The following is a 56,284-nucleotide window of genomic DNA, read 5'->3' as shown; positions in this document are numbered from 1 at the left end:
CGATCTGGACGACACGCCCGCCGAGCGCGCCGCGGCGATTCTCGGCATTCCCGAGGATGAGGTGACACGCACTGTCGCGGCGGCGCATAGCTACCTGCGCGAAAAGCTGGGCGACGCCGGTCATTCCTCCGACCGCGCGGGGGCGACGCTCGCCGCCGTGCGGAAGATGACCGCACGCCTGCCCTTGCCGATCGAAGACCGCAGTCGGATCGAGACCGCGCTGTCCGTCGAGAGAGAGGGAGAAACGTCATGATGCACGGCCACAACCGCCCGCCCTTCGCGCCGAAGATTCCCGGCACCGATCAGCGCTCGTGGGACGTGCCGACGGCGATCATCTATCGCCCGGCGCGCTCCGCGATGACATCGGCGCCCCGGCCGAATTACTGGGTCCTTGAGTTCGAGCCATCGCGGCGGCCCGAGATCGACCCGCTGATGGGCTACACCTCCAGCGACGACGCCTATCGCCCGATCCGACTGAAATTCCCCGACCGCGATAGCGCCGTGGACTTCGCCGAGCGGCAGGACTGGGCTTATGTCGTGCGTGCGGACGCCCCGCGCCGCGCCGCGCCCAACCCCTGGCGGGGGCAGGAACGGCACCGGCTCTACAAGGGGGCCGATGCGCCGGGGGCCTTTCGGATTCCCTCCGGCACGGGTCAGGGGCATTCGGACCACCGCCTGCGCAAGGCGGCCGATCAGGATGGCGCGCGCGATCTGTCCGGGACCGATGATCGCCCGCTCGATCCGGTCCTTGAGGCCGATCTCGAATCCTTCCCCGCCTCCGATCCCCCGGCATGGACGGGGGTGACCGTCGCGGCGGGGCGGCACAAGACGTGACGCCCCGCCTGCGGAGCTGAGACTTTACCATAACCCAACCGAGGAGAGACGGAATGTCCAACGCCAAGACAATCGAGAACCTGAACAAGGCGCTCAAGATGGAGATCAGCGCCACACACCAGTATCAGCTTCATGCCCATGTCCTCGAGGACTGGGGCCTTGTCGGTCTCGCCGCGCAGATGCGTGAGGAACAGACCGAGGAAACCGGCCATTCCGACCGTTTTCTGGAGCGGATCCTGTTTCTCAAGGGTGAGCCCGACGTGGCTTTCGACAAACCTCCGGTTCGGGCAAAGACCCTGCGCGAGATGTTCGAAGCCGACCTCAAGGACGAGGAAGAGGCGATTGCCTTCTACAGCCAGGCGGCACGCGCCGCGGCAGAGGAAAACGACATCGGATCGCGAATGCTGTTCGAGGAAATCGTGCTCGACGAGGAAGGGCACAAGGCCTGGCTGGAGTTGCAGCTCGACCTCATCGACAGGCTTGGCGAGGCCAGTTACAGCCTGCGGTTTCTGGAAGAGGCAGATGCGCAATGACACATGACGGATCGGAGGCCAGCGACGGCCCTGGGGACATCCTCTACCGCGTCTCGCCCTCGCGCGGGGCTGGAAGCCCCGAAGTGGTGGGGTTCTATGAGCCCGATACGGGCAGCTGCCAATACATCTGCATAGACACGCCGACAAGAAAATGCGTCCTCATCGACGTCGTTCAGCAATTTGACCCACGGTCGTTCTCGACCCGGTTCGATCATGCCGGATGGGCGCTGAAATATGTGCGCGAACGGGGGCTGGAGATCGAATGGATTCTCGATACCCATCCCCATGCCGACCACCTCATGGCCGCGGCATGGCTTAAGCAGCAGACTGGCGCCCCCACGGCGATCGGCGAAAAGGTGCGCGACATAGCCGTTCTGTGGCGTGATATCTACAACCTGCCCGACGCCTTCCCGGTGGAACCGGATTTCGACCGGCTCCTGACGGACGGGGACAATTTCAGGATCGGCGATGTCAGCGTAGCGGTGATGCTCTCGCCCGGTCACACTCTGGGCTCTATTACCTATGTCGCAGGCGATGCCATCTTCGCGCATGACACGCTGATGCAGCCCGATGCCGGCACGTCGCGGGCAGACTTCCCCGGCGGTTCGGCCGCTCAGCTCTACGACAGCATCGCGGCGATACTCGATCATCCCGACGATCACCGGGTCTTCATTGGCCACGATTATGGCACCGCGGACCGGCACGCGCCGGAATGGAAAAGCACGGTGGGGGAGCAGAAGGCGCGGAATATCCATGTGGGCGGGAACGTCTCGAAGGCCGCGTATATCGCCAAGCGTGAGGCGCGCGACCGAACGCTGCCCCTGCCCGACCGGATGCTCGCCGCGCTTCAGGTTAACCTCCGGGGCGGGCAACTGCCCGAACCGGAGGCGGATGGCCACAGCTACTTCAAGATTCCGGCGAACAGGTTCTGACAGAAGTGCGGTGGCATGATCCCCAATCTCGACGGCGGTGCATGACGATTTCCGCCCATCATCGTCTTGACGGTCATAGCCGTGAGCGTGGTTGCCTTTCTCTATTTGACCAGCTTGCCGACGCGTGTGCTGGACCCGCTCCTGTTCGAATTCCCGCTGGTGCCATTGCGCGGATTGAAAGGAGTGACGTTGTCGTCCCCTATCCTTGATATTGCTATTCTTGTCAGCTGCTTGGTAGTGGCTGCAACCTTATTTCACCCCAAGGTTCGAACGCTACGTGGTTGGCGAGCAACGGTAACCCCGCTCGCGTCTATCATCGGCAGCGGGTTCCTGGTTGTGGGGCCGATCCTGGACGCTTCCTTTGGTTATGCGGCCCCGGTTGCGATGATGGCACTGTGCGGATTAGCTTTTCTGTTTGGTGGTGCCATCCGCGCGAATATTGCGCGAATTGCATTGACCGCCGATAATCGCAGTCGACCGGAACTTTTCATTGAAAGAGTATCAAGTTGGATCTTGATATTCGCCTACGTGATTTCCGTGGCGTATTATCTGAATCTCTTTGGCGCCTTTGCCGTAAGCCTGACCGATGACGGCGGAAGCAGATTCGAGGCGCGGCTCGTTACGACCGCAGTTTTCTTCTTTATTGCAGTCACAGGGCTTATACGCGGCTTTGATGCACTGGAAGGTCTTGAAAAAACATCAGTCTCTCTGAAACTTGCCATCATAGCCGGGATGATGGTCGGTCTTGTTCATTTTCTTGCTGATAAGGTGATCGCGGACGAGGTTGTAATTAATCCTCCCCAGGCTGGCGGGTGGACTGCTGTCGCTCTAGTCTTTGGCCTTCTTGTCACGGTGCAAGGTTTTGAAACGTCAAGATATCTTGGCCTTGAATATACGGCTGAAACGCGAATAAAGAGCATGAAATATGCCCAATTTATCGCCTCTATAATTTACGTCGCGTATATTGGTTTTCTGGCATTCTCGTTTCCGGCGAATACAATCCCCCTTTCAGAAACTGCAATAATTTACATCTTTCGGGTCATTGCTCCGATATTACCCGCACTGTTGATTGGCGCTGCGCTACTGTCGCAATTCAGCGCTGCCGTCGCCGATGTCGTCGGGGCCGGCGGGTTGCTTGTCGAAGTGACCGATGGGCGAGTGCGGCCTCAGATCGGTTACTTTCTATTGGGGATCGTCGGGCTGGCATTGACGTGGAGTTCGAGCGTTTTCGAGATTATCGGCATCGCATCGCGCGCATTTGCTCTCTACTATGCTACTCAATCAGCCATTGCCGCTATCGGAGACCTGCAGGCCGGCCACCGCCTTCAAGCTGGAGGTTTTACCTTGCTCGCAGGATTGGGGCTACTGATTGCCGCAACTGGAACCGCTGTGGAGACGTGAATGCCCGAAAGCAGATCCAACGAACACGCACCTCTCATAAGCTCATCAGCAAGTAGGAGCTGAATTGTTTCCCTATCTTGACAGCGTCGCACGCCGTTACCCGCCCGTCATCGTATGGGCGGTCATCGGCATGAGCGTCCTCGCGTTCCTCTATCAGACCAGCCTGCCGCCGCGCGTGCTGGACCGGTTCCTGTTCGAGTTCGCGCTGGTGCCCTCGCGCTTCTTCGGACAGCTAAGCCTCGTCGCCCCGTCCGACTGGACCCCATTCCTGACCAATATCTTCCTGCACGGGGGCTGGCTGCACCTCATCCTGAACATGTGGACGCTCTGGATCTTCGGCCCCGCGGTCGAGGACCGGCTTGGGCCGGGCCGGTTCACGCTGTTCTATCTGTTCTGCGGTATCGCGGCCAGCCTGGCGCATGCCTTGGCCAACCCCGATTCCGTCATTCCCGCGCTCGGCGCATCCGGCGCGATCGCGGGCGTGATCGGCGCTTATGCGCGCATGTTTCCGTCGGCGAAGCTGGTGGTGATGGTGCCGGTTCTCTTCCTGCCGCTGTTCTTCGAGGTCCCGGCCTTTGGCTTCGCGATGATCTGGCTCGGCCTGCAGGTGATCCCCGGCATCCTGTCGCTGGGCGATCAGGCCACGGGCGGCATCGCCTGGTGGGCGCATATCGGCGGGTTCGTCGCCGGCTGGCTCGTCACGCCATTCCTGCGGAGGCGCGCGGACGTCTATCGCAATTACTACCGCGACGAAGGCATCTACGGCTTTTTGCCCGACGGCCGACGGCAAGGAGGACAAGGTCCATGGACATAACGCAGCTTTTCTGGCTCTTCTTCATCTTCTCTGCGCTGCAACCGGTGCTTCAGCGCAGATATCTGGAGGCGATGCGCACCCGCAAGATCGCCCAGATCGAGAAGAAACGCGCCAGCCGCGTCATCTCGCTGATCCACCGGCAGGAGACGATGAACCTGCTGGGCTTCCCCGTGATGCGCTACATCGACGTCAACGATTCCGAGGAAGTCCTGCGCGCGATCCAGATGACCGACGACGAGGTGCCGCTCGATATCGTGCTGCACACGCCGGGTGGGCTGGTGCTGGCAGCGACCCAGATCGCGCGGGCCATTCAGGGCCATAAGGGAAAGGTCACCGTGTTCGTGCCGCATTACGCGATGTCGGGCGGCACCTTGATCGCGCTTGCCGCCGACGAGATCGTGATGTGCGAGCATTCCGTGCTGGGCCCCGTCGATCCGCAGCTCGGCCAGATGCCCGCCGCCTCGCTGATCAAGGTCGTCGAGGAAAAACCCATCGCCGAGATCGACGACCAGACGCTGATCATGGCGGATGTCGGTCGCAAGGCCATCGCGCAGATCGAGGCCTTCGCGAAGCGGCTTCTCTCGGACAAAATGGATGAGGCCCGGGCGGCGGATGTGGCGGCGAAACTGGCGACCGGCACCTGGACCCATGATTATCCGATCTCCGCCGATGAGGCACGCGAGCTGGGCCTGCCCGTCGGAACGGACATGCCCAAGGAAGTCCTGGAACTGATGACGCTTTACCCGCAGCCTGTGCGGCGGCAGGGCGGCGGCGTCGAATATCTGCCCGTGCCGCGAGAACGCGAGGCGCGCCGCGGCCTGTCTGGCCACTGACGTCGAGAGAACCATCCACCGCCCGGAAGATCGGGCCTGCTCAGCAAAGGAAATCAAATGACGACCGTTATCTGCCCGAACTGCAATTCCACCAACCGGGTGCCGCAAGAGCGCCTGGGCGACAATCCCAATTGCGGACGCTGCGGCGGCGCCCTCTTTCAGGGCCATCCGGTTACGCTCACGGCGGCGAATTTCGACCGCCACGCGAATGCCGACCTGCCCTTGCTGGTCGATTTCTGGGCCGAGTGGTGCGGGCCATGCAAGATGATGGCGCCCCAATTCGAAGCGGCGGCGCGCTCGCTCGAACCTCGTGTCCGCCTGGGCAAGCTCGATACGGAAGCCGAACAGCAGATCGCCGGCCGCTACGGGATCCGCGGCATTCCCACCATGATCCTATTCAAAGGCGGCAAGGAAATCGCGCGCCAGAGCGGCGCGATGTCTGCCGCCCAGATCGCGCAATGGGCGCAATCGCGGCTCTGATGATTTTGGCTCCTGGCCTTCCCTGCGCCATTCGATTTGGATAAGTCAAATGCACGGCGTGACCGGATTTCTCGAAAGTGCGGCCCTGCTGGTCGGTGTGGCATTCGTGTTCGTCACGACGTGCTCACGGATCGGCGTGCCCAGCATCGTGGGATACATCCTGACCGGTCTGTTGATTGGGCCGGCCGGTTTCGGCCTGCTTGCTCAGAGCACCGCCCTCACCAACATCGGCGAGATTGGCGTGATACTCTTGCTGTTCGCGCTCGGCCTCGAATTCTCGTTCGAGAAGCTTGTGACGCTCAGGCATCACGTTTTCGGTGTCGGCGGCGCGCAGGTCGCGATCACGACAATACTCGCTGCGGTCGTGGGAAGTCTGGCATTCGGCCTCGCGCCCGTCGCCGCGATCCTTGTCGGCGGCGCCGTTGCCATGTCGTCCACGGCCATGTGCCTCAAGGTGCTCGCAAGCGTGAACGCTCTAGGATCGGCCCAAGGGCGCCTCGCCATTGCAGTGCTTCTGTTTCAGGATTTGGCAGCCGTCGCATTTCTGCTTCTTCACGATGCAATGAGCGGGGCCGCCGAAGGGTATGCCGTGATAACGGTCGTCGCCGGTGCAACGGCATTGGTTGCAGCTCTGTTCATTGCCCGTGGCCCGGTGCAGATACTTGCCCGTTGGGTAGCGTCGCGTGGCGATCCGGAACTTGCCCAACTCCTCGCGCTCACCATTGCACTAGGCTCTGCGATTGTCGCGGCCACCGCCGGCCTTTCTCCGGCACTCGCCGCATTTGCGGCCGGCATGATTATCGGCGAGGGCGACGCGCGCCATGCGGTCGAGAACGAGATTAGGCCCTTCCGCGATTTGTTTGTCGGAATTTTCTTTATCGGCATCGGAACGCAATTGCCACTTTGGATCATTCCTTCTGCATGGCCTGTCGTGCTGATCTGGCTTGTCATTCTTCTCGTGGGCAAGACGCTGATTGTTATGGTCGTCGCCCGACTATTCGGCGAGTCGTTTCAGACCTCATTGCGCACCGGGATCATCCTGGCCCACGGAGGAGAATTCAGTCTGATGCTGCTATCGGTTTCCTCGGCGTCGGGCATTGTTGCGGAGAAATTCGCCGGCCCTATCCTACTCGCGGTTGGTGCGAGCATTGTGGTCGGAAGTCTCATGATCAGGCGGTCGGGACTGAACGCCTGAGTTTTTCGTCCACAGATGATCTCGGCAGCTGGAGCGGTTACAGTCGGGCGGCACGGCCAGGACCTTCTGCGGCGACCGATACCTTTTCGACCCTCGACCTTTTCGGGCGCCCGTATTCCAGAACCGATCGGCGCACCGATCCCGAAAGGATAGACGTGCGCGCCCGGATCAGACCCGCGGATGCCGCGCCGCGGTCTGGCCCTGGACCACGGCGATCACTTCGCCCTCGTCCAACGGCTGCCAGGGCGCGTCGCTCAGCGGCACGCTGGCGAGCAGGCAGACCTCCTGTGCCGCGCCGGTGAGCGTCATGCCGGCTCCGTCCAGCGCGGGTTCCTCGCTCTCACATCGCCGTTCCAGCACATGCAGTCCAGGCGGCCGAATCGCGCCATCGGCCTGCCGGCGCCGGTGGGCATGGGCGAACAGGGTCTCGCCATCGGCATAGAGGAAGTTGACCGGCCCGAGGCGGCGCAGCTCGGCCGCGAAACCCGCCACGAGACCGAGCCTCTCGGCCAACGGCGGCGTGGCCCCTTCGGCGGCGCGCCAGGGGGCCTCGAGCTGGTCCAGAAGGAGGCAGAACGCGCGTTCGGAATCGGACTCGCCCACGGGCAGGAACCGACCGGGCGGAACGTCGCCCCCGACTACGATCCCCGGCATATCGCCGTTATGGGCAAAGACATGCACTCGCCCGCCCAGTTCGCGGATGAAGGGCTGGGTGTTGTGCAGCGCCGGCGCGCCCCGCGTGGCCAACCGAATATGCGAGATGACAAGCGTGCTGGGCGGGGTCTGCCGCTCGATGAAGCGCACCAGTTCGCTTTCGGCCGCGGCGCGCGGCTCGCGCAGAAGGGCCACGTCGCGATCCTGATAGAGCGCCACGCCCCAGCCGTCGCGGAGCGGCCCCTCGCCACCACCACGCCGGGCCAGACGTTCGAGGCTGAAGCCTACATTGGTGGGCAGCCGGCTGGAGATGGCGAGTAGTTCAGACATGCGTCTTGCCTCTCCCGGCTTCCGGCCGCGCGGCAGGCGCGGACGGGCCAAGTCCGTCATGGCGCAGATCCGGCGCCAAGGTCAAGCGACGGCCTTTCCCCGCGGCCCGCATCACCTATCTAACGGGTAAGCAGCCTGAAGGGGCGGGGCGGAGGGCATCGGCGTGGCGGAACGGATCTCCGTGTTTCTGAGACATTTCGCGGGCGAGACGGGCACGGGCACCGTGACCATCGGCGCGCTGATCGACCGGCTTGGCGACCGCGCCCACGGGCTTGCGATCCTTCTCCTTGCGCTGCCCTGCACCCTGCCCATGCCCTATGGCATCCCCACTGCCTTCGGCGCCGCGATCCTTCTGGTCTCGGCGCAGCTTCTGCTCTGCCCGCGCGCCGGGCTGTGGCTGCCGCGCGCGCTGCGCCACCACCCCATGGGCGCGGCGCAGTTGGGCCGAGTGATGGACCGCGCGCTGCCACTGGTCGAGCGGCTCGAACATCTGAGCCACCCGCGCCAGCAATGGGCTGCCGGCGCGGCGGGCCGGACGATCACGGCCATCCTCTGCGCGATCTGTGGACTGACCATGCTACTACCCATTCCCCTCATCGGCAATATCCCGCCGGCCATCGCGGCGACCGCCCTCGCCGTGGGACTCTTGCAGCGCGACGGGCTGGTCCTGATTGCGGGCCTCATCCTCTTTGTCCTCGCGATGGCGCTGATCGCCCTCGCGTGGTGGGGCATAGTCAACCATTTGACCTGAGGCCCGACGCCACTATCCTGCCGCCGCATCTTCACCGAAGTCGCCATGACCCCTCCCGCTCGCGAAGGCCTCCCCGCCGATTCCCCCCGCCCTGCCCGAACGCGGCACCGCCTGGCAGGCCATTGACAGCCCGGCGGTATTGGCCCAGCCCGGCACGGGCCGAAGCCCTGCCGCAGGCGCGCCGGGCGGGCCCGCTGCGACGATTCCTGCACCAGTTCAACAACCTGCTAATCCACGTCCTGTTGGCCGCAGCCGCAATCACCGCGGGGCTCGGTCACTGGATCGACACCGGCGTGATCTTTGTGGTGGTCCTTGCCAATGCGGTGACCGGATTCTTGCAGGAGGGCCGCGCCGAGGCCGCCATCGCCGCGCTGGACCGGACGCTCGCGCCGCAGGCCAGCGTGCTGCGCGACTGCTAGAGGCTGCGCATCGCGGCCAAGGATCTGATGCCTGGCGACGTGATCCTTGCCGAGGCTGGCGACCGGGTGCCCGCCGATGCACGGCTGATCGAGGCGATCCGGTGAATCCCGCCCGGTGCAGAAATCCACCGCCGCAGTGGCCGCCGATGCTCGGCCCGGTGAACGGCAGGGGATGCGGCTCTCGGGCACGCTGGTCGTGGCCCACCACATCACCGTCACAGGGACGGCGACACGATTAATCGCCACCTTCCGCCCTTCGCTCAAGGCACAGATCTCGCGCATCTCGCGTTCATCCAAATTGGCCGAGGACATTCGTTACAGTCTGGCGCGCTGGCCCAGCCTAACTCGTTTCCTTGAAGACGACCGTTTGGGGTTGGATACCAACTTGGTCGAGAACCAGATCAAGCAAATCGCTCTGACGCGGAAAACGCGTTCGCCGCGGGGCACGAGGTTGGGGCAGAAGACTGGTGTCGCGTTGGCGTTAAACATGAGACGCGGCGCGTTGGGCGACATCTCTTGCCCTTAATTATGAGATACTGCTGCCAGTGGGGAGGTCCGTTGTCGGGTGCGTTCCACGGTCCGATCAACGGCGGCTAGCAGGCGCGGTTCCTTTTCGAATGCCGCCAGCAACGCAACCCTTGCAAAGCCGTCGATGCCGGTGCTGAACATCGCCGCCTTAACCAGCGGACGCTTCCGGGCCATTGCGATCGCAGCGAGGCAGAACAGTCTCACGTCCGGTCTGGGGCGCTGAAGTGCGAAGGCCGGGTCCCCGCGGACCTTCTTGATCCCCATTGCAAAACGGGCGGCCCGCATCGCGCGACGGAGATCGACGCTGCCGATGGACGTGGCGGCTTGCTCGAACAGCCCTGCCCTGCCGCGGGCACGACGCAACAACTTTTCTGACTGGACCTCGACTTCGGACCTACCAAGGATCGGAGGGAGCCTCTCTCCGCACTGCTAGCAGTCGAATGACCCAGAAGCAGACCAGAGACGCCTCGAGTTCGTTGCTGAGATAGCGCAGGACATTGAGGAAGCGGCGCTGCTCGCGGTGGGTTCCGGCCAACAGGTTGTGGACCTCGTCGATCATGATCATGCGAAGCCCGAGATCGCGGAGCAGGGCACTCACTCGGACTTCGAGGGGGCAACGCTCTGTGCGCGGACGCCCAGCGTCGTTGCCGGCGCGCCGACCGCCGCGAGGATATGCAGATAGAACCTCCGTTCGTCAGGAGCGGGCGGCGCCTGCAACAAGAGCACTGGGGTGTGGGGTATGCCCGGGGCCAGGTCATATTCCGGCGCGTATCTGCGCGAGAGGTTCCGGGCGATCATCGTCTTGCCGATGCCCGAAGCACCGTGGACGAGAAGGCCTGGCATCCGGGTTTGCCGCGGCGCGTCGATCAGGCTTTGCAACCTTTCCAGCACCCGCTCCGCGCGGGGAAAGTCGATCCAGATGTCCGATTGAATGAAGGCGATACGACCGTCTTCCCCAGTTTCCCCCGCCCTCACCTTACCATCGCTCCACCTTGAACAACGGGCGGGACGTATCACCGGTGTCGACCAGTCGCAGCCCCTCGAACGAGGATCTTCTGGGGCTGGCCCTTTCGACGCACTGCGTCTTTCGCGGGATCGGCGTTCGGCCTTGGTCAGGACCCGGCTTTCCCCCTCGATCTGCCGTTGCTGCCGGATCAACTCAGCCAGGACCAGCTCATTAGACCCGGTCTTTCCCAAGGTCCGCGCCATCTTCATGGCCTCGCGATACTCCCTCAACGACACCGGCGGGATTTCCAGGTTGCGGTAGCGTGGTTCCACGCACCGTCCGCCGTCAAGCTCGACCCAGATCGTGGAGATGTCACGCGGATCGTAGCGCACGACCACCTTCCCGTCCTTTCGGGCAACCCGCCCCGCCAAGGCATCCGACCAGTAGCGGATATCGAACAGATGAATGCCATCCCGCCGAACCTGGCGCTTCTCGCTTGGCAGTAAGCTCTCTCGGAACGCCTCCATCTCGAAGGGAATGTCGCTCGACATTTCCGCGGCCAGCGCCTCCCAATTGGCGACGGGCGTGCAGCCAAGGCTCGAGTGAACGCCGTTGTTGTAGCGACAGATTTCCAGAACGAACCAGCCGTCAAACTCGCTCAGACTCATCGCGGGCTTGGCTTCGGCATCATAGCTGCCCTTGGCGACGATGGAGAACTCCGTTGTTCCAGGCAGCAGGTGCATAGCCCCCCATCATTGTGCCGATCATCCGCTCAATGTGACCGCCGAAATGCGGGCGCGCGAGGGGTCGGTACCTGCGATCGATCTCCAGCTGTACAGGCCCGTTGGAAGGCCCGCGACAGGAAATCGCTGCCGTTGTCGACGTGGATGCTGCGCGGCCGGCCCGGTGCGGGCCAGGGTGCACTACTGGCCAGATCGGTCAGGAGCGCCGCCTTCGGCGCGACGGTCCGGGTCAGACAAAGCGCCACCGAGAGGCTACACGGCGCCTCAAGGCTAACGTGGTATCCGGTCACCATCCGCGTGGCGATGTCGATGGAGAGGCTCACCCAAGGTCGTCCGATGGGTTTGCGCTCGAAACTGTCGAAAAGGATGATGTCCGCAGGTGTGTGGTCGATCTGCACGACATCGAGCGGAAAGTCAGCCACGTTCTTGCCCGGCACGGGTGCGAACCTTTCGCGCGCCGCTCGTGCGCCCTCTCGCGCCTTCATGACTTTGCGTTCATCCAACTCATCGAGCCGGCGTTGGATGGTCCGCCGCGCCGGCGCCCGCCATCCGCGCTCCCCACAGGCAATGCGGATCTCCGTCACCACCCGCGACAGGCTGGCGCGCTCGCGGCGCAGGTGGTAGCGGCGAAGGTGCTCCTTGATGAGCGCCTCGACCTCACCGGAAATTGCCGCCGTGCCCGGCTGCCGTCCGCGCTTCCGCGGTACCAGCGCACTGGTTCGCCCGCCGTCCGCGGCAAGGCGCCGTATCCAACGCCAGACCGTCGCCCTGCTGACGCCAAGCTCCCAGACCACGTCGCGAACCCCATGTTCCAAACTCCCTGAATCAGCGAGATACGCTTGCACAAGTGGTCGCAAGATCGCAGCTCTGCGCATGACCTCTGCGCCGAGCGCCCCGCCCTCGTCCCCTACCCTCTCCATCGCTGCCCGTCGCGCCTCTGCTGCGAAGCCTGTCTCGGATTTCGGGTCAAAAACATCAAGTTTAAAGTCAAAATCTCAGATTTAACGTCAAAGCAAGGCCATTGATTTCATTGAGTTTGTAATCTCACCTTAAGGTCAACGTAACACTGATGCAGATAAGGTGTTGTCAATCGGCCACGTCAAGACGCGCCTGCGAATTTTTTCGCCATGAGATCGCGGCAGACAGCGGCGCATCGCGGCTCGGCTCCGATGCTTTTGGTCTGCCGTTTCCCGTTGAAAGACCCATGCGTCATTCTTAGATCGGCGCCGCGTGTGCAACTGGAGGTTCAGACATGACCGACGTACTCGAGAAAGAGACATTTTCTTTCCAGACCGAAGTGGGCCAGCTTCTGGAGATTGTCGCTGGGTCCCTCTATTCCAACCGCGAGGTGTTCCTGCGAGAGCTTGTCTCCAACGCATCCGATGCCTGCGACAAGCTCCGCTACGCGGCTTTGACCGATGCAAGCCTTGCCCCGTCCGAGGGGTTTGCGATCACACTTGCCACCGACAAGAAAACCCTGTCGATCTCAGACAACGGCATCGGGATGAACCACGCTGACCTGCTGGAAACGCTCGGCACGATCGCCAAATCCGGCACCGGCGCCTTCATCCAGGCGCTGAAGGCCGAAAAGAAGGATGCTCCGGGCCTCATCGGACAGTTTGGTGTGGGCTTCTATTCGGCCTTCATGGTGGCCGACCGCGTGGACGTGCTGACCCGTAAGGCTGGTGAGGATGCTGCCTGGCTATGGTCCTCCGACGGCAAGGGCTCCTTTACCATCGAACCCGCGACCCGCGAGGCCGCCGGCACCACGGTGACGCTGCACCTCAAGAAAGATGCGAAAGAATTCGCCGAAGAGGCCCGCATCCGCCACATCATCAAGACCTACTCCGAACACATCAACTTTCCGGTGAAGCTGGGGGACGAGACCCTCAACGCGGCGGAGGCGCTCTGGACGAAAGCGCCGAGTGAGATCAGCGAGGACCAGTATACAGAGTTCTACCGACATGCGTCGCATGCCTTCGATATCCCCTGGCTGACCATCCACAACAAGATCGAAGGCTCGCTCAACCACACCAGCCTGCTGTTCGTGCCCTCGATGCAGCCGTTCGACCTGTTCGACCCGGAACGCAAGAGCCACGTCAAGCTCTATGTGAACCGGGTCTTCATCTCGGAGACGACCAAAGACCTGGTCCCGGCCTATCTGCGCTTTTTGCGCGGCGTGGTGGACAGCCAGGACCTGACGCTGAACGTCTCACGCGAGATGCTGCAACATGACCCGAAACTGGCCAAGATCCGGGGGCAAGTCACCAAGAAGGTTCTGAGCGAATTCAAGAAGAAGGCAACTAAGGAACCGGAGGCCTATGCCGCCTTCTGGGGCAACTTCGGCGCCGTCCTGAAAGAGGGCCTTGTCGAGGACCCGTCCCTGCGCGACCGGATCCTGGAGGTCTGCCGTTTTGCCACCACCGGCTCCGAGGCGCTGACCAGCCTGACCGGCTACGTCGAGCGGATGAAGGAGGGGCAGGATGCGATTTTCTACATCGCGGGCGAAGACGCGGGCAAACTGGCGCAGTCCCCACATCTGGAGGGCTTCAAGGCCAAGGGGGTCGAGGTCCTGCTGCTCTCGGACCCGGTGGACGAGTTCTGGCTCCAGCACATCCATGAGTTCGAGGGCAAACCGTTCAAGTCCATCACCCGGGGCGCGGCGGATCTGGATACGATCAAGGGCGACGCCGACAAGGCCGACACGGAAAAGGAAGGCGCAGCGGACCTCTCGAAACTGATCACCGCGATAAAGGCCGAGCTGGGCGAAACCGTCAAGGACGTGCGCCCGTCCAAACGCCTGACCGACAGCCCGGTTTGTCTGATCGCGGATGAGGGCGACATCGACGTGAACCTCGAACGCCTTCTGAAACGCCACGGGCAATTGAAAGAGGGAATGCCGAAGGTTCTCGAACTGAACCCGGATCACGCGCTCATCACGAAGCTGGCCGAACGTGCCGAGAGCGGTCCCGATGACCTGCTGAAGGACGCGGCCCATCTTCTGCTCGATCAGGCCCGCATCGTGGAGGGGGAAGGTCCGGCCGATCCGGCCGGCTTCGCACGCCGTCTGGGCGCCGTCATGTCCCGCGCCTTCGGCGCCTGACCCGCGGGCCACGCCAAGTCCGAAGCTGTCCGGCACCGAGGCCATCGCGCTGGCGCCGGCAGTATCGTGCCGGGTGAAGTCATCCGACGGGCGGGTGGCGACAAGCCTAGACTGACCGTCTGAAGAAACGGAGAAGCCCGTGAGAAATCCGTGCGCAAGGTCGGATGACAGACGGCCGCCCAAGCCGGAAGTTCCGGTTCAGGTTCCCCGTTTCCATGGCTGAACGGATGTTGGCGACCGCTGTGCCTTTCGGCGCAGTATCGGCGCGCCAAAAACCTGATTTTCTGATGAAGTGTGGCAAAGCTTTGATTTATAATCATAAAAAAATTCATCGGCGGTCTTGAAGTCGACGGACCATTTGCCGAAATACGCGTCGTTGGCGCTCGGTCGATGTGAGTGCCAAAAGCAAGGACACTCTAACGGAGGAGCTGTGTGCATGACATTTAAGCCTCTGCATGACCGCGTTCTGGTGCGCCGCGTTGACAGCGACGAGAAGACCAAGGGCGGTCTGATCATCCCCGACACTGCCAAGGAAAAACCGAGCCGCGGTGAGGTCATCGCCGTTGGCCCCGGTGCGCGTGACGAAAACGGCAAGCACATCGAACTGGCGGTGAAAGCAGGCGACCACATCCTGTTCGGCAAGTGGTCGGGGACCGAGATCACCCTCGATGGCGAGGAGCTGCTCATCATGAAGGAGAGCGACATCCTCGGGATCATCGAAGACAAAGAAATCGCCAAAGCTGCATAAGCCCACAGAAGACACAGGAGTCATACAAAGATGTCTGCAAAGGACGTCAAATTCGATACCGCTGCACGCTCCCGGATGCTGCGCGGCGTGAACATTCTGGCCGACGCGGTCAAGGTCACTCTTGGCCCCAAGGGCCGCAACGTCGTGATCGACAAGAGCTTCGGCGCGCCCCGCATCACCAAGGACGGCGTTTCGGTCGCCAAGGAAATCGAACTGGAAGACAAGTTCGAGAACATGGGTGCGCAGATGGTCAAGGAAGTAGCCAGCCGCACCAACGATCAGGCTGGTGACGGTACCACAACTTCGACCGTTCTGACCCAGGCCATCGTGAACGAGGGCATGAAAGCCGTCGCCGCCGGCATGAACCCGATGGACATCAAGCGCGGTATCGATCTGGCAACATCGAAGGTGGTCGAGGCCATCAAGGCTGCGGCCCGCGACGTCAAGGACAGCGACGAGGTTGCGCAGGTCGGCACCATCTCGGCCAACGGCGAAGCAGAGATCGGCCGTCAGATCGCCGACGCGATGCAGAAGGTCGGCAATGACGGTGTCATCACCGTCGAGGAGAACAAGGGCCTCGAGACCGACACCGAAGTCGTCGAAGGCATGCAGTTCGACCGCGGTTACCTGTCGCCCTACTTCGTCACCAACCCGGAGAAGATGGCCGCTGAACTCGAAAATCCGTTCATCCTTCTCCATGAAAAGAAGCTGTCGTCGCTCCAGCCGCTCGTCCCGCTGCTTGAACAGGTCATCCAGTCCGGCAAGCCGCTTCTGGTCATTGCCGAGGATGTGGAAGGCGAAGCGCTCGCGACCCTCGTCGTGAACAAGCTGCGTGGCGGCCTGAAGATCGCGGCCGTGAAGGCTCCGGGCTTCGGCGATCGCCGCAAGGCCATGTTGCAGGACATCGCGATCCTGACCGGCGGCCAGGTGATTTCGGACGATCTGGGCATGAAACTCGAGAATGTCACCATCGACATGCTCGGGACCGCCAAGAAAGTCACCATCACGAAGGACGCAACCACGATCATCGACGGTGCGGGCGACAAGGCCGAGATCGAGGCCCGCGTCAAGCAGATCCGCACGCAGATCGAGGAAACCACCAGCGACTACGATCGCGAGAAGCTGCAAGAGCGCGTTGCCAAGCTTGCCGGTGGTGTGGCCGTCATCCGTGTCGGCGGCATGACCGAGGTCGAGGTGAAGGAGCGCAAGGACCGCGTCGAAGACGCGCTCAACGCAACCCGCGCGGCCGTTCAGGAAGGCATCGTCGTGGGTGGCGGCGTGGCCCTTGTGCAGGCTGCCAATGCTCTTGACGACCTGCAGGGCGCGAACTCCGACCAGAACGCCGGTATCGCCATCGTGCGCAAGGCTCTGGAAGCGCCGCTGCGCCAGATCGCCGAAAACGCCGGGGTCGACGGATCGGTGGTGGCCGGCAAGGTGCGCGAGTCGACCGACACCTCCTTCGGCTTCAACGCGCAAACCGAAGAATATGGCGACATGTTCAAGTTCGGTGTGATCGACCCGGCCAAGGTGGTGCGTACCGCTCTGGAGGATGCAGCCTCCGTTGCCGGCCTTCTGATCACCACCGAAGCCATGGTGGCGGACAAACCGGCCAAGAATGAGGCCGCATCGCCTGCCATGTCCGGCATGGACGACTTCATGTAAGACCGTCCGGCTTTCATCCGGGCGCCCACCAAAACAGAGTGCCGCGGGCCTGTGCCCGCGGCACATCAGGCGAGCGTCCGGCAGAGGCGGCCCAGACACCACAGGAACACCTCCAAGGTTCGGTCTGATCTCAACCGCTGGCGCGGCCTTTCGTCGGGCGCGCCAGCCCGAACTGGAGGCAATCTCAATGACGACGCTTGTCGACGCCCGCGGGCTGAAAAAGCGCTTCGGGGACATGACTGCAGTTGACGATGTATCCCTGTCGGTCTCTCGGGGATAGCTTGTCGGGTTTCTCGGTTCGAACGGTGCGGGCAAATCCACCACGATGAAGATGATCACCGGGTTTCTTGAACCCGACGCTGGGACCGGTCGGATCGGCGGTCATGATGTCTGGCGCGACCCTGCGGCAGCAAAGGCGCGGCTTAACACCTCCGGCGTGGCGATGAAGACGCGACGTGGCTTGGCCCGCCAAGCTCGCGCGCCGGATGGTTCGACACGCGCCTGATGGAGGTGGAGGCCGTCGAACGCACTTGCGTGACGCTCACCACGGAAGATGGCAGCGTGATCGGCATGTCCGGCGCAGACGGCACCCTGAGCATCGATCCGCTGCTGATGAGCGGCCGTGCTCCCGCAGAGAACAAGTTGAATCGGGTCGTCCGGCTCTTTGAGACGCTTTATTTTGCCGATGTCCGCGCGGGCACGGCGGACAGCAATTCTGCTGTCTCCGAGGAACTCGCCCCGACAACAGCCGGGTTTGAGTTTTCTATGCCGTCATCCGATGCCGAAGTGTTCGGCTGGACGTTGGATGACCTGACGGAGGAAACCGCCAGCTGACCGGAAAGCCGCAGCCAAAGGATCCGGCTGCGGCTGTTTCGTGCTCACACGGCGCCTAGCCACGTAGTCAATCGCCTTCGGTCATCACTGGACACCCCGTCAGACGGCCGTCTTCCACATGCGATATCGCCCCTGCCCCGTTACCTCGCAGATCAAGCCGCTTGCCTCCATCCACGCCAGATTGCGTTGAACGGCAGCGCGACTGGCGCCGGTCAACGCCTCAGCCATTGGAGCGGAAACCATGGGCCACTGACAAAATGCCGTTCGCAAGGCGACCGGCGTGCGGCCAGACAAGTGCGCCATGACGTTTTCTGCCCGACCCGTCCAAGTTTCGACATCGTCAAGTGTTCGCATCGCCTTCAGAATTGCGCTGTTCATCCCATCCAGCCAGCGGGCCAAACGTTCGGGCGGCAAGCCCGAAACACGCAGCCCCCCTGCCCCGCCCATGGCGAGCGGTGCAAAGATGGCGCCGCTTCCGTCGCTGGCCGCGATCCTGGACGCGGTGACGGCGGCTTCGATCTGGTCGCCGTGCTGTCCGAGGCCAGCCAGGCTCCAGAGATGAAAGCCCATGCAAGCACGCGTGATCGGGTGGAGATCGGCTGCGGCTGCCATTACGTCCAGCCATCCGCCCGCGCGATCTTCGAAACATTCAGCGCTGCCTTCAATGTTCTCGGGATCGCGGCGATCCAGGAAGGCGGCCAAGTCAGCCTTCGGTCCGGGACCGCCTGTCAGGCGCCGAACAGCCCATCCTACTCTTGCCAGGGCATTTGGGTCATCCTGTGCACCTGACAGCCGCATCGATATCCAAAGCGCCAGACGATCAGAACTCACCCGATCCCCCGCGAACCAGCTAAGGTCCGCTGCCTCGATAAGAGCGAGGCGATGCCGCCAGCCTTCCGGGCCACGCAGCAGCCGGTCATCCAGAGCACCCAGGCGTCCAGCGACCCGTGCCAGTCGCGCAGCGTGAACGCCCTCTGCCTTTGCCCAGTCTTCGATGACAGCAGTGTCGGGCGGTTCCGCCCGTGGCCCGGGAGGCAAATCATCCGGTTCTTCTTCGAGTGGTCCCGGCAGAAACCAGAGATCCTCTTCGTGAGCGGCTTCATCCTCCTCGATGGTAATGAGGGGGTCATTGAAATCATCAGTCAAAACAGATGCTTGGGTCTTCATATGTGCAAAATACTGTTCTTTTGCACATTACCCAAGTGATTTTGTGGCGGGTGCCTTCGCTCTTTATATAGTATGCGCGCGCAACGGCCGGTGAAACCTCTCAGATCGCGCTCAGCGCAAGGAAACCAAGGGATTTTGGACGAGCACGACGAGAGAGCACCTACTTGCATTCGTTTGCAAACGGTCGTTTATTAGCGATATATTAAATTGCAAACGGCCCGGTTTCATGCCCCTGATTGGCTATGCGCGCGTCTCCACCGAGGATCAGACCCCCCTGCCCCAGTCTGAGGCACTGCAGTCTGCGGGATGCGCCGAGATCTTTGAAGAGCACGCCTCGGGCGGCAATCGCGCGCGGCCCGTGCTTGCACGTGTGCTGGAGCGGATTGGTAAGGGCGACACGCTGGTCGTCGTGCGGATCGACCGGCTTGCGCGGTCTTTGTCGCACCTACTTGAGGTGATCGAAAAACTGGAGGGCAAGGGGGCGTTCTTCCGCTCGCTCCAGGACCCGATTGACACTGCCTCGCCCCAGGGCAAGTTCACGTTGCAGGTTCTGGGCGCTGCGGCTGAGTTCGAACGCGCTCTGATCCGCGAGCGTACCAAAGCCGGACTTGCCTCGGCACGCTCAAAGGGCCGCGTCGGCGGCAACCCAGGTCTTCGCGCCAAGGACCCTGAAGCGCTGCGCAAGGTGCGGCTGGCGCGACAGGACGGCTACATGGAGCGCTTGAACGAAACTGCGCAGGATTGGGTGCCCCATGTGCGCCGTTTGCGCCCCGATATGGCTTGGGAAGACGTCCTGCGGATCATCAATGGCCCCCTGCCCCATGATCGGCGCTGGACGCAAAGCCGCCTGCTCCGCGCCGTGAAGGCATACGTGGCGGACGGATTCCTGCCCGCTGAAGTGCTTGGACGCGCTGGACGTCGCGAAACCGACGATCGCCTGCCTGCGATTGTCGCCGCAATCAAAGGTGCTGACCCCGAGATCACCTTGCAGGCAATCTGCGACCGACTCGAATCCATGCGTGAGCGCACCCCTCGCGGTCGAACCAGCTGGCAGCCTTCCTCAGTCAGAATGCTGCTGGAGCGTGCAGAGCGCCTCGGCCTTTTGTAGGCGCTAATGGTCGGCAAACCACCCTGTTCGCTCGGCCCAATTCTTCCAGAATCATCGCCTCAATTGGACGAAAACCACGTAAATATCCAACAATGCCTTGGGGTTAGTTCGCGCGAGCAGAAAATATCTCGAAGGGTGTCAGCTTCGCCAGACACGGTTTTTATCGTTGGTAATCAATGCGTTATCTAGCGTAAGCCCCGCGCGACCAAATTGGTGCTGTGGATAACTTTTCCACTACATCTAGATTCTTCTTGCCGGACTCAGATGTTCGTGGCATCTCCATTCTGACGGCAAAACGCGTCAGACGTGGCTTCGACCGTCAGAACGACAAAGAGCCTCAGCAAAGGCCATGAGAGGCGGCAGAACATGGATGATCGAAATACGGGCTACGCGCAAGGCATAGGCTCTTCCGACATCGGAGCATTTGCAGACAGTCTTGCTGAGTCGCTTGACCGGCAGATGAAAGTTGCGTTCGAGCCAGAAGAACGCAAGTCCTTGCGCCGCTTCAGCTCGACCGAGGTCGCCGAGTTGCTGCGCGTTAGTACGTCGAACCTGCGCAACCGCCACAAAGATGGCAGCTTCCCAGAAGTTCACACTGACGGTCGCGGTCATAGGTTCTACACGGCCGAAGAAGTCGACGACCTCCGCAACATTTTGGCGCGGACAGGCAAAAATGCTGACGCGTACAGACCTGGCCGCCGAGACGGTGACCGTCTTCAGGTCATTTCGGTCGTGAATTTCAAAGGCGGCAGCTCGAAGACAACAGCGACAATCCATTTGGCACACAGGTATGCCCTGCGTGGCTACCGCGTGCTTGTGCTGGACCTCGACCCGCAGGCCAGTTTGACGACATTTTTCGGCTTCCGGCCTGAGCTCGAATTCGCCGAAGGCGGCACAATCTACGACGCATTGAGATACGATGATCAGGTTCCGCTCTCGGAGGTCATCCAGAAAACATACTTCCACAAGCTCGACATGGTCCCGGCTGGCTTGATGTTGTCCGAGTACGAAACCGAGACAGCGAATGCCCTTGCGCGCAGGGTTCAGCCGATTTTTGCAGAGCGTCTTGCTCTGGCGCTAGAGGAAGTCGACTCAGACTATGACATCGTGCTGATCGATTGCCCTCCGCAGTTGGGCTTCCTGACATTGACAGCATTGGCAGCGTCCACGGGCTTACTTGTGACGGTCGTCCCCGGCATGCTCGACATCGCTTCGATGAGCCAGTTCCTCAAACTCGCTTCGGAAACGGTCAAAGCCGTCGAAGAGGCGATTGGACGACATGTCACTTGGGACTTCGTAAAGTTCCTGATCACACGCTACGAGCCGTCGGACGGACCACAAACGCAAATGGCCGGGTACCTACGTTCAATCCTTGCGGGCCAAGTCATGACTGAACCGATGCTGAAGTCGACAGCCATTTCTGACGCCGGCATGACTCAGCAAACCATCTATGAGGTAGACCCGAGCCAGCTCATTCGGAAGACCATTGATCGGGCTTTGACCAGCGTGAACAGCGTTGCCGATGAGCTGGAGCAGACAATCCAAATGGCATGGGGGCGCCGCTGATGGCTCGAAATATCTTCAACCAGCCACCGAAAGACGAGAAAGAGTCGGCAGCCCCCTCCCCTGCCCCGGTCAAATCCTCGAAGCTACCTGGCTCGGTTGGCGGATTGCGGGACTCTCTCCGGGAAATCACTGCCAACTCAATCCGAGATATCGAACCCGACCGGATCGATATGGATGGCCTCCGGGATCGCCTGATCCTGGAAGATAGTAGCATTGAAGATCTCGCCGAAAGCATTCGCAAGCATGGTCAGCAAGTGCCGATCATGGTTCGCCCCTCTGACCAACCGGATCGATACCGCATCATCTACGGGCGTCGCAGACTTGCAGCCATTCGAAGAGTTGGTGGAACCGTCAAAGCGATCGTTCGAACGCTCGATGATGATGCTTCTCTGATCGCGCAAGGTCAGGAAAACAACCTGCGGCTGGATCCGTCCTTCATTGAAAAATCTATTTTTATCAAAGAGATGCAGGAGGCCGGTTACAAGCCTGGCGTCATTCAGGACGCCCTAGGCCTCACCCGGCAAGGTGTGTCGAACCATCGTGTAGTCATCGAGCAGCTGCCTGACGAACTTGTCCGGCTTATCGGCCCGGCTCATGGCGTAGGTCGACGCCAATGGGGTGATCTTGCTGCACTTTCAGAGAAGGTTCCGCTTGTCGACATTGCGCGTGAGACACTTGCCTCTCTGCCTGACACCACTCCAAGCTCGGACAAGTTTCAAGCCGTCTATGTTGCTTGCTCCAGCAAGGCGCGTGGCGCAGCCGACCAAAGCGCCCGTGGCCAAACGACCGTGGTAAAGGACAATAGTGGTAGCCCTGTCGGCACACTTTCAGTCGATGGCAAGTCGATCGCTATCAAGATCACCCGCAAAGACAACCCGGAATTCGGCCAATGGCTCGAAGAGCGCGCGGAAACCACGCTGCGACAGCTTTTTGAACAATGGCAGAATGAGAGAGGCTCGGGGAGCTGATCCCCGGTCATAACCAAAAACACGAGCAGAGGAGAAAGGCGAAGACCAAAAAGAAAAGAGCCCCCCAAGGTTTCCCCCGGAGAGCCCTCATCATCTGATTAGCACCTGTGATGTAGCAATCTCCGACATACCGGTCAAGAGTCACCGATTCGGTGGACGTCTTTTTGTTGCCTTTTCTCGCCAAAAACAGCGGGAAGAGCCGGGGAAGTTGTGGGCCGCAACGGTCGTCGTTCAACAAACATGGCATTCACAAAGCTTTCCGTTCAGACCTTTGGCGTCGGCAAGGGCACCCCCGCCACGTCAACACCTGAAACCGACATCTGGGCAGTCTTCCGCGCGCTCAGAGATACTCGCAGCCTGTTCGGTCTCCGTCCAGGACATGTTCAAACGCTCCAAGCGATGCTGAGCTTTCTCAAGCCTGGGCATGGAGACATAGTCTTCGCTTCCAACAACGAAATCTGCCGTCGAGTTGGCGGGATCGATGAACGAACCCTCCGTAGGCACATCGATCGCTTTGTTGAACTCGGTTTCATGAAGCGCCACGACAGCCCAAATCGCAAGAGATACCGAGTGAAGTCCTCCGAAGGTCAGTCCATTAGCTATGGGTTGTCGCTGGCTCCGTTGCTCGCGCGTGCCGGCGAACTACTTGCGACAGCCCAAGCGATGGAAAACGCTCGTCGGGATCGCGTGTTTCTGCGAAAGCAAATCCTAACCAAACTTGCTCAGATCGACGAAGCTGACCCCGAGAACGAACTCACTCATCAGGTACGCCGAGTTCTTCGGAGGAAGCTCTCGATCGCGGAGTATCGTACTTTGCTCGGCGAACTGGAGGCTCAATGCAAACAGATGTCCACCGCGGTGGACGCACCAGAAACAATGAAACTGCCCGCCAATGACGGGCAAACTGTCCGCCACCATTCTAAGTCTAAAAAAGAACAAAAAGATTTAGAAAGCGGAACCAACAGCCAAACACCTCCCCTGCAAACGCTCACAACCGTTTGTGACCAGGCTACATCGTTCGCAACGAACTCACTTAGCAACTGGCACGATGTCGAAAGCCACGCGAGAACGCTCGCTCCAATGATGGGAATCCACGAAAGCACCTTCGAAAAGGCTGCTAAGAAGATAGGCTCTCAAAAAGCATCATGCGCCATCTTCATAATTCTCCAGATGAGCAATCGCATCCGAGACTTTGGAGCGTATTTCCACAGCATCACGCTCGGTCGCAGAGAAACTGACTTCAACCCATCACTGTTGTTGGAGAGGCTTTCTCGTTCTGGGGCAGCAACTGCGTGATGTCCACCGCGGTGGACATGTCGAGAGGTAGAGATGGGCTGTGAAAGGGGTGACGGGAAGTGAGATCGGGAGAGTGGCTTCCGGCGCCCGTCGCGGAGAAGATCTGATGGCGAAATCTGCCCAGAAAGTCACCCTGTCCCCGTCCCGGGACATTCCCTTCGACACGCTCGTGCTGAGCCAGTCCAACGTCCGGCGCATCAGGGCCGGCATCTCGGTCGAGGAACTGGCCGAAGACATCGCCCGCCGCGGGTTGCTGCAGAGCCTGAGCGTTCGGCCCGTTCTGGCGGATGACGGATCCGAGACCGGCAAGTTCGAAATCCCCGCTGGCGGCCGGCGCTTCCAAGCACTCTCGCTCCTGGTGAAGCAGAAACGCTTGGCCAAGACGACGCCCATTCCCTGCATTGTTCGGGATGCCACTTCCACGATCCTCGCCGAAGACGACTCGCTCGCTGAGAACATGCAGCGCGCTGCCTTGCATCCGCTCGATCAGTTCCGCGCCTTCGTGGCGCTGCGGGAGAAGGGACAGGGCGATGAAGAGATCGCGGCCGCTTTCTTCGTCACGCCGCAGGTGGTCAAACAGCGCCTGAAACTCGCCTCCGTGGCCCCTGCCCTGCTCGAGCTTTACGCCGAGGACGAGATGACGCTGGAGCAGCTGATGGCCTTCACGGTCAATCCGGATCACGAGCGTCAGGTTCAGGTCTGGGAGGCGATCAAGTCGTCGTGGAACAAGGAGCCGTATCAGATCCGGCGGATGCTGACGGAAACCTCTGTTCGCGCCTCTGACCGTCGGGCCGTCTTTGTCGGCGTCGATGCCTATGAGGCTGCTGGCGGCACCATGTTGCATGACCTCTTCCAGGGCGATGACGGCGGTTGGCTGGAAGACTCTGCCCTACTCGATCGTCTGGTTCGCGAAAAGCTTCAGGCTGAAGCCGAAGCGATCGCGACCGAAGGTTGGAAATGGATCGAGGTCTCGCTCGACCTGCCCTATGGCTACAGCCACGGTTTGCGGCGGCTTAGCGGAGACCCGGCGCCGATGACGGATGACGAAGGCGCGGCCCATGCCAAGCTGCTTGCCGAATACCGAGCGCTCGAAGAGGAATACGGGGGCCAGGATGAATTCCCCGAAGAGATCGACGCGCGTCTTGGCGAGTTGGAAGTCGCGATGGAGAAGCTCGAGGCCCGGCCGCTGATTTTCGACGCGGAGGAGATCGCGCGGGCAGGGGCTTTCGTGACGCTTGATCGCTATGGCGAGCTTGCCGTTTATCGGGGCTTTGTGCGACCCGAGGATGAGTCTCGGGAAGATGCCGACGTCCACAGCGGTGAACAGGCGGCAGACGGGCAGGTCGCTAAGCTTTCATCTGCGAGCAGGACGGATGGTGTCGGCCACGGCACGGTGATCACCTCTGCTGGTCAAGCGCTTGGCGCGAACATGCCCGACGACGAGGACGATGGTGCGTTGAAGCCCTTGCCCGAGCGGTTGGTCATGGAGCTGACGGCGCACCGGACATTGGCACTGCGCGAAGCTGTCGGGCGTTCTCCCGACGTCGCGTTGACGCTGCTGCTCCTGAAGCTCGTCAATGACACCTTCCAGACGTCCAGTTCGGCCAGCAGCTGCCTCGAGGCTTCGGTGCGTCACGTCTACATGTCCGCGCAGGCGAGCGATCTGAAGGACAGCGTGGTGGCCAAGCTGGTGGACGACCGCCACGCGGGGTGGGAGGCCGACTTGCCGCTCGGCAACGATGCCGCGCTCTGGGACTACCTGACCTCCCTTGATCAAGGGAGCCGGCTGTCGCTACTCGCGCATTGCCTCAGCTTCGGGATCAACGCGCTCCATGAGAAGGTGAACCCTTATGGTGCCGGTATCTCCGCCAGCGGTTTGACCAGGCGGATGACCCAGTCGGACTTGGTCGCACAGGCGGTCGAACTCGACATGGTCGAGGCGGGTTGGCAGCCGACGGCCGATACCTACCTGAACCGCGTGCCCAAGGCCCGGATCCTCGAGGCCGTGCGCGAGGCGAAAGGTGAAGGGACGGCGCAACTCCTCGATCACCTGAAGAAGGGCGAGATGGCGACCGAAGCCGAGCGCCTCTTGAAGGGTAGTGGCTGGTTGCCGGAGGTTCTTCGTCGTCATGATCCGGCGGCACTCGACGGTGCGGAAGGGCGGGGGGCGCCTGAGCCCGTTTCCGACGCCGGCCAGACCGAGGATGTCGACCTTCCCGCCTTCCTCACCGCTGACCTGCCGGGTGATGATGCATCGATGATGGCTGCGGAGTGATCCGCGCCATCCGAGGGCGGGGAAACCCGCCCTCAATCACATAAAATACAATAATATCAATACGATGAATGCAATTTTGTGCATTCGGGAAGAGGAATCATGTCTGCAATCACCATTCTCGACACCGCGCCCCTGGGGGCGCTCATTCGCTACACCGACAACAGTCCGAAACCACCTGCGCGGTTCACGAAGAAGCTCGCGGCCTGGGAACGCTCGAACGGCATCGGCCGTCTCGTCAAGAAGGAGCCGCCGCGACCCTATCCGACCTGGATCGCACCGGCTTCGTTCACGCTGCACGAGGGGAACTTCTCCTCGGACGGGGTCATTCTCGTCACCATCATGCGGACCCATTCGGCGGATAGCGCCTTGACCTTCGAGGTCGCTGAGGAACCACAGCCTGGGCAGGTGCGTGTTCTGCTGGATTTCGGCGGTTGCACGGAGCTGCTCCACCTGGCCGAGTCTGTCACGGCTGCCGAACTCTGGATCGCCAAAGAAGGCTATCGCAACGCGCGGCTGGAGATCGTCGGCAGCGAGGACGGCGATAGGGCAGGGGGCGCGGAGCTTGCCGCCTGAGCCCATGTAGAACCCAAGGGGCCCGCCAAAGCGCGGGCCTCTCACCCATCACGACCCTTTCCCGCGAAATCGCGGGGCACCATAGAATCCAATCCAACACGGAAAGACGTATTCCTTGAAAAGCCTGCCCAGGAGGCTGGCACCGATGGCATCAGCGGGACACCCGGCTCCAGTCAGCGGTCGCACCATCCCCCGCTCGCCATTCCCTTCCTTGCCCCGAATCCCGTCTTCGAGATCAACCCGCGAGGGGTCGGACTACGGGCGAGCCCGTGCCGCCGGGTGGATTCGGACGAGCCGAACGCACCCGGTGATGTCAGCCAGTCTTCGGGCCTGCGGGGTCCTGTCGCGCGGGGGATGGTCCTCCGCCTCCAAGACAGGAGCCAAACAGATGTCCCGCAAAGATGCTCACGCCTTCGCCGCCTCTCTCGCCGCCACGCTCATGGTCTCGATCGTCGTCTTCCAGGCAGGCGATGGAACCTATGGCGCCGTCCCCGCCGATGAAATCGACGGAGACGAGGTTCAGGTGGTGGGTGAGATCGACCCGTGGGCGTGAAGCCAACGGGGTCGAAGACGGCTCGGGTTCGGAGCAAGGCTCCGATCCGGGCCTTTCGCCTGTCCACCGTTCCGGCCGACCGGCAAAATGAGCCGACGATGGTCGACATGCCTTTGCATTAAGAAAACAAGCTCGAGCGTCAGCCAATCTGACTTTGCCCAGACATCAGCGGTCAATTGCAGTGCAATGAATGCAGCTTGAACATCGTCAGGGTTCGTCGGAAACTGCGTCGTATTTGGTTCAGGTTACGTCGCATGCTCTACAAATCATTGATTTCCTTATACGGTTCATCGCTTGCGGGTAAATCGGCTCCTGCTGACGACTTAGTTTGGCACCTTACGCCGTCCGAGGATCTGAGGCTTTTTCGCGAGTATGCGCTCGATGCCCTGCAGCAGGCGAAAGTGTACCTGCTCGACCATATGGCTGCAGCCTATGGCGATACGCTTCATGACGCAGTCGCCAAGCAGGCTTCGGAAACCGGTCTTCCCGCAATGGCCATTCTGGGTGAGGTAAAGCTCCCCGCCGACGTTGTTTGGGTCGAATTTGATGATCGAGAGCTGGGTGTCGCGCGCTTTGAACGGGCTTCACCTGTAACGAGACATGACGACAAACCCATAGGCACTGGTCTACGCGGCTATCTCATCGATGATCGAAACAAGGGTCACTTGCGCATCACGATGTTCCATCGCCGCGAGAATTCGCGGGTCGTCGACCCAATCTGCGCTTTGCTTGTGAAGCGAACTCCGACAGGCGAATTGAACTACGACAACGTCGAAGTCGAATTGAGCCGTTCCATGGTCGATTTTCGTGTGCGGAGCGGTGATACGAAGGAAATGATCAACGGTCGGCGCACGGTGCACCAAGTTGAAACAGGTTACGATCTTTTCATCCCCTACGCGCTCTTTGCGATGCTGGTTTCCCCGGACTTGGGTGGCATCATTCCCACGGAAAACGAGACGTTCACAGCCAAGGATGCCAAGACCGCTCGAAAATTCGGGAAGTCCTGGATTCTAGGTGCGCAGAAATCCCATCTTACAATCCGCATTGGTCCGCAGGCCGCGGCTCACATGCAGGAGCGGCAGGCTCGCCTTGAGTTCGAGCGTCAGGTCCAGGACAGGCGAAGCGGCCCTGTTCGCCATTGGGTGAGCGAACATGAGCGGCGCTATCGCAGCGGTAAAGTTGTGTTGGTGAAGGGGCACCACAGAGGGCAATTGCCTGCGCCTAATCTGCCAACGCGTGTGATGGGGCCAAAACCCGAGGCAACGATTTTCGAGTTGGACGCAGGTGATCCGTCCGACCCAGACTGAACCCGGAGTTTTCCGCGCGGTCATGTCGTCGGCCGTCAATCTATTGCCGCCACATCGACGAACCCCCGTAGTTTTCGGCCGTGATCTGACTAGGTCGGCGCCAAGAGCTCAGGGTGCCGGAAACCCTGAGATGCCGGCGCACAAGCGGTTTCAATTCTCCCCGATCAGTTCGGCCAGGAAGTGGTCCATCCCGTGGCGATGGCTTCCGCCTTGGTGCAACCTTTCGCCATCTGCCAATCCTAGATCGTGGAGATTGACCTGGCGACGTTCTTCCGCATTTTCTGCAGAGCGTTGGGCGACAATGTCCCGAGATCGAAATCAGCCGTTGGTGCGGTTCGTGTCCTGAATATTCCAGTATCGATAGCCTGTCGCGGCAAGGCCCTGCATTCCCCTGCAGGGAAGGGCAGGGGGGCGAGAGCCGGTGATCGACACTTGCGCCGCTGGTGGGGTGCTGGGCTTTGGGTCAAACAGTCCGATTGGCAAGGGGGCATGGTCTGGCATGGGCTCCCCGTATCTCTCTGTCTCCTGGGCCATCCCTTCGACGGACAATCCCCTAATCCCGTTCGGTCTCCTGCGCGCAACCCCGCGTCAGTCCGGGCCGTGTTGGCCGCCTTTGGCGTCCTGCCCGCTCCACCCCGGTCCTCTGGGGGTGTCCGGTGTCCATGCTGTCCACCGTGCACGCGTCACCCGACGGGCTTTTTCAGGGTTTTGTCGAAGGGACGGTCCCGAAGACAGGACACACAGGAGCTTATCATGCAGAACATCGTCATCCTCGCCGGCAACATCGGTCAGACCCCCGAAGTCCGCACCACCCAGAGCGGCACCAAGATCACCAACTTCAGCCTCGCCACCTCGCGCCCCCGCCTCTCGGAAGGCCGTGTGATGCGCGACGAGAACGGCTACCGGGTCATGGACACCGAATGGCACCGCATCACCTGCTTCAACGGTCTCGGCAAGACGGTCGCTGAGCATTGCGAAAAGGGCATGAAGGTCCTCGTCCACGGCCGCATCCACTACACCAAGTGGATCGACAGCATGGGGAACGACCGCTACGGCTGCGAAATCATCGCCGAGAAGGTCGACTTCCTGAGCCGCCCGAAGTCGGCCGAGAACGAAAACCCCGAGCTGGTCGACCGCGACGATGAGATCCCGTTCTGAGGAACGGGGTCTCCCCCTCGGGCCCGGCGGGGAAGCTTGCCGGGTTTTCCAACTGCTGACACCAACGCTGATTGGCAAAAATTGTTTTTTCGCAACCTTGAATTGCCGACACTCGCTCACCAAATCGTTATTGCCCGCGGGAAATGGCCCACGGGTTTGGCCGTTGAACTTGTCAACTTCTTTATGGTGACCTGGCAGCACGATGCCGAACAGCATCGCCGCGACCAGAGCCAGACTGAATGAGACACTGAGCATAGCTCGGACCTCCACGGTTACATTATACCACCTCGCGTTTCGAGACCCGTGTCTGCGAGGCGTTCGGAAGTGAGACGCTGAACGTATACGCTGACAGAAGGTGGCGTGCGTTCGGGGGACGCCCGGCCTAACAAACCGGAGCCCAGGGTCAGGGCCAGTCCTCCGAACTCTGCGACAAGGAGGCTGAATGCCGCTCGATTGGTTTAAGTCTAGAGGCTACCGCCATTTCGATCTTCCCGTTGGCGAGAAGTTCGCTGGCAAGGCAATGGACCCGGACTTCGTGCTCAAGCACTCCTTCCTCCCACTCCTGCACTACACGAAATCCGAGAAACGCTACAAGAAGTGCCCGAAGACAGGGAAGCGGACGATCACTTCGAAGGACCGCCCGATCAAATACGCATCGCACCGGGACGCCTGTATACTTTCGTTCTACGCCAGCGAGATGAATAAGTTGCTGGACGCCCATTATAACGCCGCGGGCCTCTCCGATAGCGTTTTGGCCTATCGTGCACTCGGGCGTGGTAACTACGATTTCTCGGCGGAAGTGCTTGCGTTTGCCAAGACCCATGCCCCCGTCACGATACTGGCGTTCGACGTCAGCAGCTTCTTCGACAACCTTGACCACACGCTCCTGAAACGCCGCCTAAAGGCAGTGCTGGGCGTAACCTCGCTGCCCGAACACTGGATGCGCGTGTTTCGGGCGATCACCGCGTTCCACTATGTTGATATGGAAGAGCTTAAGGCGAACGCCACGTTCTCCTCCCGGCTCAAGGAGAAAGGCCGCGACCGGATCGCCAGTGTCGAAGAGCTCAAGGCCAATGGCATCAAGTTTCACCCCAACCCCGAACTGGCAAAGGGGCATCGGCGAGGCATCCCTCAGGGCACCCCCATCAGCGCAGCAGCTTCGAACCTGTACATGATTGATTTCGACGCGGCAGCGCACGCTTTCTGCGACAGCATCGGTGCTTTGTATCGCCGCTATTCGGACGACATCTTGGTGATCTGCGCCCCTGCTCACGCCGCAGCAGCCGAAGCCGAAATCATGGATCGCATCAAGGCAGAGAAGCTGGATATCTCTCCCCACAAGACCGAAAGGACCGAGTTCACGGGTACGGGCGTCGTAGCGGGAAAAGCAGCACAATACCTAGGCTTCTCGCTCCACGAAGAGGGGCCAGCCATTCGAGAAAGCTCCCTCGCTCGGCAGTGGCGAAAGATGCGAAGGGCGATGCGCCGAACCCGCAAGATCGCGGAGAGAAACATCGCATCTGGAAAATCGACTAAGGCACACACCAAACGCCTGTATCGCCGTTTCACCCACCTGAAGGTGCGTGACGACGAAGGTGTTCGGATCGTACGCAACTTTTCTTCCTATGGGCGGCGCAGCGCCTCCGCATTCGGCGATGACGAAAAGATCACTCAGCAGATCAGGCGGTTTGAACGTGCCGCGCTCCGTGAGATCCAGGAACTCAAGAAGATCAAATAGACTTGCTCCTCCGCATGTTGGACCCGATTGCGTTTTCCCGATAGTGCATTGACATCGACGCGGAAGTTAACGCGGCGGAGCCGGCCACCGAGAGTGAGAGGAGTGCCGGTTTCCCGGTGACGGGTTGAGGGCTGGGAGAGTGGCTCCCGGCGCCTGTCGCGGGAGATAGCCGATGGGCGTTGTGGAAGTTATGGATCCGGTTCAGCCGGCGCGGGCCGGTGGCTGGAAAGTGGATGTGAGCCGGGGCGAGCGGAACGGGCGGGTGTCGTCCGAATGGTTTAACCGGCCCGATGACGAGCGGTACCTGTCGCTCGACGATCTCTGGGCCAATGTGAAGGGTCGCTCTGAGCGCAGCCGCAGCCGGGTGGTGCAAACCGCCGACATCCGTGTCGAGGCTGCGCGCGACAGTGCAGAGCGGCTGCACTTGGTTCTTCCGAAAGCGCATGAGCCGGTCGCGCCCACGCACTGGGCCTTCGGCCAGCTTGCGAGCATTGTCGGCGCGCCGGCCTCCTACCTGCGGCAGTTGCCCGCGCCGCTGGCGGGGATCAACCTGCAATACGGTTTGACCAACCACCGCGCCGAGCAGGTGAAGACCTTCGAGACGGAGGATGGCCGGACCGAACTGCGCGCCGTGACCGGTCCCGACTACGGTCGCATCCATGACTTCGAGCTTGTCGAGGCGGTGCAGCGCATCGCGGGCAATGGCACCGGCGACACGCGCTGGAAGGTGCCGGGTGTGCTTGACTGGTCGACCGGGGTCTATAACCCCGACGTCGAGATCAGCCGTGACACGACCACGCTCTACGCCTCGGACCGCGACGTCTTCCTGTTTCTGGTCGACGATCGCAATCCGATCGAGGCGGGCAAGCTGGCGGACGGCTCTCCCGACCTCTACTTCCGGGGATTTTACTGCTGGAACTCCGAGGTGGGGGCGAAGACCCTTGGCATGGCGAGCTTCTACCTTCGGGCGGTGTGCCAGAACCGCAACCTTTGGGGCGTCGAGGATTTCCAGGAGATCAAGATCCGCCACTCGAAATACGCCGCCTCCCGCTTCGCCCATGAGGCGGCCCCGGCGCTGACGCGGTTTGCCAACTCCTCGCCGCAAGGATTCGTGAATGGGATCAGGGCAGCACGGCAGCAAGTCGTGGCGCGCAGCGACGAAGACCGTGCGGATTTCCTGCGCAAGCGCGGTTTCTCGAAAGCCGAATCCGGCAAGATCATCGAGAAGGTGCTGATGGAGGAAGGCCGCCCACCCGAGAGCATCTTCGATTTCGTGCAAGGGATTACCCGGCTTGCGCGCGACAAGACCCAGCAGGATGCGCGGCTCGACATGGAAGGGCGCGCCAAGAAGCTCCTCGACCGGGTCGGCTGACGCGAAGCCCGGCACAGCGACCGCCTGCACCCGCGGCGGTCGCGTTTTTCTCTTCCACATGCACGCCACTGGCCCCGCCCCGAGAGGGCAGGGGGCTTCGGTGTGCGCAATTCAGCGAGACCCCCATGACCCCCCAGGAACAAACTGTCATCCTCGAGGCCCGCGACATCCTCGGCCGCTACCTCAGCCAGAACCCGGTCATCGGCAGCTGGCAAGCGCTGATGGACTATTGTGCGCTGACGGTGCGCGGGCCGATCGAGCGGTTCCACGTTCTCTATCTCGACCGCAAGAACCGCATCATCGCCGATGAGCTCTTGTCGATCGGCACGGTCGACCATGTCCCGGTCTATCCGCGTGAGGTGATCAAACGGGCTCTGATGCTGAACGCCAGCGCTCTGATCCTGATCCACAACCACCCGTCGGGCGATCCGACACCGTCGGAGGCCGATCTCAGCATGACCAAGGAGATCCAGAAGGGCTGCAAGTATCTCGGCCTGACGCTCCACGACCACATCATCGTCGGCGCCGGGACAGAACTGAGCCTGCGGGCCCTGGCCAAGCTCTGACGCGCCTTTCGGATCTGCAGCCGTCGCCCCTTTCGAGGAAGAGGGCGGCGGTTCGGTCTTTGACGGTTTGTAGCGGGGAGAGTGGCTTCCCGCACCGTCGGAGATATTCGCATGTTTGATCTTCCCTCCCAAACTCCGCCGGCAACGCAGCAAGCAGGTTTGCCGCCGAGCTTCCCGACTGCCGTTGTAGACTCGAGCCTGCCCTTCGCACTCACGGAAGCGTGCCGCGCGCCTGCGGGCCTCATGTCTGGGCAGGCACGTCCCGAGATTCTGGACCGTTTCGCCACGCTGGCCGAGGCCATGCAGAGCGCGATCGATCAAGCGGAGGATTTCGTCCCTGAGGATGCGCCGCGTATCCTGGCAATCCTCGATCGAGAGGACCGCCTCGTTCTGGCTGGAGCCGCCAGCGATGGCGCAATGGCCTGGTGCCATCCTGTCGCAAATGCCGCCGAGGCCCGCGCCGTCGTCTCCGAGGCCAGCCAGACCCGCGCGCATGCCATACGAGCGGCCGAGTGGCATGAACATGGCCTCGCGCGACGGCTGCGGCACCACGCCGACGTTCTCGATGCCCGTCTTGTCGATCCGCTCTGGCGTGTCTTCGCGTCTCGCGCACTGCAGATCGCGGCGTGACGCCCGAGAGTCAGAGAAGGGCAGGGGAGGATGTGAGCCTAGGAGGACGAGGGAGAGCCTCGGGGTTCAGATCCTTTCCCTCATTTCGGAGTTTCCAATGTCCAAGATCGAACCCACCCTGGTCGCGCCGATGGCGCCCTCCAAGATTGATTTCGCCGCCGTGCTGGCTCGGCAGTCCGAGCGTGACGCGCGCATCGCAGCTTTGCGTCCGGCCAACAAGGAGCGCCTCTTCGATGGCCTGACTGCCGCGGGCATCACCCATGTGACCGTGAGCTTTGACGGCTATGGCGATAGCGGCCAGGTTGAAAGCATCGCAGCCTACGCTGGCGACGCCGAAGTCACTTTCCCCAAGACCCAGATCGCCTATGCCGCATTGACCTGGGACGATCCGGAGGTCGAGATGCGGGCGCTTTCGCTCGAAGATGTCGTGGAGCAACTGGCCTACGACTTGCTCTCCGACACCCATGGCGGTTGGGAAAACAACGACGGGGCCTACGGCGAATTCTGCTTCGACGCGAGCGCTCGCACCATCCACCTCGAGTTCAACGAGCGCTTCACCTCGTCCGAACTCTACACACACGATTTCTGAGGGGGCGGCGATGGCACATCCCTATCACCACGCCCTGTCCTCGGTGAAGAAATGGGGCGGCACGGTCGAGGATTACCTCGCCGTGCATTCCTGGTTCGACCAGAGCAAGGAGATCACAGCCGATTTTCGGCACCGGGCGTTGCGCCACCATGCCGAGGGCATCTTCATGGCCGAGACAATCTTTGGTCCGACGCTTACGCTCTCCACCGGACGCATCATCCCGACCCGCTGGGTCGGCGAGCAGCATGTTAAGGAGGACCTCGGCTTCATCCCAAGCTTCGCCGATTGGGTGAAGGCCATTCGGCCCGAGCCTTGGATGGGTCGGACCGAACGGATCGAGGCACAGGTCGATCCGCATCTCGTCTCCCCCGTGGTCGAGGTCATGTGACATGACCGATCCCACTTATCGACGTCTTGGCTTGCCGCCGACCGCTTCGCGACTGGCAGTGGTTCGCGCGGCGGTCCGGGCGCTACACCCCGACACGCGCGCTGTTTGCGGCCTCCGGCTGGCGCGCAAGCGCTTCTACCGGCAGATGCTCTGCGCTCACGCCGCACGACAGGCGGCGGGCGACACGCCGACCGGCTGATCGTTCCCAAACACCCCTTCATCCCAATCGATCGCCCGGCCTCCTGGCCGGGTCTTCCCCATTCAGGAGGGTCCCCATGGCGGATTACTTCATCCATTTCTCATGCCTGATCGACGTCGGCAGCCCCGACAAGGCCGCCCGCGCGCTCGCGCTGTTTCAGAAACTTCGCGCTGCGGATCAGGACGCTGACGACCCAGATGTCGCTGGCTTTGATCTCGTGCACCAGGATGCCCCCGAGGGCAGCAGCCTCTGGATCCATGACGACGAACACGGCGATGTCGAAGCCGTCATCCGCTTCGTCTTGCGGCTCGCCGAAGACCTCGACCTCACCGGCCTTTGGGGGTTCCAGTATGCTCTGACCTGCTCCCGGCCGCGGCTCGACGCCTTTGGCGGCGGTGCGCATGCCATCGATCTCGGCGCTCGTAAATCCATCGGCTGGTCCAGCACGCAAGAATGGTTGGTCGTGACGCTGAACGGGGAGGACGTCGATGCCTGAGATCATCTGCACCACTGTCTACCAGTTCCCCGAGCTCTCGGAGGCCGCCAAGGAAAAGGCGCGCAGCTGGTATCGGGAGCTCGGGGCCCACGACGACTGGTGGGACGCGGTATACGAGGATTTCGATCGGGTCTGTGAGATCCTCGGTATCCGTCTGAAAACCACCCCCGTCCGCCTGATGGGTGGCGGGACGCGGGCCAAGCCCAGCATCTGGTTCTCCGGCTTCTGGAGCCAGGGTGACGGTGCCTGCTACGAGGGCTATTGGTCCCACTCCAAGGGTGCGGCCGCGCGCATTCGGGACTACGCGCCCACGGACGCGACGCTGCACGGCATCGCCGACCGGCTGCAGGCCATCCAGCGGCGGAACTTCTACCAGCTCGCCGCCGAGGCCAGCCACCGTGGCCGCTATTACAACGAATATTCCATGTCGATCGACGTCACGCGCGACAGCCCGGCCTGGCAGCCACCGACCGAGGACGGGGAAGATGTCGTGACCGAGGCGCTGCGGGATTTGGCCCGCTGGCTTTACCGCCAGCTTGAGGCCGAATACGAACACCTCACCTCGGACGAGGCCATCGAGGAAGAGATCATCGTCAACGCGTATACGTTCACGGAAGGAGGGCGGCGGTTCGGGTAACAGAGATGAAAGCGCAAGGTTCATTTGATCTTTACAGTAAGTCCATATGGACTATATTGAAGTCAATGGAGGACGCCATGCACGTTGCAGAGAAAATCCGGGAACCCGCACAGATCAACGCCGTCGCGTTGAAAGCTTATGCACGCGTGGCCGATGCTTGGGGTCTCAGTCTCAAGGAAGCGGCTGGCCTTGCCGACATGTCAGAGAGCACGTGGAAGCGCGCCAAGAAGCCGGATTTCGCCGGAGAGCTCACCAAGGACCAGCTGCTGCGGCTCAGCGCTGTAATTGGCATCTTCAAGTCGCTCGAACTCTACTTCTCGGAGCCTCTGGCAAAAAGCTGGTTCACCCGACCGAACAAGGGGCCGCTCTTTGGTGGAAGCCGACCAGTCGACACCGCCATCGACGGGGGGTTGCCGCAGATCCTCGCGGTTCGGACCTATCTTGATGCGTTGCGTGGTGGGGCATGAAGAAGACCGAGATTTCCGATCGCGGTCTCGTTCGTCTCCTGCCCGCCACCTACCACAAGCCACCATCGTTGCGCGGTCTCGTCGATACCGATGACGAGATGGAGATCTTGGCAGAGATCGAGGGCATGACCAGTGGACGTCTACAGGCCGAACGCGGGCGCAACCCGCATCTGGACCCGCGCGAACTCGCTTGGCAACGCCGCAGCCGCGATCTGCGCATCTATGGGGACAGTCACGTCAACGCAGCCTTCACTTACACCCGCGCCGGCGGAAACCGCTTCAACGCCGAGGAGCGCGGCGCGTGGTACTGCGCATGGGATGTGATGGTTTCTGTCAGCGAAGTGGCCTGGCACCGCACGCGCGAACTCGGCTTTACCGGCAGCTTCCATGACAGCGCCCGCTATGTGGAACTGCTGGCCGACTTCATCGGCGTCTTCAACGACATGACCGATGAGGCAGGTCATCCGGCGCTGCATCCGGATCCGGCTGTCGGGTATCCCGAGGGCCAAAGCCTGGCACAGCATCTGCGTCGGGGCGGATCCAAGGGCCTGATTTACCCTTCGGTCCGGGCTCCTGCACCGGGCGGGAATTGCCTGGTCTGCTTCGAGCCCCACGCAATTCAGAACGTTCGTCCGGGCGCGTCTTGGGATCTTGTGTGGGATGGGACACCGCACTACTCGATTGCGGCCGTCGGCTGACAAGTTACAGCGCATGCGCCTTGGGGGGGCGAAGAAATGAAACAGGCAAACGACAACAGCGCGGACGTCACGAACTTGAAGCCATGTGACCATCAGCCGTTCTTTGAGGCGTTGGACTGTCCGCCCCCACCGACCGACGCACTACGAGCAGCGTTTCGTAGGCGGAGGGAAACTCTGGTGGATTCTTGCGCCGACAAGTCATCCGCCAGCTGACACCCGTCACTTATTCCCGTCGATCCACTTCGACATGAGCCCCTTGTCGCGGAAGCATTCGTCCGGAACGGCGCGCCTTTTGATCCGGGCGAGTTTCTCAGCGAAGGCCACCTGCTTGGACGTGGGCAGCCGGTCCATGTCCGATACCGGTTTCAGCTGGGCCTGAGCCTCGATCCAGGCGCTCAAAGATCGCCGGTCTTGCTGAACCTCCCAGGGCAGGAGCGTCCGGTTGCGCAGGGCGAGCGACCGCGCATAGGCAATCTGCTTGGGCGTTACGGGCAGGGCGTGCTTGGTGCTTTCCATGGTGGAACCCCCTTTCTGACTTGGCTCTGAAAGTAGAACATAACAAGAACAAAATCAAGCCAAGCGTCGGGAACACCTTGGTGCGAGAGGGAGAGAGGGGCCGGGAAAGATCAGGTCCGAGGCTGCCCGAGAGAGGGTGTCCGGGCCTGATCCTGTCCTTCATTCCGGAGTTTCCCGATGACCCATCTTGCCCCTGTTGCGCAGGCGTCCTTGCCTGCGCCCATTGTCCCGTTGGCAGCAAATCCTGCCCCTGCGATCGTTGCTGTTGCCGAAGCGCTGCAGCCCGATCTGGCGCAAGGGCTTCAGATCGACGCGCTGCGCCTTCGCCGCGAGATGGAACATGCCTTTGGCGGTTCCGATGCGACCGGTGCCTGGGACTGGAAGCTCGCCTATGAGGCGGGCGAGGTGGCGCTGATCCTCTTTCTGCGAAAGTTCGGTCGGGCGCTGCTTGCGCGTGCCGGCTCGCCTGCGGCGCTCTTGCCGATCCTCGCCAAGGTGGCAGGCCTCTTGCCCACGCACACCCGGCGGTCGGAAGAGATGGAGCGATTTCAGCAATTCAGCACGCCTTTGCCCATGGGGCTCGCGGCTGTGGCGGCAGCACAGATCACGCCCCGGGACATGGTCCTCGAGCCGTCTGCCGGGACCGGGCTCCTGGCGATCCTTGCCGAGATTGCGGGCGGCAATCTTTCGCTGAACGAGTTGGCGGACACCCGCGCCGACCTTCTTCGCTTGCTGTTCCCGGGCCGACCGGTCACGGGGTTTGATGCCGCGCAGATCGATGATCATCTCGACGCCTCCTCAAGCCCGAGCGTCATCCTGATGAACCCGCCCTTCTCGGCCCAAGCCAATGTCGATGGTCGGTCGACCGAGGCGACGGCCCGGCATCTGCGCTCGGCCCTCGCGCGTCTGGCCCCCGGCGGACGGCTCGTCGCCATCACCGGAGCCGGTTTCGCGCCGGATGCGCCTGCCTGGGCCGAGACCTTCGGCCGTCTGACCGAGACCGCGCGTCTGGTGTTCTCCGGCGCGGTGTCGGGCGCCGCTTTCGCCAAGCACGGCACCAGCTTCGAGACGCGGATTTCTGTCTTCGATAAATGCCGCGGCGGTGAGCCAGGCGGCATCACCGCTGACTTGCGCCAGCCGATGTCCCCGGACGTGGCGCATCTGATGTCCCGGATCACTGCAGAGGTTCCGCCGCGCCTCGAGCTGGAACAGGCCGTAAATGCGGGTCTGGGCCACTCTTCCTTCTTCCCGGGAAGTCCTGCCCGCGCCACATACACAACCACCAGCCGATCGCGCTCGACCTCTGCGGCTCAACCGGAGAAACCCGAAACACCGATTGAGGCCGAGGAACTGGACTACGCTCTCCGCGACGCCGCCGAGGACGAGGACGCCGCACGGCTGTCCGACGCGATCTACGAGACCTTCCGACTGCAGGCGATCGACATCCCCGCAGCGACCGCGCACCCGACCAAGCTTGTGCAATCGGCGGCCATGGCCTCTGTCGCACCTCCGAAACCGAGCTATCGCCCCAAGCTTCCGGCGACCATCCTGCGCGACGGCCTGCTGTCAGACGCGCAGCTCGAGACCGTCATCTACGCGGGCGAAGCGCATGGCGCGCATCTCGCCGGGTCGTGGACCGTGGATGAGACCGGAGACATGGTCTCGGCCGCACCGGAGAACGCCGCTGACGCCGTCCGCTTCCGCCGCGGCTTCTTCCTCGGTGATGGCACCGGGGCGGGCAAGGGCCGTCAGTCGGCCGGGATTCTGCTCGACAACTGGGCCCGAGGAAGACGCAAGGCGCTCTGGATCTCGAAGAGCGACAAGCTTCTGGAGGATGCGCAGCGCGACTGGTCGGCGCTTGGCCAGGAGCGGCTTCTGGTGACGCCGCTGTCGCGTTTCGCACAAGGCCGCGACATCCCGCTGACCGAGGGAATCCTCTTCACCACCTATGCGACGCTGCGCTCGGAAGAACGGGGTGCCAAGAAATCCCGCGTCGACCAGATCGTCGACTGGCTCGGCGCGGATTTCGACGGGGTGATTCTCTTCGACGAAAGCCATGCCATGGCGAATGCTGCCGGCGGCAAAGGCGAGCGGGGCGATACCATGGCCTCGCAGCAGGGCAGGGCGGGCCTGCGCCTGCAGCACAAACTGCCCAATGCCCGCGTAGTCTATGTCTCGGCCACGGGCGCGACGACGGTCCACAACCTTGCCTATGCTCAGCGTCTCGGGCTCTGGGGCGGGGAGGATTTCCCCTTTCAGACCCGGTCGGAATTCGTGGAAGCCATTGAGGCTGGCGGGGTCGCGGCGATGGAGGTTCTGGCCCGCGACCTTCGGGCGCTCGGCCTCTACACGGCGCGGTCGCTGTCCTATGACGGTGTCGAATACGAGATGCTGGAACACGCGCTCAGCCTCGAGCAGCGCGGCATTTACGATGCCTATGCCGGGGCCTTCGCCATCATTCACAACAACCTGACCGCGGCACTGGAGGCCGCGAACATTTCCGGCGCGGCCGACGGGCCGAGCGGGTCGGGCACGCTGAACCGCCAGGCGAAATCCGCTGCGCGGTCAGCTTTCGAGTCCGCCAAGCAGCGCTTCTTCGGCCATTTGCTCACCTCGATGAAGACCCCCACGCTGATCGCATCCATCGAGGCCGATCTGGCGGCAGGTCATGCGGCGGTCATCCAGATCGTCTCGACGGGCGAGGCACTGATGGAACGCCGCCTGTCGGAGATCCCGACCGAGGAGTGGAACGATATCCGCTGTGATATCACGCCCAGGGAATACGTCCTCGATTACCTCGCCCATTCCTTCCCGGTGCAGCTCTACGAGCCTTTCACCGACAGCGAGGGCAATCTTTCCTCCCGTCCCGTGGTGCGCGATGGCCAGCCGGTCGAATGCCGCGAGGCCGTCCGCCGTCGAGACGCGCTGATCGAGAAACTGGCTTCGCTGCCGCCGGTGCCGGGTGCGCTCGACCAGATCGTCCAGCGCTTCGGCACCGATCTCGTGGCCGAGGTCACGGGCCGCTCGCGGCGCATCGTGCGCAAGGGCGAAAGGCATTCGGCACGGCTCGTGGTGGAGAACCGGGCCGGAGCTGCGAACCTCGTGGAAACCCAAGCCTTCATGGATGATCAAAAGCGGATCCTGATCTTCTCGGATGCCGGCGGTACCGGGCGCAGCTATCACGCCGATCTCGGAGCGAAGAACCAGCGCTTGCGGGTCCACTACCTCTTGGAACCCGGCTGGAAGGCAGATGCCGCGATCCAGGGTCTCGGCCGCACAAACCGCACCAATCAGGCGCAGCCGCCACTGTTCCGACCGGTCGCCACTGATGTGAAAGCGGAGAAGCGGTTCCTGTCGACCATTGCGCGCCGCCTCGACACGCTTGGCGCCATCACGCGCGGCCAGCGCCAGACCGGCGGGCAGGGGTTGTTCCGCCCCGAGGACAACCTCGAGTCGCCTTACGCCCGCGACGCGCTGCGCCAGCTTTACCGCCGCATCTATCGCGGCGATCTGGCCGGATGTTCGCTCGGGGCTTTCGAGGATGCGACCGGGCTCAGCCTGACCGATGACAACGGGCTGAAGGATGACCTGCCGCCGATCACGACCTTCCTCAATCGCCTGCTGGCGCTGACGATCGACATGCAGGCCGTGCTGTTCGCGGGTTTCGAGGAGCTGCTCGATCAGCGAATTGAGGGCGCCATCGCCGCCGGGGTCTACGACCTCGGACTCGAGACACTCCGTGCGGAGAGCTTCCGGGTGACCGACGCACGCGATATCTACACCCATCCCGGTTCCGGCGCAGAAACCCAGCTTCTGACCATCGCGGAAAAGCGCCGCAACACGCCGACTTCCCTCGCGGATGCGCTCGACTGGCTGGATGACCCGCAGGCGCGGCTTCTGGTGAACAGCCGCTCGGGCCGGGCTGCCGTGCAGGTGCCCGCCACCAGCCTGATGCTGGACGATGGCACCATCGAGCCGCGCCTGCGCCTGATCCGCCCGCTTGATGTCAGCACAGTCCCGGCGAGGATCATGGAGGACACCCACTGGCTCGAGGCCGACCGCGCAGCCTTCTCCGCCGCTTGGGCTGCGGAACTGGCCGAGGTGCCGGAGTTCTCGGAAACCACGTTGCACATCGTGGCAGGTCTGCTGCTGCCGATCTGGAAGCAGCTTCCCCAGGATGAAACCCGCGTCTATCGCCTGCAGACCGATGACGGGCAGCGCATCATCGGGCGCCGTGTCTCGCCGGCTTGGGTCGCGACCACGCTGGCCAAAGACGCGCCCAAGCTCTCGGCGACGCAGGTCCATGCCCTCATTCTGGAGGGAAAGACTGTGGTGCGGCTGGCCGAAGGGATGGAGTTGCACCGCTCGCGCGTCATGGGCGTCAACCGGATCGAGCTCTCGGGCTTCTTGGATGCGGCGAAGGACCGGCTCAAGGCCGATGGCTTCTTTTCGGAAATCATCAGCTGGAAGCTGCGGCTGTTCTGCTCAACTGGCGCCGATGGCGTCGCGATATTGGATCGTCTGCTTGCACGTTGTCCTGTCGCAAGTCTACATGATCGCGGAGGTTGTTGACCCATGTATTCCGAGACCGAAGACCTCATACGCGATCTGGCAGAAAATGCCGAAGGCGTCTGTCGTGCCTACCTTCCCGCCGGACGGCGGGAAGGATCCTACTGGATCGTCGGCGATCTGCAGAATAACCCCGGCCGGTCGCTCTTCGTGCGGTTGACGGGCCCTGCGTCGGGACCAGGGGCAGCGGGCAAGTGGCAGGACCCTGCCGTCGGCGCGCATGGCGATCTCCTCGACATCATCCGCGCCCGGACGGGGATCACGCGCTTCCCCGACCTTCTTGCCGAGGCCCGAGCGCATCTTGGCCGTCCGCAGCCGGTCGAACCGGATAGGCAAGAGCCGAGGAAGGCCAAGGCGTCCGGTGGCACTCCTGCGGCGGCGGCGCGCTTGTTTGCTGCCTCGAACCCGATCACAGGCACGCTTGCTGAGACCTACCTCCATTCCCGAGGCATCACCCAATTCGGGGCGAACGGCGCCTTACGCTTCCACCCGAAGTGCTGGCATCGGGAAGAGGGGCAGACCCGGAGCATCCCCAGACCGGCGATGATCGCGGCGGTTACCGATGGGGCAGGGGGCGTGCAGGGCGTGCATCGCACCTGGCTGGCGCCTGACGGACAGGGGAAGGCGGCAGTGAATCCAGAGCGTCGGGCTATGGGTCACCTCCTCGGCAATGCTGTCAGGCTCACCCCGCAGGATGACATCCTCGTCGTCGGCGAGGGCATCGAGACCATGTTGTCCCTGTCCGAGGCAATCCCAGGTCTGCCCGTCTGGGCGGCGCTCTCTTCGGGTCACCTCGGGGCGGTCCTATTGCCGAAGGGGCTCAAGCGCCTTTACGTCGCGATCGATCGCGATCCGGCCGGGCAGCGCGCGGCAGAGAAGTTGAGCGCCAGAGCCTCCGAGGTCGGGGTGCGTGTGCGGGTGCTGGAACCGCGGCTCGGGGATTTCAACGATGATCTTCGGGCGAACGGCAAGGACGCGCTGCGCCAGCATCTGGCAGGGCAGATCGGGCCCGAGGATCGGTATCGCCTGTCCGGCTGAGCAGCATCGCGTAGGGGGCGGTCGGGGATAGCGGGGCAGGGGTCACGGATCTCAGTCGCGGTTCTGGACCGTCGCCTTGCCTCTTCCCGGGCAATCTCATCCACCCGTCACCCACACGGCCTTCAAGAGATGGGCAGGCGGCCGTCAAAGGTGACGCCCATTCAAGGACGGGGGGCAACTGATTTCCGCCGGCGGCAGAGCCGCCTTTGCATCGCGAGACAAATCAGCCGCCCCCCGTCCTCCTCCACATGCGTTCCGTCCCCGAAGGCGGGGTGAAGGGGCGTCCCCCGTGACGGCTTCCGCAGCCCATGAAGGCCGCGCGGGATGACGCGCGGACGAGACAGGCCCGGAGGCAAGAAACCGATGACGATCCACACCCACGACGACGCGTATGAACCCGCCCACACCGCATCCCAGACCGCCCATGCGCTCGACGAGCTGCAGCTCTATGGCTACCGCCCCTTTGACGAGCCCGATCCGCGCCCGATGCCAGATGGGCAGCGCCTCGCCGTCGCCGTCGCCGACATCTTCGACGCCCTCGTTGCGACCCTCGAAGACACCCGCATGGAACCCGACCTCGAAGAAGTGCTCTGGGGCCAGGTCAACCTCTTCCACCGCGCCACGGCCCGGATCGAGCGGACGCTCGATGAGAACGAGCAGGCGCAGCGCCGCCTCCAACGCGAGCAGGACGGCTCCGAAGTGAAGTCCGTCGAACTCGAGCGCCTAACGGCCGAAGGCCTGACTCTCGTTGAACGGCGCAACTGCATGGACATGATGCGCGATCACGCCGCCACCGAGTTCGTCCATCACACGGGATCGACCTGGCGCCCCCGCACCGGCTCGATGGTGAACCGCCAGCACATGACCGCCGCCCTGATCGACAGCCGCGATTTCCTCGCCGCGAAGCGCCGCGCCGAAACCGAGGTGATGTTGCCCGCAGGCCCCAAGGTCGCCCTCACCGGCGGGACCGATTTCAACGATCACCGCCTGATCTGGGGCAAGCTCGACCAGGTCCGGACCAAGTATCCCGACATGGTCCTCCTGCACGGTGGTAGCCCGAAGGGCGCAGAGCTCATCGCCGCCAAATGGGCCGAAGCCCGGGGCGTGACGCAGGTGGCCTTCAAGCCCGACTGGACCAAGCACGCCAAGGCCGCGCCCTTCAAGCGCAACGACGCGATGCTGGATGTGCTCCCGGTCGGGGTCCTTGTCTTCCCCGGAACCGGTATCCAGGAAAACCTCGCCGACAAGGCCAAGAAGCTTGGCATCCCGGTCATGAAGTTCGAGAAGGGGGCGTGAGCCCCCGACTTCAATCCGGGACAGAACATTGTGGAAACGTCGAAGAGCGCTTGATATTGTGGTCTGGAGAGAGGCGCCAACAACATGTTCGACACATCGCAGCAAATGGAAGTGTTCCCGACGACGGTCGATCTCAAGCGGATCGACCCGTCTCTGAACATGCGCCGCTTCTATCGAATGAGCGTTCAGCCGGACCTGTTTGGCGGCGCATGCCTTGTGCGGGAATGGGGCCGTATCGGGTTTCGAGGGCAGATGCTGATAGAACGGCATGATGACGAGGGAAGGGCTGTCACGGCACTCATGAAGCTCGCGGCGACGAAGAAGCGGCGAGGTTATCGGTTGCTTGATAGAGTGAATGCCAAGGATTGACATTCCATATCAGTTTCACTATTTAAATTTGTGAAACTGATATGGAACAAGCGCCATGACCAAGGTTGTCGTCCCATTTCCGAAAGGCCAGCGACTGCGTTCGCCGTTAGCGCAGTTCTTCCGTGTCGGAGACTCTCACAACAAGTTTGCCGAGATGTACGCGTCCGGGGGGCTGCCTGCTTCTCGAGTTGTCTTTGACGCCGCACGCCTCAACCGACAGACTGCTCTAGCGAAAGAGTTAAAAGTTGAAGGTGTTGAGATCACGATCGACACCGGAGCGGCCGAACTGTCGAGCTTGGCGCGACATAGGACGTTTGTGCGTAACTCCCCATGGTTGGTCGAGGCTCCGATGTCTCCCTTGGGGCCGGACGCATTTACTACAGAGGTCATCGAGCGCATCGCGGAAATGGTGGTTGCGGTCGGTGCGGATCGCGTGCTGGCTCCGAGTCACTTCTTGGGCGATCCGAAATTTGACGGATGGCTCAAGGTCGATGCGGCTGCGTGTTCGGCCCTCCGATTGGCGCTTGATCGTTTGGGGGGAGGCCAGGTCCGGATCGACTACCCGGTTATACAAAGCGTTCAAGGATTGGTGGATCCCGCGTCGCGGAAGGCGCTTGCCGAGACCCTTTCGATCCTTCCCGTCGATGCGATTTGGATGCGCCTTTCCGGTCTCGGGAAGGAGCCAGGTCCGCAAAAGGTTCGGTCTTTGATACGGATGCTCAGCGGTTTCCACAATATGGGGAAGCCTGTCATTTTGGACTACTGTTCTGGTTTGAACGCGGAGGCTACCGAAGCATTCGGTGTGGCTTCTGGCTCCGCGAGCGGAATTCTCGAGTTGGACCAGTTCAACGCACGTGATTGGCACAAACCCCCAGAAGAGCCCGATCCCGATGCGCAGTTCGGTCGGCGTAGCATTGTTCAGGTACCGGGTCTTGGTCGGGGCTTTTATGCACACGAGTTTGAATTGCTAGCCAAGTCTCGCGGTGGCCGGAAGCTGCTTCTTCAAAGCGAGTTCGTTTCCGTTTCCAGTGTCGAGGAAATGGTAAGAACTCGAAAGCAGGTACAGGCACTTCACTTGGTGCGCTCACAAGAAGCGCTTCAGTCTGTACCGGACCTCAACCGAGCAGGGCATTTTTTGTCAAAGACGATGGCGGATGCCGAGCGCAGGGCAAAAGATGTCAGCTTCCTCAAGCCCACTGAAGCTCAAGCCCAGGCGGCGGGTGTCGACTTGCCAAGTCTGCTCAAGCGGACCAGAGGACACGCAGAGACGATGGGCAAGGTTGCAGACGCGCTTGAAAAGCTCCATGAGGAGCGCGGAACAGAGTCACCGCGAGTTCGGGCTTGCGACTTCAATGTCGATATTGCCCTGCGTCGTGGCGATCAGAGGTAAGAAATGCAAAGTGCAGTGTCACGCTACATAGGCGAACTCGCCGACATCGGGGGCCTTAAAGGAACCGATATCGCAAATATTACGGATGTCTCCAAAGCTACGGTGTCGCGTTGGAAGGCTGGTGATATCAAACCGCAACCAAAGAACGAACTGATTCTGTCCGACCTCTATTACGTCGTCGGCCGTCTCAATGAATACTACACGCCGGACGAGGTTCGCGCCTGGTTGTACGCGCGGCACCCGCAACTTGGCGGCGAGCGCGCCATGGATCTTATTCATAATGATCGCTCGCTCGAGGTTCTGGCCGTTATCGACCGGCTGGACAATGATGTTTATGTGTAGGTTCGATGAATGGTTAAAGCTCGACGCGACAACCGGCTGATCGACGCGATTGAGGCAATCGAGCCAGTCGTTTTTGAGGGCAATGTTTGGCGCTTGGTTCGTGACGGACGAGACCCGCTGTTGTGCAGCGCGTCGGGAGGTCGGTGGGACGACGGAACCTTCGATGTGCTCTATACCTCAACGTCTCGGTCGGGCGCTCTGGAAGAGATGCGCTTTCATTTGATGCGCGGCCAACCGATTATGCCGAGTAAAGTTAAGTACCGCATGTTCGAGATCGAACTTCTACTTGAACGGGCGCTGCGATTTTTGGATCTTGACGCGCTTTCCGACGTTGGGTTGAACACGGAGACGTTCGGTCGTCTTTCCTATGAGCAAAAGAACGACGAATATCCTCGTACTCAGGAGATTGGTGAAGTCGCACACTTCCTAGATTTCGATGGCCTGATTGTCCCATCAGCTCGATCCGACACAAACAACGCTGTTGTGTTCTGCGACAAGGTAAGATCGCTGCCCGAGTCCACTCTCAGGGATCACGGCCTCGTGGACTGGGAAAAATGATCCAACTCGATAAAGAGCTTAACCTTCTTGGCTGACAAATTGGGTATGAGGGTTTCGATTAGCTATCCCTGCTTGCAAAGATAGATGTTACATAAAACGAATTATCGGATTTTTGATAAGTTGTTGTTTTCGTGCAATTTTTATTCAATCCAGTCGAGTTTCAACCAGTATCGCGTATGCCGCCGCTCGCCGGTTCGAGCGAGCACGCCCTTCTCGACCAGATCCTGCAGATCGCGGGTCGCGGTCGCGCGTGAGGTTCCGGTGATCTTGAGATAGTTGTCGGCGCTGAGGCCGCCTTTGAAGCCGCCAGGGCCTTCCTGAAACATTCGAGCGATGGCCTTGGCCTGGCGTTCGTTCAAGTGGTCTCTGTGACGATCGTAGAAGTGTGCCTTGCTGATGAAGAAGCCTACGCGGTCGAGTGTTGCCTGTTGGGCCTTCAAGACAACTTCTGCGAACCAGACGAGCCAATCGGTCACGTCGAGCGTTTTTTGATGCTGCTCAAGCTGATCGTAGTATCCCTTGCGCTCCTTCTCGATGGTGAAGGCGAGCGAGATGAGGGTCGGCTGGCCAATGTTCTGCGCCAGCGACTTTTCAGCGAGGGCGCGACCCAAGCGGCCGTTGCCGTCTTCGAATGGGTGGATACTCTCGAAATAGAGGTGGCTTAACCCTGCGCGCGTCAGCGCTGGAAGCGGCTCTGCTCCCCCCGGCCCGGTCTTGTTGAACCAATCCGCGTATCGCTCCATCTCAGGCATGACCCGCTCTGAAGGCGGCGCTTCGTAATGGATCGTGGGCCGGTCAAGGCGGCCGGAAACGATTTGCATCGCCTCGGCGTGTTGTCGGTAGGCACCGATGGTTTCCAACCGACGGTCATGGGACAGGAGCATTCGATGCCAGCGGTACAGTGTCTCATGGGTCAGCGGCTCTGCAAAACTGGAATAGACGTCGACCATCATTTCCGCGACGCCCTGTTCGCGCGGTTTGGCAGGGGTGCTGTCCGGATCGAGGCCCAGATGGCGGCGCAGCGAAGACTGGACACTGAGCCGATCGAGGATTTCACCCTCGATGGCGCTCGTCTGCATCGCTTCCTCGCTGAGCAGTTCGATGCGGAGTTGCTCGCGTTCCGGCTGGCTGACATGATGGACCGCGCCGAGGATTTCTCCGGACGACAGCAGGAACGTCTGCTCAAACGGCTCGAGAGCAGAGGCGTCATACCGGAAATCCGGCCAATCAGGCAGCGTCCAGTTCCAAGCCATGAGTTATAGACATCCTTTCTATAACTCATATCTAGATCACTTCTGAGGCATAGAAGTCAACTCTATCGCTCAAAGGACCTGCGGGATGGGGTGACCCACAAACTGACGCGAGGTCTTGAGCTAGGCCTTTTCAAGGTGCGTCAGATCCCGCTGACGCGGTCTGGGGGTCTTCAAATCGACAGGGTTTTGTTCCGGCGCTTGAATGAATGGTTCATAGCGAACGTCCGCCATGGCGCCGTCGAACCAGGCAGGCTGCACGTCGCCATTGTTCCATTGGTACAGGTAGCCAACCAGATTTTCAGATGTCTTGCAGAGGATGCGCATGATCGGTTCGCCAGTCAGGCGGGGCTTCGTGTTCATAATGCGTTCCTCCGAAAGTCTTCTTTGAAATGTGTTCACGGTGTCGTCATGAAAATTTATCAGGGCGTGCTAAGGGACAGCATAAACAACTTCAAGATGAACACTGCCCAATGAACAAAAATCCTTTGGAGCAATGCAGATCGTCTTCTCAGGTGTTCGTCTATTAAGTGTGCGGTTCATGCGGCGATGCAGCACGAACAGCAATTTCTTCCAAGATTTTGTCGATCTCGCTCCATATGCGTGGTTCCACCTGGCCGCGGATCAGGGCCCATTTACTCAAGACGTCGAGGGGGTCGTGGTCCCGGAGGAGGACACTCAGGCTGGCCGCATCGACTGCCAGAGATGTCCGGGCCTGCCACTGCGTGTTTCTCGTGCGCCGCTCCTCCGCGACTGGCACGAAGACCGGCGACAGTTGCCAGCCTTTGACTGCACGGCGCAGGGCGGCACGCACGACATGTGCTGGCTCAACACCACAAGTCTGGAGCGCTGCTTCCTGTCGTTCGAGTGCGTTGACCCTGATGTCGATCTTCCGGGTGGGGCTCAAAGCGCGCGCCGATACGGGAGCTCTCAGGCTGGTATGCGGGTCAGAGCTTTCCGCGGTGACTTGGTGCGGCGCCACGGTACCGTCCGGCGCACGCTCTGCCTCGTGCCGATCAGCGTCAACGTCAGCGGATGGGGTGCCTGTCTTTGTTGCTGTGACCTGTGCCTCGTCTTCCTTCCCGGGAATCTCGCGGTCACCCTGTTGCAGGGTGGCGGCGTAGGCTGGGTCGGGCCTGGTGATGGTCGGGATCTTCTTGCGCAATCGACTGTCCTCACGCAGCAAGAATATTGTTGAGGATGTCCGTCGCCTCCTCGAGCGCCTCGACGACATGACGTACATGTGGACGCATCAGAGGGTTTGGATCAGATTGCTTTTCCAGCGCCAAGGCGTGGAGAAGCCCCTTCTGATCCATCTCCTTGTAAGTGTTTCGTCGCATCATGACGGTCTCAATCACCGGAAAACGGGTGAGCGCTTCTTCAATCAGGGCGGCGTCAGCACGGGTCGTTTTCGGGTCGACCATGTTCAGGACGACGTGGTGGCGCGGAAGGCTGGAGGGGTCGTCAACACGGGATTTCAGCTTCTCAAACCAATCAGCCGTCTGCGCTCCGACATCGAAATCAGATGTCGACAGCATGACGGGCGTCACAATGTGGTCCGCAAGCACCGCGATGCCGTCTGACCATTCGGCACCGACCCCCGCGGTATCGATGAAGATGAAGTCTGCTGTGCCTGCCATGTAGACCTGATCGATCTGACCCTCGACACCCGCCACGCTTTCGACGGTGGCCGAGCAGAGAAGCGGCGAACTCAGCCCACCGGCTTCCGCCCGAGCATGCCATGCCCCGAGTACTCTCGTGCTGTCCGTGTCGATCAACATCACTCTGCGTCCGGCGGCGATCGCGGCGCTGATCAAGGCGCGCGAAAGCGTCGTTTTTCCACTGCCCCCTTTCCGAGCCATCGCTGCGATCACCACAAGATTTTCGTTCGGCATTCTGATCCTCCGCAAAAATAGTGAATCGCAACGATAATACCAAAATGTCGCTAAACGCATGAGGCGGAGGGGTCAAGCAGAAGTCGGGATGCGACCCGCGCCTGGCATGCTGCGGGCGGCGTTTTGCGATGACCGTGCGACGTCTGCCGTGGTGCCTTCAGCATTCGTCGCGGGGCACCACACACCCTCCAAATGTCGGGATGCGTTTGGCGATGTGCTGCGGACGGAATGCAGGTGACGGATAGCGCGCTCCAGACGACGGGAGGCAGTCTCGCGTATGTCGTTCTGCGGGTGACGCGAGACGGTTAGCACGCGGCAAAACCCGTCTTGCGGGGTGCAAGAGACGGGGCGCGAAAGACGCGATGCGCGATGCGGGGACCGCATCGCGTGGTGCCATGAGCGCGAAGCGCGATCCATTTGACAAAGGACGGGAAATCGCCCCTGCAGGGCGATTTTCTACATTGAGTACAAGCCCTTATAGCCGACTCCACTTGCGTTGGGAGTCGGCGGGCTTGTACGAAGCTGGCAAGAAATAGGAACGTTAACTTCAAAATGCCCCGCCGCCGCAGACTGTCAGAGATCGAGCGATTGACCATCGCCCAGGAGCGCCGGAACGGCGTCTCCGCGGCGTCATTGGCCGCGCGCTACGATGTCAGCCTGAAGACGATCTACAACGTGGTGAACCACCGGAATGAGCGTCAGACAGCGAACGGCAGCCGATCGCGGGTTGTGGGGATCCGGGTCTCGGACGACGACCTGCGCCGGTTCGACGCGGCGCTGTCGCGGCGCGGGATTGCGCACCGCTCGGATGCCATGCGCCGCCTGATGCTGGCGGCCGCAGGTGTCTTCCTGCCCGACGACGAGATGTGTGACGAGTTGCGCTGCCTCGGCGCCGCGCTCAACCGGGTCGGCAACAACGTGAACCAGATCGCGCGACGTCTGAACGAGGCCAAGGTGCGGGGCGAGAGACTGTCCTACCCGGCCTCAAGTCACCGTGACGTCCGCGCCCTTGCGGGTCTGGTCTTCGATCTGGCCGACCAGGTCCAGGAGATGTCGCGTGCGCGGCGCAGACTGCTGGACCTTGAGATCAGCTCTGCCCTGGCGGGCCTCGCCGAGAGGGATGAGAATGGCGCGGAGTGACCGGGTCCGTGGCATCGACCCGGCGCTATTTGAACGAGGCTGGAGCCGGGTTTCGGGATCCTGGCAGGGGCTTTCCATGGGCGCGCAGATGGTTCGGGCCGCGCGCGGCTATTCGCCAGCGATCTTCAAGGCTATCTCGAAAGGGGGCTGCCACACCGGGGCGCAGCTACGGGCGCAGCTCACATATCTCACGACGAAGTCGACCCATATCCTCGACAGTCGCGGCACCCATGACGGGAAGAAGCTGCTCTCGGAAGCCGAGATCAACCGAGTGGCGCGGCGGTTCGAGAACCAGTGGAACGAGCGCTACAGCCCCAAGCTTGGCCATACGTCGCATCTGCTGATGGCATTCCCGGTTGGAACCAGCGGCGAGGAGGTGCGCGATATCACCCAGGCGGTCTGCGAGAAGTTCTTTCAAGGTGAGGGGTCGCAATTCGACTATATTGCTGCAATACACCAAGATCGCGCGCATCCACATGCGCATATCGTTCTGAACCGCCGCAGCAAGGATGGCGAAATGTTCTTTCTCGGGAAGGATCATCACTTCAACTACGACGCCTTTCGCGAGGCGATGGTCGAGGCGGCCCAAGTTCATGGGATCCGCCTTGAGGCGACGCGCCGTCTGGATCGCGGCGTCACGACCTACCGCGCCGAGATCGATGAAATCTACAAGGCTCGCGACGAAGGTCGTCCCCCAGTCGAGCGCCAGAGAACCGGTGCTGACCTGGCGGCCGCTCTGGAAACCGTCCGGCACAACGCTTTGATCTATCGCGGGCTCGCGGCGGAGGCGTCCCGTTCGAATTTCGAAGACGTGGCCGAAGCGCTCGAGAGGGCCAGCACCATCCTTGCCAGAGGCGGTCAGATTCAATCTGACGGAGCCATCTACATGTCCCAAGACGAAGCAGCGTTCGACACGCTGATCACCGAGTTTTCTCAGAACATTCGCCAGATCGAGGCGGCGATCGACAGGGCGCCGGCGGCCGAGCGGCCGGTGATCGAGCGCAAGCTGACCGACGTTCTGGCCTCGGTCGCGCATTTGAACCCGCTCGGGGATCGCTCCGCCGCCCTGGTCGATGCCCCATCCCGGGACGGCATCTATGCAAGGCCGAACTTAAGTGAAGAACACCTCGCGCGTCTTGACGATGGAGAGGTGGCACCAAAGCTGGCCGAGGCGTTGCAAGGCACGGGCATCGATGCCGAGGCTGTGGCCGCGCGCCTGCGGGAGGGGGCAGGCAATGCCGCTTTGGAGCGCCAGTGGCTGGCACAGGATCTGCAGGGGATTGCCAAAGCAAGCGACCTCGATCTGGAGAAATCTGCGGACCGGGAAGAAGCGCTCGACCGGCTGGAAGCTGTGCATGTTCGGTTGGGCGATGTCCTGACCGATGGACGAGTCCTGCGCGCGCCAACCGAGGTCGACGAGGTGGATGACGCCGAGGCTGTGCTCGGCGAGCGGCTGACGACACCTAGGGGCGATCTCGCGCAAGACGGGTCCGGCATTTTTGCTCCATCGGAGCGGCAGGCGTTCAGGGCGCTGGTGGCGCAGTTCCGCCGGACGGATTTCGATCATCCGTTCTCCGACGACCCCTCGGTGCGGCGGGCGGGCGCCGTGGAGGTGGAGGAGGCCCGCGCCGCGTTCGATGCCTACGCGCAGAGATCTCCGCAGCATGCCGAACTGGCCTCGATGGCTTGGGAACAGATGACTGACAGTCGAATGCCGCCGCAATATGCGGTATCGGCGCAGGACCGCACGCTTCATGCTGGCGACATGGACCTCGCCTTGCGGGATCCTTCGGATCATCTCGGTCCGATCACGGAAGAGCTCCGCATCCTCGCCCGCTATCGCACGGAGATGCCGGATGATGAATTCGGGCAGGCCGTCCAGGACGAAATCAATCACCTTCGTTCGCTCGGCGCGTCGCGTGCCTATATCAGCGAGCGCAGTTTCGAGATCGAGGACCAGGCGCGACAAGACTACGCCGAGCGCCGGTATCTGGAAGAGACAGCGCCAACCGTCATGGCCTTTGTGCGAAACGCCGACGTCGAGGGCCCGCTCTCCGAGTCAGAGCAGCAGGACATCGTCCGGCAGATAAACGAGCGACTAAGCCCCGACACAATCGACGCGCTGCGGGCCGGAAACGCAGAAGTCCTCGATAAGTTCACTGAGGATCCGCTCCGCCAGCTGGAACTCGCTAGAACCTATCTCCAGAGCAGCGAGGTCACTGCGCACGGCCCGGCGATGGAGCGCGTTCTCGATGCATTGGCGGAAGAACAGATAGAGGCGCAGCGCGCACGCCACGCTTCGGCAGATGGCGAGAAGGGGATCACCCATGGATAAAGGCAAGATTGCCTTCGGAGTGTTGAGCCTCGTGCTGGTCGGTCTCGCCATGGGCTATGTCGTGGCGACCGGCTTTGTCATGTTCCGCTATGGGCTTTCTCCCACGCGTTTCGACGTCACCCTGCTTGCCCGCGAATATCGGGGTCTGTCTCAGTCTGCACCAAAAGACTTCCTCTGGGTGAACCTCATCCTTGGCGGCTTCGGCCTGGCATCGCTGATGCTGAGCGTCACGCTTCTGGGGGATGCATTGACCCGCTTCGGGACGACGCATTGGCAGACTCGCAGCGAGATGAAGAGGAACGGTTTCTTTGCCAAGCCCGGCGGCGGCTTCCTTCTGGGCAAGCTCGGCTCCCCGAAATCCAAGCGCCAGTTCCTAGTCTCAAAAACCTTCCCCCACGCGCTGATCGTGGCGCCGACAGGCCGGGGCAAGGGCGTGGGGTTCGTGATCCCGAACCTGCTGACCTACAAGGGTTCGGCCGTAGTGCTCGACGTGAAAGGCGAGAACTTCCGCGAGACCTCGCGCTTCCGCGCCAGCATGGGGGACAAGGTTTTCCGCTTCGCGCCGACCGACTGGGACCGACCGACACATCGCTATAATCCGCTGGCGCGCATTGCTGCCATGACCAACCCCGACCGGCAGCAGATGGAGCTGAAACTCACCGCGAAGCTCTTCCTGCAGACCGACAATGAAAAGCTGAGCGGGCTTTTGGCCGGGGGTATCGACCTCTTCGTGGCGGCCGGTCTTCTGGCCTTTGAGCGCGGCGTGCCGACCATCGGCGAGATCTATCGCATCACAGCCTCGGGGGGCGACAAGCAGAAGGAATACCTGAAGCGTTCGCAGGAGGTGAAGAACACCTCGGCCAAGCTGATCTTCGAGCGTATGGCATCGACCAACAACGACACCCTCACTTCCTACCTCTCCCTCCTGATGACATCGGGCCTCGACACTTGGGACAACCGCGCGATCGACGCGGCCACCGCGACCTCTGACTTCTCCTTCCGGGATATCCGCCGCCGCCCACATGCGATCTATCTTGTGGTCGAATCCGAGATGATCCGTCCGCTTGCCCCGCTGATCCGCCTCTTTTTTTCGGACCTGATTGCCTCGCTGCAGGCGCGGGAACCCGGCGATGATGAGCCCTGGCCGGTGATGATCATGCTCGACGAGTTTGACCGGCTCGGGAAAATGCCAATCGTCGCCGAGAGCATCAAGACGCTGCGCTCCTTCGGCGGTAACCTCGCCATCGTGACCCAGACCATCCCCGCGCTGGACGAGATCTATGGTGAAAACACCCGCAGGTCGCTGCAGGGCGGCGCCGGGGTAAAGCTCTACCTCACCCCGTCCGAGCAGAAGACCATCGAGGAATTGAGCCAGGCTGTCGGCAAGACCACCAAGCGTGTGGTGACCCGCTCCCGTGCTGTTGGACGCAATCCATTCGAAGGGCGCAGCGTCTCGGAGAGGACAGAAGATACCCCGCTCCTGACCGAGGATGAGGCCCGACGCATGGACCTCGACGAGGTCATCCTCGTGATCGACGCGCAGATGCCGATCCGGGCAAGAAGGGTGAAGTATTTCGAGGACCCGGCGCTCAAGGTGCTGCACGCGGGCCAGTCGGGTAGTTTCCCGTATCCGGACGAGGACGGCCTGCGGCGGGACCGACAGATGTCCGAGACTCGCGAGACGGTCGAGAAGCTGAAGCAAGAGCTGCAGGAAGTGCGGGCGGCCGCAGGCGCAAATGGTTCTGGGGTAGCGACCTCACCGGCAACGGCGGAGATGCCCGTATCGAATACGCAGAGTTCCACGCCTTCGCGGCCAAATCGTGCGCGGGGTCGAGCAGCTCGCGCGGGAGCTAGTGGAGGTGGGCCAGTGCAGTTGTCATTTGATCCGGTGGGGCTGGGGCTCAAGGAGCCGGATCGGGCAGAACTGGCAGCTGCGGTCCAGACGACACGGGCCATCATTGCAGAATATGCGTGATGCGAGGACGTTGTTCTTGCGGCTCAGGGGATCGGACGGAACACGCATTCGACAATGTTGTTATCGCTTACGACATGGCCATCGGTGTGAACGCGACGATCGCGTCCCAAGAAGTGGTGT

The 56,284-nt window shown here is 61.7% G+C and carries 58 protein-coding genes and 1 pseudogene (1 of these 59 cut by a window edge); 49 read left to right on the top strand and 10 right to left on the bottom strand.

The features are described from left to right. The 9 genes from TP2_RS04145 to TP2_RS04105 form a co-directional block, all read left to right on the top strand. Nucleotides 1-253, top strand: the 3' portion of a protein-coding gene (locus TP2_RS04145; RefSeq protein WP_038073880.1) for an RNA polymerase sigma factor. It extends 887 nt beyond the left edge of the window; only the last 253 of its 1,140 coding nucleotides appear in the window; the start codon falls outside the window, past its left edge; it ends in the stop codon at nt 251-253. Further along, nucleotides 250-834 carry an NADH dehydrogenase ubiquinone Fe-S protein 4 gene (locus tag TP2_RS04140; protein WP_038073875.1) on the top strand — a complete coding sequence of 195 codons (585 nt, stop codon included), beginning with the start codon at nt 250-252 and terminating at the stop codon, nt 832-834. Before TP2_RS04145 ends, TP2_RS04140 begins: the two co-directional genes overlap by 4 nt. Nucleotides 835-887: 53 nt before the next feature. Continuing rightward, nucleotides 888-1,367 (top strand): bacterioferritin, encoded by a 480-nt coding sequence (locus TP2_RS04135; protein WP_038073872.1) that lies wholly within the window; start codon nt 888-890, stop codon nt 1,365-1,367. Then, entirely contained in the window at nt 1,364-2,299 is a 936-nt protein-coding gene (locus TP2_RS04130) for an MBL fold metallo-hydrolase (RefSeq protein ID WP_051692167.1), read from the top strand. Before TP2_RS04135 ends, TP2_RS04130 begins: the two co-directional genes overlap by 4 nt. Before the next feature lie 81 nt (nt 2,300-2,380). Then, a complete protein-coding gene (locus tag TP2_RS04125) occupies nt 2,381-3,700 on the top strand; it encodes an APC family permease (protein ID WP_206198307.1) in 1,320 nt (439 codons plus the stop codon). 64 nt (nt 3,701-3,764) lie between these two features. Next, on the top strand, nt 3,765-4,514 hold the full coding sequence (locus TP2_RS04120) for a rhomboid family intramembrane serine protease (RefSeq protein ID WP_038073869.1): 750 nt from the start codon (nt 3,765-3,767) through the stop codon (nt 4,512-4,514). Continuing rightward, nucleotides 4,505-5,347: an SDH family Clp fold serine proteinase gene (locus TP2_RS04115; RefSeq protein ID WP_038073867.1), complete on the top strand. Its 843-nt coding sequence runs from the start codon at nt 4,505-4,507 to the stop codon at nt 5,345-5,347. The genes TP2_RS04120 and TP2_RS04115 overlap by 10 nt, the downstream gene beginning before the upstream one ends. Before the next feature lie 57 nt (nt 5,348-5,404). Then, on the top strand, nt 5,405-5,827 hold the full coding sequence (gene trxC / locus TP2_RS04110) for a thioredoxin TrxC (RefSeq protein WP_038073865.1): 423 nt from the start codon (nt 5,405-5,407) through the stop codon (nt 5,825-5,827). A gap of 49 nt (nt 5,828-5,876) precedes the next feature. Then, nucleotides 5,877-7,022 (top strand): cation:proton antiporter domain-containing protein, encoded by a 1,146-nt coding sequence (locus TP2_RS04105; RefSeq protein ID WP_038073862.1) that lies wholly within the window; start codon nt 5,877-5,879, stop codon nt 7,020-7,022. 168 nt (nt 7,023-7,190) lie between these two features. On the opposite strand, the gene TP2_RS04100 is transcribed toward TP2_RS04105, so the two are convergent. After that, nucleotides 7,191-8,006 (bottom strand): class II glutamine amidotransferase, encoded by an 816-nt coding sequence (locus TP2_RS04100; RefSeq protein WP_038073859.1) that lies wholly within the window; start codon nt 8,004-8,006, stop codon nt 7,191-7,193. Nucleotides 8,007-8,169: 163 nt separating this feature from the next. Between TP2_RS04100 and TP2_RS04095 the strand changes: the two genes are divergently transcribed. From TP2_RS04095 to TP2_RS18785, 4 genes are all read left to right on the top strand, one after another. Further along, a complete protein-coding gene (locus TP2_RS04095; RefSeq protein ID WP_038073856.1) occupies nt 8,170-8,757 on the top strand; it encodes an exopolysaccharide biosynthesis protein in 588 nt (195 codons plus the stop codon). A 122-nt stretch (nt 8,758-8,879) separates the two neighbouring features. Beyond that, complete coding sequence (locus TP2_RS18845; RefSeq protein WP_038073853.1) at nt 8,880-9,176, top strand: cation-transporting P-type ATPase; 297 nt, start codon at nt 8,880-8,882, stop codon at nt 9,174-9,176. A 27-nt stretch (nt 9,177-9,203) separates the two neighbouring features. Then, on the top strand, nt 9,204-9,281 hold the full coding sequence (locus TP2_RS19035; protein WP_240473710.1) for a P-type ATPase actuator domain-containing protein: 78 nt from the start codon (nt 9,204-9,206) through the stop codon (nt 9,279-9,281). Nucleotides 9,282-9,291: 10 nt separating this feature from the next. Further along, complete coding sequence (locus TP2_RS18785; protein WP_240473707.1) at nt 9,292-9,702, top strand: IS66 family transposase; 411 nt, start codon at nt 9,292-9,294, stop codon at nt 9,700-9,702. Between the two features lie 396 nt (nt 9,703-10,098). On the opposite strand, the gene TP2_RS18975 is transcribed toward TP2_RS18785, so the two are convergent. The 3 genes from TP2_RS18975 to TP2_RS18830 are packed head-to-tail and all read right to left on the bottom strand — an operon-like array spanning nt 10,099 to nt 12,187. Further along, the gene (locus TP2_RS18975) at nt 10,099-10,269 is read right to left on the bottom strand and encodes a TniB family NTP-binding protein (protein ID WP_084713926.1); all 171 of its coding nucleotides are present in this window, start codon (nt 10,267-10,269) and stop codon (nt 10,099-10,101) included. A gap of 29 nt (nt 10,270-10,298) precedes the next feature. Further along, nucleotides 10,299-11,393, bottom strand: coding sequence for a TniB family NTP-binding protein (locus TP2_RS18835; protein WP_276202125.1), 1,095 nt, complete (start codon nt 11,391-11,393; stop codon nt 10,299-10,301). Nucleotides 11,394-11,422: 29 nt separating this feature from the next. Next, on the bottom strand, nt 11,423-12,187 hold the full coding sequence (locus tag TP2_RS18830) for a DNA-binding domain-containing protein (protein ID WP_240473706.1): 765 nt from the start codon (nt 12,185-12,187) through the stop codon (nt 11,423-11,425). 458 nt (nt 12,188-12,645) lie between these two features. Between TP2_RS18830 and htpG the strand changes: the two genes are divergently transcribed. The 5 genes and pseudogenes from htpG to TP2_RS04045 all read left to right on the top strand — a co-directional run bounded on the left by htpG (nt 12,646) and on the right by TP2_RS04045 (nt 17,740). Beyond that, entirely contained in the window at nt 12,646-14,496 is a 1,851-nt protein-coding gene (htpG, locus tag TP2_RS04065; protein ID WP_038073845.1) for a molecular chaperone HtpG, read from the top strand. 436 nt (nt 14,497-14,932) lie between these two features. After that, nucleotides 14,933-15,244 (top strand): co-chaperone GroES, encoded by a 312-nt coding sequence (gene groES, locus TP2_RS04060; protein WP_038073842.1) that lies wholly within the window; start codon nt 14,933-14,935, stop codon nt 15,242-15,244. A gap of 30 nt (nt 15,245-15,274) precedes the next feature. Beyond that, a complete protein-coding gene (gene groL, locus TP2_RS04055) occupies nt 15,275-16,906 on the top strand; it encodes a chaperonin GroEL (RefSeq protein WP_038073839.1) in 1,632 nt (543 codons plus the stop codon). Nucleotides 16,907-17,201: 295 nt separating this feature from the next. Beyond that, nucleotides 17,202-17,411 (top strand): annotated as a pseudogene (locus TP2_RS18970) (ATP-binding cassette domain-containing protein); the annotation flags it as partial. Further along, a complete protein-coding gene (locus TP2_RS04045; RefSeq protein WP_038073828.1) occupies nt 17,411-17,740 on the top strand; it encodes a hypothetical protein in 330 nt (109 codons plus the stop codon). The pseudogene TP2_RS18970 and the gene TP2_RS04045, both read left to right, overlap by 1 nt. Before the next feature lie 99 nt (nt 17,741-17,839). Here TP2_RS04045 and TP2_RS04040 read toward each other — a convergent pair whose 3' ends face one another. Beyond that, the gene (locus TP2_RS04040) at nt 17,840-18,907 is read right to left on the bottom strand and encodes a hypothetical protein (RefSeq protein WP_038073826.1); all 1,068 of its coding nucleotides are present in this window, start codon (nt 18,905-18,907) and stop codon (nt 17,840-17,842) included. Nucleotides 18,908-19,133: 226 nt separating this feature from the next. Between TP2_RS04040 and TP2_RS04035 the strand changes: the two genes are divergently transcribed. From TP2_RS04035 to TP2_RS03950, 21 genes are all read left to right on the top strand, one after another. After that, a complete protein-coding gene (locus TP2_RS04035) occupies nt 19,134-20,015 on the top strand; it encodes a recombinase family protein (RefSeq protein ID WP_038073824.1) in 882 nt (293 codons plus the stop codon). Between the two features lie 366 nt (nt 20,016-20,381). After that, nucleotides 20,382-21,581 carry a plasmid partitioning protein RepA gene (gene repA / locus TP2_RS04030; protein WP_028288490.1) on the top strand — a complete coding sequence of 400 codons (1,200 nt, stop codon included), beginning with the start codon at nt 20,382-20,384 and terminating at the stop codon, nt 21,579-21,581. After that, the gene (gene repB / locus TP2_RS04025; protein ID WP_235935567.1) at nt 21,581-22,549 is read left to right on the top strand and encodes a plasmid partitioning protein RepB; all 969 of its coding nucleotides are present in this window, start codon (nt 21,581-21,583) and stop codon (nt 22,547-22,549) included. The genes repA and repB overlap by 1 nt, the downstream gene beginning before the upstream one ends. 210 nt (nt 22,550-22,759) lie before the next feature. Further along, a complete protein-coding gene (gene repC, locus TP2_RS04020) occupies nt 22,760-23,845 on the top strand; it encodes a plasmid replication protein RepC (protein ID WP_240473705.1) in 1,086 nt (361 codons plus the stop codon). A gap of 106 nt (nt 23,846-23,951) precedes the next feature. After that, nucleotides 23,952-26,120 (top strand): ParB/RepB/Spo0J family partition protein, encoded by a 2,169-nt coding sequence (locus tag TP2_RS04015; protein WP_038073817.1) that lies wholly within the window; start codon nt 23,952-23,954, stop codon nt 26,118-26,120. A 99-nt stretch (nt 26,121-26,219) separates the two neighbouring features. Further along, complete coding sequence (locus tag TP2_RS04010; protein ID WP_038073814.1) at nt 26,220-26,693, top strand: hypothetical protein; 474 nt, start codon at nt 26,220-26,222, stop codon at nt 26,691-26,693. Nucleotides 26,694-27,081: 388 nt separating this feature from the next. Continuing rightward, nucleotides 27,082-27,246, top strand: a complete 165-nt coding sequence (locus tag TP2_RS18600; RefSeq protein WP_010138195.1) for a hypothetical protein — start codon at nt 27,082-27,084, stop codon at nt 27,244-27,246. 254 nt (nt 27,247-27,500) lie between these two features. Then, the gene (locus TP2_RS04005) at nt 27,501-28,553 is read left to right on the top strand and encodes a hypothetical protein (protein WP_038073811.1); all 1,053 of its coding nucleotides are present in this window, start codon (nt 27,501-27,503) and stop codon (nt 28,551-28,553) included. Nucleotides 28,554-29,306: 753 nt separating this feature from the next. Further along, on the top strand, nt 29,307-29,711 hold the full coding sequence (locus tag TP2_RS04000; protein ID WP_008335991.1) for a single-stranded DNA-binding protein: 405 nt from the start codon (nt 29,307-29,309) through the stop codon (nt 29,709-29,711). 36 nt (nt 29,712-29,747) lie between these two features. Then, nucleotides 29,748-29,954, top strand: coding sequence for a phage holin family protein (locus TP2_RS18400; protein ID WP_157617034.1), 207 nt, complete (start codon nt 29,748-29,750; stop codon nt 29,952-29,954). A gap of 199 nt (nt 29,955-30,153) precedes the next feature. Beyond that, entirely contained in the window at nt 30,154-31,449 is a 1,296-nt protein-coding gene (locus TP2_RS03995) for a reverse transcriptase/maturase family protein (RefSeq protein WP_051692164.1), read from the top strand. Between the two features lie 172 nt (nt 31,450-31,621). Beyond that, nucleotides 31,622-32,821, top strand: a complete 1,200-nt coding sequence (locus TP2_RS03990) for a hypothetical protein (protein WP_038073808.1) — start codon at nt 31,622-31,624, stop codon at nt 32,819-32,821. 125 nt (nt 32,822-32,946) lie between these two features. Then, nucleotides 32,947-33,387 carry a JAB domain-containing protein gene (locus tag TP2_RS03985; protein WP_038073805.1) on the top strand — a complete coding sequence of 147 codons (441 nt, stop codon included), beginning with the start codon at nt 32,947-32,949 and terminating at the stop codon, nt 33,385-33,387. A 111-nt stretch (nt 33,388-33,498) separates the two neighbouring features. Next, nucleotides 33,499-34,017 carry a hypothetical protein gene (locus TP2_RS03980; RefSeq protein WP_038073803.1) on the top strand — a complete coding sequence of 173 codons (519 nt, stop codon included), beginning with the start codon at nt 33,499-33,501 and terminating at the stop codon, nt 34,015-34,017. A gap of 97 nt (nt 34,018-34,114) precedes the next feature. Next, entirely contained in the window at nt 34,115-34,606 is a 492-nt protein-coding gene (locus TP2_RS03975; RefSeq protein WP_038073802.1) for a DUF6878 family protein, read from the top strand. 10 nt (nt 34,607-34,616) lie between these two features. Beyond that, nucleotides 34,617-34,994, top strand: coding sequence for a DUF6915 family protein (locus TP2_RS03970; RefSeq protein ID WP_038073800.1), 378 nt, complete (start codon nt 34,617-34,619; stop codon nt 34,992-34,994). 1 nt (nt 34,995) lies between these two features. After that, the gene (locus TP2_RS18200; RefSeq protein WP_084713920.1) at nt 34,996-35,193 is read left to right on the top strand and encodes a hypothetical protein; all 198 of its coding nucleotides are present in this window, start codon (nt 34,996-34,998) and stop codon (nt 35,191-35,193) included. Nucleotides 35,194-35,269: 76 nt separating this feature from the next. Beyond that, nucleotides 35,270-35,689, top strand: coding sequence for a hypothetical protein (locus TP2_RS03965; protein WP_038073797.1), 420 nt, complete (start codon nt 35,270-35,272; stop codon nt 35,687-35,689). Further along, nucleotides 35,682-36,326 carry a hypothetical protein gene (locus tag TP2_RS03960; RefSeq protein ID WP_038073793.1) on the top strand — a complete coding sequence of 215 codons (645 nt, stop codon included), beginning with the start codon at nt 35,682-35,684 and terminating at the stop codon, nt 36,324-36,326. Before TP2_RS03965 ends, TP2_RS03960 begins: the two co-directional genes overlap by 8 nt. A gap of 65 nt (nt 36,327-36,391) precedes the next feature. Continuing rightward, nucleotides 36,392-36,793, top strand: coding sequence for an MbcA/ParS/Xre antitoxin family protein (locus tag TP2_RS03955; protein WP_020038226.1), 402 nt, complete (start codon nt 36,392-36,394; stop codon nt 36,791-36,793). Continuing rightward, a complete protein-coding gene (locus TP2_RS03950) occupies nt 36,790-37,491 on the top strand; it encodes an RES family NAD+ phosphorylase (protein ID WP_038073790.1) in 702 nt (233 codons plus the stop codon). The genes TP2_RS03955 and TP2_RS03950 overlap by 4 nt, the downstream gene beginning before the upstream one ends. Nucleotides 37,492-37,710: 219 nt before the next feature. Here the strand turns inward: TP2_RS03950 and TP2_RS03945 are convergent, their stop codons facing one another. After that, nucleotides 37,711-38,007 carry a hypothetical protein gene (locus TP2_RS03945; RefSeq protein ID WP_038073784.1) on the bottom strand — a complete coding sequence of 99 codons (297 nt, stop codon included), beginning with the start codon at nt 38,005-38,007 and terminating at the stop codon, nt 37,711-37,713. 177 nt (nt 38,008-38,184) lie between these two features. Between TP2_RS03945 and TP2_RS03940 the strand changes: the two genes are divergently transcribed. The 7 genes from TP2_RS03940 (at nt 38,185) to TP2_RS03910 (ending at nt 47,569) form a co-directional block, all read left to right on the top strand. Continuing rightward, nucleotides 38,185-42,579 carry a bifunctional class I SAM-dependent methyltransferase/DEAD/DEAH box helicase gene (locus TP2_RS03940; protein WP_038073783.1) on the top strand — a complete coding sequence of 1,465 codons (4,395 nt, stop codon included), beginning with the start codon at nt 38,185-38,187 and terminating at the stop codon, nt 42,577-42,579. Nucleotides 42,580-42,582: 3 nt separating this feature from the next. Further along, on the top strand, nt 42,583-43,614 hold the full coding sequence (locus tag TP2_RS03935; protein ID WP_038073782.1) for a DUF7146 domain-containing protein: 1,032 nt from the start codon (nt 42,583-42,585) through the stop codon (nt 43,612-43,614). A 363-nt stretch (nt 43,615-43,977) separates the two neighbouring features. Next, nucleotides 43,978-44,910, top strand: coding sequence for a DUF2493 domain-containing protein (locus tag TP2_RS03930; RefSeq protein ID WP_038073772.1), 933 nt, complete (start codon nt 43,978-43,980; stop codon nt 44,908-44,910). An 84-nt stretch (nt 44,911-44,994) separates the two neighbouring features. After that, a complete protein-coding gene (locus tag TP2_RS03925) occupies nt 44,995-45,279 on the top strand; it encodes a WGR domain-containing protein (protein ID WP_038073764.1) in 285 nt (94 codons plus the stop codon). 55 nt (nt 45,280-45,334) lie between these two features. Next, complete coding sequence (locus TP2_RS03920; RefSeq protein WP_038073763.1) at nt 45,335-46,669, top strand: hypothetical protein; 1,335 nt, start codon at nt 45,335-45,337, stop codon at nt 46,667-46,669. A 3-nt stretch (nt 46,670-46,672) separates the two neighbouring features. Beyond that, nucleotides 46,673-47,011, top strand: coding sequence for an antitoxin Xre/MbcA/ParS toxin-binding domain-containing protein (locus TP2_RS03915; RefSeq protein WP_038073762.1), 339 nt, complete (start codon nt 46,673-46,675; stop codon nt 47,009-47,011). A gap of 9 nt (nt 47,012-47,020) precedes the next feature. Continuing rightward, a complete protein-coding gene (locus tag TP2_RS03910) occupies nt 47,021-47,569 on the top strand; it encodes an RES family NAD+ phosphorylase (protein ID WP_038073761.1) in 549 nt (182 codons plus the stop codon). Nucleotides 47,570-47,709: 140 nt separating this feature from the next. Here the strand turns inward: TP2_RS03910 and TP2_RS03905 are convergent, their stop codons facing one another. The 4 genes from TP2_RS03905 to TP2_RS03890 form a co-directional block, all read right to left on the bottom strand. After that, entirely contained in the window at nt 47,710-48,822 is a 1,113-nt protein-coding gene (locus tag TP2_RS03905; protein WP_038073760.1) for a Fic family protein, read from the bottom strand. Between the two features lie 120 nt (nt 48,823-48,942). Further along, entirely contained in the window at nt 48,943-49,182 is a 240-nt protein-coding gene (locus TP2_RS03900) for a hypothetical protein (protein WP_038069146.1), read from the bottom strand. Between the two features lie 163 nt (nt 49,183-49,345). Continuing rightward, nucleotides 49,346-49,984 (bottom strand): hypothetical protein, encoded by a 639-nt coding sequence (locus TP2_RS03895; RefSeq protein WP_038073759.1) that lies wholly within the window; start codon nt 49,982-49,984, stop codon nt 49,346-49,348. Between the two features lie 10 nt (nt 49,985-49,994). Beyond that, nucleotides 49,995-50,714, bottom strand: a complete 720-nt coding sequence (locus TP2_RS03890) for a ParA family protein (RefSeq protein ID WP_038073754.1) — start codon at nt 50,712-50,714, stop codon at nt 49,995-49,997. A 588-nt stretch (nt 50,715-51,302) separates the two neighbouring features. Here TP2_RS03890 and mobC point away from each other — a divergent pair. The 3 genes from mobC to TP2_RS03875 are packed head-to-tail and all read left to right on the top strand — an operon-like array spanning nt 51,303 to nt 56,164. Then, nucleotides 51,303-51,854: a plasmid mobilization relaxosome protein MobC gene (gene mobC / locus TP2_RS03885; RefSeq protein WP_240473704.1), complete on the top strand. Its 552-nt coding sequence runs from the start codon at nt 51,303-51,305 to the stop codon at nt 51,852-51,854. Then, nucleotides 51,841-54,189 carry a relaxase/mobilization nuclease domain-containing protein gene (locus TP2_RS03880; protein WP_038073749.1) on the top strand — a complete coding sequence of 783 codons (2,349 nt, stop codon included), beginning with the start codon at nt 51,841-51,843 and terminating at the stop codon, nt 54,187-54,189. Before mobC ends, TP2_RS03880 begins: the two co-directional genes overlap by 14 nt. Then, nucleotides 54,182-56,164, top strand: coding sequence for a type IV secretory system conjugative DNA transfer family protein (locus TP2_RS03875; RefSeq protein ID WP_038073746.1), 1,983 nt, complete (start codon nt 54,182-54,184; stop codon nt 56,162-56,164). Before TP2_RS03880 ends, TP2_RS03875 begins: the two co-directional genes overlap by 8 nt. The last annotated feature ends 120 nt before the right edge of the window (nt 56,165-56,284 follow it).

The organism is Thioclava pacifica DSM 10166 (assembly GCF_000714535.1).
Taxonomy (GTDB): domain Bacteria; phylum Pseudomonadota; class Alphaproteobacteria; order Rhodobacterales; family Rhodobacteraceae; genus Thioclava; species Thioclava pacifica.
The sequence above is the reverse complement of the archived record's forward strand: the minus strand, read 5'-3'. Positions and strand labels throughout refer to the sequence as shown.

Excerpts from the sequence above, each read along its gene's own strand:
- TP2_RS04140 (WP_038073875.1), top strand. The coding sequence starts at position 250 with ATGATGCACGGCCACAACCGCCCGCCCTTCGCGCCGAAGATTCCCGGC.
- TP2_RS04135 (WP_038073872.1), top strand. The coding sequence starts at position 888 with ATGTCCAACGCCAAGACAATCGAGAACCTGAACAAGGCGCTCAAGATG.
- TP2_RS04130 (WP_051692167.1), top strand. The coding sequence starts at position 1,364 with ATGACACATGACGGATCGGAGGCCAGCGACGGCCCTGGGGACATCCTC.
- TP2_RS04115 (WP_038073867.1), top strand. The coding sequence starts at position 4,505 with ATGGACATAACGCAGCTTTTCTGGCTCTTCTTCATCTTCTCTGCGCTG.
- trxC (WP_038073865.1), top strand. The coding sequence starts at position 5,405 with ATGACGACCGTTATCTGCCCGAACTGCAATTCCACCAACCGGGTGCCG.
- TP2_RS04105 (WP_038073862.1), top strand. The coding sequence starts at position 5,877 with ATGCACGGCGTGACCGGATTTCTCGAAAGTGCGGCCCTGCTGGTCGGT.
- TP2_RS04100 (WP_038073859.1), bottom strand. The coding sequence starts at position 8,006 with ATGTCTGAACTACTCGCCATCTCCAGCCGGCTGCCCACCAATGTAGGC.
- TP2_RS19035 (WP_240473710.1), top strand. The coding sequence starts at position 9,204 with ATGCCTGGCGACGTGATCCTTGCCGAGGCTGGCGACCGGGTGCCCGCC.
- TP2_RS18975 (WP_084713926.1), bottom strand. The coding sequence starts at position 10,269 with ATGATCATGATCGACGAGGTCCACAACCTGTTGGCCGGAACCCACCGC.
- TP2_RS18835 (WP_276202125.1), bottom strand. The coding sequence starts at position 11,393 with ATGCACCTGCTGCCTGGAACAACGGAGTTCTCCATCGTCGCCAAGGGC.
- htpG (WP_038073845.1), top strand. The coding sequence starts at position 12,646 with ATGACCGACGTACTCGAGAAAGAGACATTTTCTTTCCAGACCGAAGTG.
- groES (WP_038073842.1), top strand. The coding sequence starts at position 14,933 with ATGACATTTAAGCCTCTGCATGACCGCGTTCTGGTGCGCCGCGTTGAC.
- groL (WP_038073839.1), top strand. The coding sequence starts at position 15,275 with ATGTCTGCAAAGGACGTCAAATTCGATACCGCTGCACGCTCCCGGATG.
- TP2_RS04045 (WP_038073828.1), top strand. The coding sequence starts at position 17,411 with ATGGAGGTGGAGGCCGTCGAACGCACTTGCGTGACGCTCACCACGGAA.
- TP2_RS04040 (WP_038073826.1), bottom strand. The coding sequence starts at position 18,907 with ATGAAGACCCAAGCATCTGTTTTGACTGATGATTTCAATGACCCCCTC.
- TP2_RS04035 (WP_038073824.1), top strand. The coding sequence starts at position 19,134 with ATGCCCCTGATTGGCTATGCGCGCGTCTCCACCGAGGATCAGACCCCC.
- repA (WP_028288490.1), top strand. The coding sequence starts at position 20,382 with ATGGATGATCGAAATACGGGCTACGCGCAAGGCATAGGCTCTTCCGAC.
- repB (WP_235935567.1), top strand. The coding sequence starts at position 21,581 with ATGGCTCGAAATATCTTCAACCAGCCACCGAAAGACGAGAAAGAGTCG.
- TP2_RS04015 (WP_038073817.1), top strand. The coding sequence starts at position 23,952 with ATGGCGAAATCTGCCCAGAAAGTCACCCTGTCCCCGTCCCGGGACATT.
- TP2_RS04010 (WP_038073814.1), top strand. The coding sequence starts at position 26,220 with ATGTCTGCAATCACCATTCTCGACACCGCGCCCCTGGGGGCGCTCATT.
- TP2_RS18600 (WP_010138195.1), top strand. The coding sequence starts at position 27,082 with ATGTCCCGCAAAGATGCTCACGCCTTCGCCGCCTCTCTCGCCGCCACG.
- TP2_RS04005 (WP_038073811.1), top strand. The coding sequence starts at position 27,501 with ATGCTCTACAAATCATTGATTTCCTTATACGGTTCATCGCTTGCGGGT.
- TP2_RS04000 (WP_008335991.1), top strand. The coding sequence starts at position 29,307 with ATGCAGAACATCGTCATCCTCGCCGGCAACATCGGTCAGACCCCCGAA.
- TP2_RS03995 (WP_051692164.1), top strand. The coding sequence starts at position 30,154 with ATGCCGCTCGATTGGTTTAAGTCTAGAGGCTACCGCCATTTCGATCTT.
- TP2_RS03990 (WP_038073808.1), top strand. The coding sequence starts at position 31,622 with ATGGGCGTTGTGGAAGTTATGGATCCGGTTCAGCCGGCGCGGGCCGGT.
- TP2_RS03985 (WP_038073805.1), top strand. The coding sequence starts at position 32,947 with ATGACCCCCCAGGAACAAACTGTCATCCTCGAGGCCCGCGACATCCTC.
- TP2_RS03980 (WP_038073803.1), top strand. The coding sequence starts at position 33,499 with ATGTTTGATCTTCCCTCCCAAACTCCGCCGGCAACGCAGCAAGCAGGT.
- TP2_RS03975 (WP_038073802.1), top strand. The coding sequence starts at position 34,115 with ATGTCCAAGATCGAACCCACCCTGGTCGCGCCGATGGCGCCCTCCAAG.
- TP2_RS03970 (WP_038073800.1), top strand. The coding sequence starts at position 34,617 with ATGGCACATCCCTATCACCACGCCCTGTCCTCGGTGAAGAAATGGGGC.
- TP2_RS18200 (WP_084713920.1), top strand. The coding sequence starts at position 34,996 with ATGACCGATCCCACTTATCGACGTCTTGGCTTGCCGCCGACCGCTTCG.
- TP2_RS03965 (WP_038073797.1), top strand. The coding sequence starts at position 35,270 with ATGGCGGATTACTTCATCCATTTCTCATGCCTGATCGACGTCGGCAGC.
- TP2_RS03960 (WP_038073793.1), top strand. The coding sequence starts at position 35,682 with ATGCCTGAGATCATCTGCACCACTGTCTACCAGTTCCCCGAGCTCTCG.
- TP2_RS03955 (WP_020038226.1), top strand. The coding sequence starts at position 36,392 with ATGGAGGACGCCATGCACGTTGCAGAGAAAATCCGGGAACCCGCACAG.
- TP2_RS03950 (WP_038073790.1), top strand. The coding sequence starts at position 36,790 with ATGAAGAAGACCGAGATTTCCGATCGCGGTCTCGTTCGTCTCCTGCCC.
- TP2_RS03945 (WP_038073784.1), bottom strand. The coding sequence starts at position 38,007 with ATGGAAAGCACCAAGCACGCCCTGCCCGTAACGCCCAAGCAGATTGCC.
- TP2_RS03940 (WP_038073783.1), top strand. The coding sequence starts at position 38,185 with ATGACCCATCTTGCCCCTGTTGCGCAGGCGTCCTTGCCTGCGCCCATT.
- TP2_RS03935 (WP_038073782.1), top strand. The coding sequence starts at position 42,583 with ATGTATTCCGAGACCGAAGACCTCATACGCGATCTGGCAGAAAATGCC.
- TP2_RS03930 (WP_038073772.1), top strand. The coding sequence starts at position 43,978 with ATGACGATCCACACCCACGACGACGCGTATGAACCCGCCCACACCGCA.
- TP2_RS03925 (WP_038073764.1), top strand. The coding sequence starts at position 44,995 with ATGTTCGACACATCGCAGCAAATGGAAGTGTTCCCGACGACGGTCGAT.
- TP2_RS03920 (WP_038073763.1), top strand. The coding sequence starts at position 45,335 with ATGACCAAGGTTGTCGTCCCATTTCCGAAAGGCCAGCGACTGCGTTCG.
- TP2_RS03915 (WP_038073762.1), top strand. The coding sequence starts at position 46,673 with ATGCAAAGTGCAGTGTCACGCTACATAGGCGAACTCGCCGACATCGGG.
- TP2_RS03910 (WP_038073761.1), top strand. The coding sequence starts at position 47,021 with ATGGTTAAAGCTCGACGCGACAACCGGCTGATCGACGCGATTGAGGCA.
- TP2_RS03905 (WP_038073760.1), bottom strand. The coding sequence starts at position 48,822 with ATGGCTTGGAACTGGACGCTGCCTGATTGGCCGGATTTCCGGTATGAC.
- TP2_RS03900 (WP_038069146.1), bottom strand. The coding sequence starts at position 49,182 with ATGAACACGAAGCCCCGCCTGACTGGCGAACCGATCATGCGCATCCTC.
- TP2_RS03890 (WP_038073754.1), bottom strand. The coding sequence starts at position 50,714 with ATGCCGAACGAAAATCTTGTGGTGATCGCAGCGATGGCTCGGAAAGGG.
- TP2_RS03880 (WP_038073749.1), top strand. The coding sequence starts at position 51,841 with ATGGCGCGGAGTGACCGGGTCCGTGGCATCGACCCGGCGCTATTTGAA.
- TP2_RS03875 (WP_038073746.1), top strand. The coding sequence starts at position 54,182 with ATGGATAAAGGCAAGATTGCCTTCGGAGTGTTGAGCCTCGTGCTGGTC.